Source organism: Alloactinosynnema sp. L-07, assembly GCF_900070365.1.
GTDB lineage: Bacteria > Actinomycetota > Actinomycetes > Mycobacteriales > Pseudonocardiaceae > Actinokineospora.
In genome coordinates this window covers 561,917-616,934 of sequence record NZ_LN850107.1, presented here as the reverse complement: position 1 = coordinate 616,934, position 55,018 = coordinate 561,917, and the positions used below count along the sequence as shown (strand labels likewise).

General features: G+C 70.5%; 60 protein-coding genes and 2 tRNA genes (1 of these 62 only partly in view). 23 read left to right on the top strand and 39 right to left on the bottom strand.

The features are described from left to right. Nucleotides 1-280: the 5' portion of a DUF3145 domain-containing protein gene (locus BN1701_RS03090; protein WP_157367745.1), read on the bottom strand. Its footprint begins 224 nt before the window's first position; only the first 280 of its 504 coding nucleotides appear in the window; it begins with the start codon at nt 278-280; the stop codon falls past the left edge of the window. Nucleotides 281-495: 215 nt separating this feature from the next. Beyond that, complete coding sequence (locus BN1701_RS03085) at nt 496-1,971, bottom strand: S8 family peptidase (RefSeq protein WP_054045281.1); 1,476 nt, start codon at nt 1,969-1,971, stop codon at nt 496-498. A 184-nt stretch (nt 1,972-2,155) separates the two neighbouring features. Here BN1701_RS03085 and BN1701_RS03080 point away from each other — a divergent pair, with 184 nt between their 5' ends. Next, a complete protein-coding gene (locus BN1701_RS03080; RefSeq protein ID WP_054045279.1) occupies nt 2,156-3,418 on the top strand; it encodes a hypothetical protein in 1,263 nt (420 codons plus the stop codon). Here BN1701_RS03080 and crcB (BN1701_RS03075) read toward each other — a convergent pair. Together crcB (BN1701_RS03075) and crcB (BN1701_RS03070) are read right to left on the bottom strand one after the other, a co-directional pair. Continuing rightward, complete coding sequence (gene crcB / locus BN1701_RS03075) at nt 3,402-3,752, bottom strand: fluoride efflux transporter CrcB (RefSeq protein ID WP_054055574.1); 351 nt, start codon at nt 3,750-3,752, stop codon at nt 3,402-3,404. The two genes, BN1701_RS03080 and crcB (BN1701_RS03075), sit on opposite strands and share 17 nt — an antisense overlap. After that, on the bottom strand, nt 3,749-4,144 hold the full coding sequence (crcB, locus tag BN1701_RS03070; protein ID WP_054045277.1) for a fluoride efflux transporter CrcB: 396 nt from the start codon (nt 4,142-4,144) through the stop codon (nt 3,749-3,751). Before crcB (BN1701_RS03070) ends, crcB (BN1701_RS03075) begins: the two co-directional genes overlap by 4 nt. Before the next feature lie 154 nt (nt 4,145-4,298). Between crcB (BN1701_RS03070) and BN1701_RS03065 the strand changes: the two genes are divergently transcribed. After that, a complete protein-coding gene (locus BN1701_RS03065; RefSeq protein WP_054045275.1) occupies nt 4,299-4,646 on the top strand; it encodes an Lsr2 family protein in 348 nt (115 codons plus the stop codon). Here BN1701_RS03065 and BN1701_RS03060 read toward each other — a convergent pair. After that, nucleotides 4,618-5,511 carry an oxygenase MpaB family protein gene (locus BN1701_RS03060; protein ID WP_054045272.1) on the bottom strand — a complete coding sequence of 298 codons (894 nt, stop codon included), beginning with the start codon at nt 5,509-5,511 and terminating at the stop codon, nt 4,618-4,620. The genes BN1701_RS03065 and BN1701_RS03060 overlap by 29 nt on opposite strands. 88 nt (nt 5,512-5,599) lie before the next feature. Here BN1701_RS03060 and BN1701_RS03055 point away from each other — a divergent pair, with 88 nt between their 5' ends. Further along, a complete protein-coding gene (locus tag BN1701_RS03055) occupies nt 5,600-6,508 on the top strand; it encodes a proteasome assembly chaperone family protein (protein ID WP_054045271.1) in 909 nt (302 codons plus the stop codon). Nucleotides 6,509-6,643: 135 nt separating this feature from the next. Beyond that, nucleotides 6,644-7,249, top strand: a complete 606-nt coding sequence (locus BN1701_RS03050; protein WP_054055573.1) for a hypothetical protein — start codon at nt 6,644-6,646, stop codon at nt 7,247-7,249. Here the strand turns inward: BN1701_RS03050 and BN1701_RS03045 are convergent. From BN1701_RS03045 to BN1701_RS03030, 4 genes are all read right to left on the bottom strand, one after another. Continuing rightward, nucleotides 7,238-7,594, bottom strand: a complete 357-nt coding sequence (locus BN1701_RS03045) for a DUF2203 domain-containing protein (protein ID WP_054045268.1) — start codon at nt 7,592-7,594, stop codon at nt 7,238-7,240. The genes BN1701_RS03050 and BN1701_RS03045 overlap by 12 nt on opposite strands. A gap of 337 nt (nt 7,595-7,931) precedes the next feature. Further along, on the bottom strand, nt 7,932-9,320 hold the full coding sequence (locus tag BN1701_RS03040; protein WP_054045267.1) for an NAD(P)(+) transhydrogenase (Re/Si-specific) subunit beta: 1,389 nt from the start codon (nt 9,318-9,320) through the stop codon (nt 7,932-7,934). Beyond that, nucleotides 9,317-9,610 carry an NAD(P) transhydrogenase subunit alpha gene (locus tag BN1701_RS03035; RefSeq protein ID WP_054045265.1) on the bottom strand — a complete coding sequence of 98 codons (294 nt, stop codon included), beginning with the start codon at nt 9,608-9,610 and terminating at the stop codon, nt 9,317-9,319. The genes BN1701_RS03040 and BN1701_RS03035 overlap by 4 nt, the downstream gene beginning before the upstream one ends. Further along, nucleotides 9,610-10,698 carry a Re/Si-specific NAD(P)(+) transhydrogenase subunit alpha gene (locus tag BN1701_RS03030; RefSeq protein WP_054045263.1) on the bottom strand — a complete coding sequence of 363 codons (1,089 nt, stop codon included), beginning with the start codon at nt 10,696-10,698 and terminating at the stop codon, nt 9,610-9,612. The genes BN1701_RS03035 and BN1701_RS03030 overlap by 1 nt, the downstream gene beginning before the upstream one ends. Nucleotides 10,699-10,854: 156 nt before the next feature. On the opposite strand from BN1701_RS03030, the gene BN1701_RS03025 reads away from it, so the two are divergent. Further along, nucleotides 10,855-12,030 carry an ROK family protein gene (locus tag BN1701_RS03025; RefSeq protein WP_157367744.1) on the top strand — a complete coding sequence of 392 codons (1,176 nt, stop codon included), beginning with the start codon at nt 10,855-10,857 and terminating at the stop codon, nt 12,028-12,030. A 50-nt stretch (nt 12,031-12,080) separates the two neighbouring features. Here BN1701_RS03025 and BN1701_RS03020 read toward each other — a convergent pair whose 3' ends face one another. Together BN1701_RS03020 and BN1701_RS03015 are read right to left on the bottom strand one after the other, a co-directional pair. Next, nucleotides 12,081-12,719: a hypothetical protein gene (locus tag BN1701_RS03020; RefSeq protein ID WP_082860251.1), complete on the bottom strand. Its 639-nt coding sequence runs from the start codon at nt 12,717-12,719 to the stop codon at nt 12,081-12,083. A 161-nt stretch (nt 12,720-12,880) separates the two neighbouring features. Next, entirely contained in the window at nt 12,881-13,510 is a 630-nt protein-coding gene (locus BN1701_RS03015; protein WP_231949467.1) for a TetR family transcriptional regulator, read from the bottom strand. 109 nt (nt 13,511-13,619) lie between these two features. On the opposite strand from BN1701_RS03015, the gene BN1701_RS03010 reads away from it, so the two are divergent. The 4 genes from BN1701_RS03010 (at nt 13,620) to BN1701_RS02995 (ending at nt 16,600) form a co-directional block, all read left to right on the top strand. Beyond that, nucleotides 13,620-14,669 carry a ferredoxin reductase gene (locus tag BN1701_RS03010; protein WP_231949466.1) on the top strand — a complete coding sequence of 350 codons (1,050 nt, stop codon included), beginning with the start codon at nt 13,620-13,622 and terminating at the stop codon, nt 14,667-14,669. A 173-nt stretch (nt 14,670-14,842) separates the two neighbouring features. Next, complete coding sequence (locus tag BN1701_RS03005) at nt 14,843-15,955, top strand: acyl-CoA desaturase (protein WP_054045252.1); 1,113 nt, start codon at nt 14,843-14,845, stop codon at nt 15,953-15,955. Nucleotides 15,956-15,978: 23 nt separating this feature from the next. Next, nucleotides 15,979-16,194, top strand: coding sequence for a hypothetical protein (locus tag BN1701_RS03000; protein ID WP_054055572.1), 216 nt, complete (start codon nt 15,979-15,981; stop codon nt 16,192-16,194). A gap of 187 nt (nt 16,195-16,381) precedes the next feature. Continuing rightward, nucleotides 16,382-16,600: a hypothetical protein gene (locus BN1701_RS02995; RefSeq protein WP_054045250.1), complete on the top strand. Its 219-nt coding sequence runs from the start codon at nt 16,382-16,384 to the stop codon at nt 16,598-16,600. A gap of 24 nt (nt 16,601-16,624) precedes the next feature. Here the strand turns inward: BN1701_RS02995 and BN1701_RS02990 are convergent, their stop codons facing one another. The 4 genes from BN1701_RS02990 to BN1701_RS02975 are packed head-to-tail and all read right to left on the bottom strand — an operon-like array spanning nt 16,625 to nt 21,295. Further along, the gene (locus BN1701_RS02990; protein WP_054045248.1) at nt 16,625-18,175 is read right to left on the bottom strand and encodes an acetolactate synthase large subunit; all 1,551 of its coding nucleotides are present in this window, start codon (nt 18,173-18,175) and stop codon (nt 16,625-16,627) included. A 28-nt stretch (nt 18,176-18,203) separates the two neighbouring features. Further along, nucleotides 18,204-19,574, bottom strand: a complete 1,371-nt coding sequence (locus tag BN1701_RS02985; RefSeq protein WP_369800481.1) for an FAD-binding oxidoreductase — start codon at nt 19,572-19,574, stop codon at nt 18,204-18,206. Nucleotides 19,575-19,595: 21 nt separating this feature from the next. Next, entirely contained in the window at nt 19,596-20,657 is a 1,062-nt protein-coding gene (locus tag BN1701_RS02980) for an FAD-binding oxidoreductase (protein ID WP_054045245.1), read from the bottom strand. A 53-nt stretch (nt 20,658-20,710) separates the two neighbouring features. Then, a complete protein-coding gene (locus BN1701_RS02975) occupies nt 20,711-21,295 on the bottom strand; it encodes a TIGR03086 family metal-binding protein (RefSeq protein ID WP_054045243.1) in 585 nt (194 codons plus the stop codon). Between the two features lie 83 nt (nt 21,296-21,378). Here BN1701_RS02975 and BN1701_RS02970 point away from each other — a divergent pair, with 83 nt between their 5' ends. After that, on the top strand, nt 21,379-22,143 hold the full coding sequence (locus BN1701_RS02970; protein WP_067520495.1) for an AraC family transcriptional regulator: 765 nt from the start codon (nt 21,379-21,381) through the stop codon (nt 22,141-22,143). Between the two features lie 70 nt (nt 22,144-22,213). Further along, nucleotides 22,214-22,630: a GNAT family N-acetyltransferase gene (locus tag BN1701_RS02965; protein WP_054045241.1), complete on the top strand. Its 417-nt coding sequence runs from the start codon at nt 22,214-22,216 to the stop codon at nt 22,628-22,630. Here BN1701_RS02965 and BN1701_RS02960 read toward each other — a convergent pair. Further along, complete coding sequence (locus tag BN1701_RS02960) at nt 22,623-23,054, bottom strand: hypothetical protein (RefSeq protein ID WP_054045239.1); 432 nt, start codon at nt 23,052-23,054, stop codon at nt 22,623-22,625. The two genes, BN1701_RS02965 and BN1701_RS02960, sit on opposite strands and share 8 nt — an antisense overlap. A 68-nt stretch (nt 23,055-23,122) precedes the next feature. Between BN1701_RS02960 and BN1701_RS02955 the strand changes: the two genes are divergently transcribed. Next, nucleotides 23,123-24,172: an FAD-dependent oxidoreductase gene (locus BN1701_RS02955; protein WP_054045236.1), complete on the top strand. Its 1,050-nt coding sequence runs from the start codon at nt 23,123-23,125 to the stop codon at nt 24,170-24,172. Nucleotides 24,173-24,383: 211 nt separating this feature from the next. Here BN1701_RS02955 and BN1701_RS02950 read toward each other — a convergent pair whose 3' ends face one another. After that, nucleotides 24,384-25,145, bottom strand: coding sequence for an SGNH/GDSL hydrolase family protein (locus BN1701_RS02950; RefSeq protein WP_054045235.1), 762 nt, complete (start codon nt 25,143-25,145; stop codon nt 24,384-24,386). 56 nt (nt 25,146-25,201) lie between these two features. On the opposite strand from BN1701_RS02950, the gene BN1701_RS02945 reads away from it, so the two are divergent. The 5 genes from BN1701_RS02945 (at nt 25,202) to BN1701_RS02925 (ending at nt 30,934) form a co-directional block, all read left to right on the top strand. Continuing rightward, complete coding sequence (locus BN1701_RS02945; RefSeq protein ID WP_054045233.1) at nt 25,202-26,266, top strand: oxidoreductase; 1,065 nt, start codon at nt 25,202-25,204, stop codon at nt 26,264-26,266. A gap of 11 nt (nt 26,267-26,277) precedes the next feature. After that, nucleotides 26,278-26,658, top strand: a complete 381-nt coding sequence (locus BN1701_RS02940; protein ID WP_054045231.1) for a VOC family protein — start codon at nt 26,278-26,280, stop codon at nt 26,656-26,658. After that, the gene (locus BN1701_RS02935) at nt 26,655-27,053 is read left to right on the top strand and encodes an OsmC family protein (protein ID WP_054045229.1); all 399 of its coding nucleotides are present in this window, start codon (nt 26,655-26,657) and stop codon (nt 27,051-27,053) included. Before BN1701_RS02940 ends, BN1701_RS02935 begins: the two co-directional genes overlap by 4 nt. A 112-nt stretch (nt 27,054-27,165) precedes the next feature. Beyond that, a complete protein-coding gene (locus BN1701_RS02930; protein WP_054045227.1) occupies nt 27,166-28,671 on the top strand; it encodes a S8 family serine peptidase in 1,506 nt (501 codons plus the stop codon). A 76-nt stretch (nt 28,672-28,747) separates the two neighbouring features. Then, nucleotides 28,748-30,934 (top strand): serine/threonine-protein kinase, encoded by a 2,187-nt coding sequence (locus BN1701_RS02925; protein ID WP_054045224.1) that lies wholly within the window; start codon nt 28,748-28,750, stop codon nt 30,932-30,934. Nucleotides 30,935-30,940: 6 nt separating this feature from the next. Here BN1701_RS02925 and BN1701_RS02920 read toward each other — a convergent pair whose 3' ends face one another. The 5 genes from BN1701_RS02920 to BN1701_RS37760 form a co-directional block, all read right to left on the bottom strand. Next, nucleotides 30,941-32,980: a transglutaminase domain-containing protein gene (locus BN1701_RS02920; RefSeq protein ID WP_054045222.1), complete on the bottom strand. Its 2,040-nt coding sequence runs from the start codon at nt 32,978-32,980 to the stop codon at nt 30,941-30,943. After that, nucleotides 32,977-34,116, bottom strand: coding sequence for a DUF58 domain-containing protein (locus tag BN1701_RS02915; protein WP_054045220.1), 1,140 nt, complete (start codon nt 34,114-34,116; stop codon nt 32,977-32,979). Before BN1701_RS02915 ends, BN1701_RS02920 begins: the two co-directional genes overlap by 4 nt. Continuing rightward, nucleotides 34,113-35,096 carry a MoxR family ATPase gene (locus BN1701_RS02910; RefSeq protein ID WP_082859626.1) on the bottom strand — a complete coding sequence of 328 codons (984 nt, stop codon included), beginning with the start codon at nt 35,094-35,096 and terminating at the stop codon, nt 34,113-34,115. The genes BN1701_RS02915 and BN1701_RS02910 overlap by 4 nt, the downstream gene beginning before the upstream one ends. After that, nucleotides 35,093-37,324 carry a fibronectin type III domain-containing protein gene (locus BN1701_RS02905; protein WP_054045217.1) on the bottom strand — a complete coding sequence of 744 codons (2,232 nt, stop codon included), beginning with the start codon at nt 37,322-37,324 and terminating at the stop codon, nt 35,093-35,095. The genes BN1701_RS02910 and BN1701_RS02905 overlap by 4 nt, the downstream gene beginning before the upstream one ends. Before the next feature lie 128 nt (nt 37,325-37,452). Beyond that, nucleotides 37,453-37,584: a hypothetical protein gene (locus tag BN1701_RS37760; RefSeq protein WP_255364555.1), complete on the bottom strand. Its 132-nt coding sequence runs from the start codon at nt 37,582-37,584 to the stop codon at nt 37,453-37,455. Between the two features lie 331 nt (nt 37,585-37,915). Here BN1701_RS37760 and BN1701_RS02900 point away from each other — a divergent pair, with 331 nt between their 5' ends. From BN1701_RS02900 to BN1701_RS02895, 3 genes are all read left to right on the top strand, one after another. Further along, complete coding sequence (locus BN1701_RS02900) at nt 37,916-38,884, top strand: GTP-binding protein (protein ID WP_054045215.1); 969 nt, start codon at nt 37,916-37,918, stop codon at nt 38,882-38,884. Nucleotides 38,885-38,946: 62 nt separating this feature from the next. After that, nucleotides 38,947-39,117, top strand: coding sequence for a hypothetical protein (locus BN1701_RS36300; protein WP_172803176.1), 171 nt, complete (start codon nt 38,947-38,949; stop codon nt 39,115-39,117). 10 nt (nt 39,118-39,127) lie between these two features. Next, nucleotides 39,128-39,811, top strand: coding sequence for a peptidoglycan-binding protein (locus BN1701_RS02895; RefSeq protein ID WP_054045213.1), 684 nt, complete (start codon nt 39,128-39,130; stop codon nt 39,809-39,811). A 90-nt stretch (nt 39,812-39,901) separates the two neighbouring features. Here BN1701_RS02895 and BN1701_RS02890 read toward each other — a convergent pair whose 3' ends face one another. Further along, nucleotides 39,902-40,219 carry a DUF6191 domain-containing protein gene (locus BN1701_RS02890; RefSeq protein ID WP_231949465.1) on the bottom strand — a complete coding sequence of 106 codons (318 nt, stop codon included), beginning with the start codon at nt 40,217-40,219 and terminating at the stop codon, nt 39,902-39,904. Nucleotides 40,220-40,393: 174 nt separating this feature from the next. On the opposite strand from BN1701_RS02890, the gene BN1701_RS02885 reads away from it, so the two are divergent. Continuing rightward, nucleotides 40,394-41,191, top strand: coding sequence for a hypothetical protein (locus BN1701_RS02885; RefSeq protein WP_054045211.1), 798 nt, complete (start codon nt 40,394-40,396; stop codon nt 41,189-41,191). Nucleotides 41,192-41,272: 81 nt separating this feature from the next. Here BN1701_RS02885 and BN1701_RS02880 read toward each other — a convergent pair whose 3' ends face one another. The 9 genes from BN1701_RS02880 to BN1701_RS02840 form a co-directional block, all read right to left on the bottom strand. Beyond that, a complete protein-coding gene (locus BN1701_RS02880; protein WP_054045208.1) occupies nt 41,273-42,133 on the bottom strand; it encodes an exodeoxyribonuclease III in 861 nt (286 codons plus the stop codon). 5 nt (nt 42,134-42,138) lie between these two features. Next, complete coding sequence (gene ptsP, locus BN1701_RS02875) at nt 42,139-43,746, bottom strand: phosphoenolpyruvate--protein phosphotransferase (protein WP_054045207.1); 1,608 nt, start codon at nt 43,744-43,746, stop codon at nt 42,139-42,141. After that, entirely contained in the window at nt 43,743-44,006 is a 264-nt protein-coding gene (locus tag BN1701_RS02870) for an HPr family phosphocarrier protein (protein ID WP_054045205.1), read from the bottom strand. Before BN1701_RS02870 ends, ptsP begins: the two co-directional genes overlap by 4 nt. A 9-nt stretch (nt 44,007-44,015) precedes the next feature. Next, nucleotides 44,016-44,198, bottom strand: a complete 183-nt coding sequence (locus BN1701_RS02865) for a hypothetical protein (RefSeq protein WP_054045203.1) — start codon at nt 44,196-44,198, stop codon at nt 44,016-44,018. Between the two features lie 2 nt (nt 44,199-44,200). After that, complete coding sequence (locus BN1701_RS02860; protein WP_054045201.1) at nt 44,201-44,659, bottom strand: 1-phosphofructokinase family hexose kinase; 459 nt, start codon at nt 44,657-44,659, stop codon at nt 44,201-44,203. Further along, on the bottom strand, nt 44,656-45,414 hold the full coding sequence (locus tag BN1701_RS02855) for a DeoR/GlpR family DNA-binding transcription regulator (protein WP_054045199.1): 759 nt from the start codon (nt 45,412-45,414) through the stop codon (nt 44,656-44,658). Before BN1701_RS02855 ends, BN1701_RS02860 begins: the two co-directional genes overlap by 4 nt. A 132-nt stretch (nt 45,415-45,546) precedes the next feature. Beyond that, nucleotides 45,547-46,230, bottom strand: coding sequence for a proprotein convertase P-domain-containing protein (locus BN1701_RS02850; RefSeq protein WP_054045197.1), 684 nt, complete (start codon nt 46,228-46,230; stop codon nt 45,547-45,549). Between the two features lie 244 nt (nt 46,231-46,474). Beyond that, a tRNA-Ile gene (locus BN1701_RS02845) sits at nt 46,475-46,551 on the bottom strand. 126 nt (nt 46,552-46,677) lie between these two features. After that, nucleotides 46,678-46,750 (bottom strand) — tRNA-Asn (locus BN1701_RS02840). 103 nt (nt 46,751-46,853) lie between these two features. On the opposite strand from BN1701_RS02840, the gene BN1701_RS35210 reads away from it, so the two are divergent. Continuing rightward, nucleotides 46,854-47,078: a hypothetical protein gene (locus BN1701_RS35210; protein WP_157367743.1), complete on the top strand. Its 225-nt coding sequence runs from the start codon at nt 46,854-46,856 to the stop codon at nt 47,076-47,078. Here BN1701_RS35210 and BN1701_RS02835 read toward each other — a convergent pair. Genes BN1701_RS02835 through dnaG form a run of 3 tightly spaced genes read right to left on the bottom strand, consistent with a single transcriptional unit; the run spans nt 47,075 to nt 50,322 of the window. Continuing rightward, entirely contained in the window at nt 47,075-47,842 is a 768-nt protein-coding gene (locus BN1701_RS02835) for a trans-aconitate 2-methyltransferase (RefSeq protein WP_054045195.1), read from the bottom strand. The two genes, BN1701_RS35210 and BN1701_RS02835, sit on opposite strands and share 4 nt — an antisense overlap. A gap of 36 nt (nt 47,843-47,878) precedes the next feature. After that, nucleotides 47,879-48,415, bottom strand: coding sequence for a hypothetical protein (locus BN1701_RS02830; RefSeq protein ID WP_054045194.1), 537 nt, complete (start codon nt 48,413-48,415; stop codon nt 47,879-47,881). Then, nucleotides 48,412-50,322: a DNA primase gene (gene dnaG, locus BN1701_RS02825; RefSeq protein WP_054045191.1), complete on the bottom strand. Its 1,911-nt coding sequence runs from the start codon at nt 50,320-50,322 to the stop codon at nt 48,412-48,414. Before dnaG ends, BN1701_RS02830 begins: the two co-directional genes overlap by 4 nt. A 49-nt stretch (nt 50,323-50,371) precedes the next feature. Between dnaG and sigJ the strand changes: the two genes are divergently transcribed. Beyond that, nucleotides 50,372-51,307, top strand: a complete 936-nt coding sequence (gene sigJ / locus BN1701_RS02820; protein WP_054045189.1) for an RNA polymerase sigma factor SigJ — start codon at nt 50,372-50,374, stop codon at nt 51,305-51,307. Nucleotides 51,308-51,351: 44 nt separating this feature from the next. Here sigJ and BN1701_RS02815 read toward each other — a convergent pair whose 3' ends face one another. From BN1701_RS02815 to BN1701_RS02800, 4 genes are all read right to left on the bottom strand, one after another. Continuing rightward, a complete protein-coding gene (locus tag BN1701_RS02815; protein ID WP_054045187.1) occupies nt 51,352-51,918 on the bottom strand; it encodes a carboxymuconolactone decarboxylase family protein in 567 nt (188 codons plus the stop codon). 81 nt (nt 51,919-51,999) lie between these two features. After that, nucleotides 52,000-53,085 (bottom strand): serpin family protein, encoded by a 1,086-nt coding sequence (locus BN1701_RS02810; RefSeq protein WP_231949464.1) that lies wholly within the window; start codon nt 53,083-53,085, stop codon nt 52,000-52,002. Between the two features lie 54 nt (nt 53,086-53,139). Then, nucleotides 53,140-54,402 (bottom strand): deoxyguanosinetriphosphate triphosphohydrolase, encoded by a 1,263-nt coding sequence (locus BN1701_RS02805; RefSeq protein WP_054055568.1) that lies wholly within the window; start codon nt 54,400-54,402, stop codon nt 53,140-53,142. Nucleotides 54,403-54,424: 22 nt separating this feature from the next. Further along, nucleotides 54,425-55,009, bottom strand: coding sequence for a YdcF family protein (locus tag BN1701_RS02800; protein ID WP_231949808.1), 585 nt, complete (start codon nt 55,007-55,009; stop codon nt 54,425-54,427). Between the last annotated feature and the right edge of the window lie 9 nt (nt 55,010-55,018).

The following is a 55,018-nucleotide window of genomic DNA, read 5'->3' as shown; positions in this document are numbered from 1 at the left end:
AGAAACGTTCACCGTCGACACCGGCGCTGGGTTCCTCGGTGACCTCGAAGCGGATCATCGGCCACGCGCGCAGGGCGCCCGCGAGCTTGCCGCCGGTGCCCGCGTCGGCGGTCCACGCGCACTCGGCACGCAGTTGGCCGGGCGCGGCGGCCTGCGCGGTCCACTTCAATTCGGCGCGCACCCCGAGGGTGCCCGAAATAGCCCACTCGACGTGCGGACATACCGCAGACGGCGACGAGTGGACGTACACCACGCCTTGGGTGTTTCCACGGGTGCTCACTGCTGACCTCCGCTGCTCGACGAGGATCGTCTTCCCCTACGTCCTGTCGACCGGCGGTTGCCGCACGGGTGGAATACCCGCCACATTGTGCCCTGCATCCGGACACTTTGGCCACACGAACCACGGAAAGCATCAGGCGCATCAGCAAATTCTTAGGTAAAACAAGAATGCGGGGAGCCTGTCGCCAGACTCCCCGCATACCCCGAGTCAGTGAATCAGTGTGCGCCTAGAGCGGTCGCGGCGGCGACCACGTCGACCAGGCCGGTTCCCTTGTCGAAGCTGCTCGTGTACGGCCCGACGGCGGTGTAGGCCGCCCCATTCGTGAACTTGTGCGCCTTGGTCTTGAGGATGGCCTCGATCTCGGCGGGGGTCGCGGTCGGCTTCGCCTGGAACAGCTGGGCGACAATGCCGGTGATCTGTGGCGCAGCCATCGATGTCCCGCTGATCACGTTGTAGCTGCCGATGTCGAGCAGCCCCGGGCCGTTCTTGGGGGCCAGGCCGGTGGCACAGATCGGCAGGTACAGCCTGCACGCCGAGATGATGTTCTCCCCCGGCGCGGAGATGTCCGGCCAGGTCGCCGGGTTAGTGGCCAGGCCACGGGAGGAGAAGCCGGACACGGTGCCGTTGCGGGTGCCGGTGGCCTGGTCGTTGTAGGAAGCGACCGACAGCACGCCGGGGGTCGGGTCCTGGCCGGGCGGGTTCGACACGTTCGCCGAGCCGTCGCCACCGTCGTTGCCGTTGGCCCACACCGTGACCACGCCTTCGGCGGCGAGTTGGCGCTGGATCTTGGCGGTGGCGGAGTTCGGGTCGAACGCGCCACCCCCGGAGGGCCCGTAGGAGTTGTTGATCGCCTTGATCGGCGGGCAGGTGCTCGCCGGGACACCCGCGCCGCAGGGCGCGCGGTGGTTCTCCAGCACCCAGTTCAGCGCCGCGTCGGCGCCGACGATGAGGATCACCGCACCAGTCGAGATCGACACGATCTTGGCGCCGGGGGCCGAACCGCCGACCTGGGTGCCGTCGCTGAGCGTCAGCCGCTTGCCCGCGGCGATGCCCGACACGTGGGTGCCGTGACCGCCCACGGCGAGCGCGTCGGTGTCGACCGACGTCGGGACGTCGGTGATGCAGCCGGTGCCGACGCTGGCCTCGTCCAGGCACAGGCTCTTGAGGTTGCGCACGACGCGGGTCTTGCCGTCGTCGCCCTTGAACGCGGGGTGGGTCGGGTCGATCCCGGAGTCGATGATCGCCACCGAGACGCCGCTGCCGTCGAGCTTGCGCCCGTTCGCGCCGGTCAGCGTCTGCTGGGCCTGCAGGCTCGTGGTCGCGGTCGTCCCCGGGCTACTGGCGAGGTAGCGAACCGGGTCATTGCCCTCGACATAGGTGACGCCGGAGTTGGCGCGCACGGCTTGGACCTGCTGGGCCGACCCCCGGGCGACGACCACGCCGACCTTGTTGAACTTGCCGATCGGGGCGAGACCGGCCTGTCGGGCGGCGGTGTCGGCCGCGGCGGCCGATGTGCCGTGGACCAGGACGGTGAGTGACTGGGTGGCGGAGCCGAGCAACGCGGTGAGCGAGGCGGACAGCGGGGCGAGTGGACCCGCTGAGGCGGGCGAGGTGACCGTCAGCGGAATGGCGACAGCCGCGGCCGTCAGACCGATGAGTACTCGCTTGCCGCGCAGGGAACGACCAAACATGGAACCTCCAGGACAAAAACCGACTTGGAAGGTGACGTTCACCGTAACGACGGTCGCCCGTTTGGGTGACGACGGTCGCACCCGTTCGCCGGCCAGGGCGCCGCGATCAGCCCTGGAACACACCGCTACCGTGTCGACACGGCGACGTTCGAGACCGAACCGCCACTGGTCGGGGAGGTGGCGGGTGCGGCTGGTCCGGATCGGGGACGCGACCTCCGCCGTGGGCAAGGACCTGCGCGCCGCGCTGGTGTCCTGGGGACGCGGTGACGAGGTCGTCGGCGGGATCGCGCTGCTCGGCGTCCAGCCGCCCGGCAGTGATCAACCCATCGACGCCGTGGTCGTGCTGCCGCGCGGGGTCCTGGTGATCGTCGGGGTGGACCTGCCCGACCCGGCCGTGCGCCTGGACGCGCCACTGGGCGGGCAGTGGAAGACCGACGGCTGGCCGCTTGTCCGGCCGGACGGGGCGACCAACCCGGCGGCCGAGGCGCTGGCCGCGACCGCGGCGGTCACCGGACTGCTGCAGGCGGGCCGGGTCGAGCCGGTGCCGGTCAGCACGGTCGTCGCGATCGGCCCCTACGTCTCACAGGTCTCTCAGCCCACCGCCGACCTGGTGCGTGGGGTCCGGATCCTGCACCCCGAGCCGATGAACCTGCTCACCGCCGCCCGCGAACTGGCCACCCACCCGCGGCCGTGCACGGTGGCGGAGGCCGGGCGGATCCTCGCCGCGCTGCACCCCACGGGACCCGACCTCGGCGACCTCGCGGCGGAAGGCTTCCCCCATGCGGCCGCCGCGGCGACCACCACGCTGATCCCCCGGGTCGTCGACGGCCCGGCCGCACCCAAGCCGGTCGCCGCGCCGAAGCAAGGCGGCCTGCGGTGGCTGCCGATCATCGCCGCGATCTTGGTGGCGATCCTGCTGATCACCGGGATCGCCGTGGCGATCAGCTCGGCCAGCGACTCCGGCCACCAGCGCGACCCCGACGGCAACCGACCCGGCCCGGTCCCGGTCGACGGCGTCGGCTTCACCGCGCGCGGGTCGGCCGAGCACACCGACTGCGCCGCCCACGCCTTCGGCGACGTGCGCGGCTGGCTGGAGGCCAACGGGTGCGCGCGCCTCATCCGCGCGCGCTTCGAGGCCACCTCGGACGGCAAGCACGCGGCGGTCCTCGTGTCGGTACTGCGGTTCAGCTCCAGCAGTTCGGCGACCGAACTGCGCACCGTGGCCGACCGGTCCGGCGGCGGCGGTGTCGCCGACCAGGCCGCGGAAGGCGTGGCCTGGCCGGGGGACCGCAAGCCGACCTTCGAGTCGGCCGCCTACGCCAGCGGGCGTGAGGGAAACAGTCTCAAGCTCGTGCAGGCGGTCTGGCTGGACCAGCCATCGGCGCCGGACGACCCGGCGCTCAAGGAGATCGTCACCAAGGCGCTGCAGCTCAGCCTGGCACGCTGAGCGCGTGGCCAACGGCGGCCGCGCCGATGCCCGCGACCACGCTGACCGCGACGTTGGCGAACGCCTTGCGGTAGGCGCTGTCCTCCAGGAGTCGGACCGTCTCATAGCCGAAGGTGCTGTAGGTGGTCAGCGCGCCGCAGAAACCGACGCCGAGCAGTGCGTTTGTCGCCGTCGACACGCCCGCGAGCGCGCCGAGCACTCCCGAGCCAACGATGTTGACCACCAGCGTGCCCCACGGAAAGCCGTGGCCGAAGCGTCCGCGCAGCGCACGGTCGACCAGGTACCGCGCGGGCGCGCCGACGGCGGCGCCGAGGGCGACCAGGAGTACGGTCACACCGCCCACCTGGCCAGGCGCATCCCGACCGCCACCGCTGCGAGGGCGCACAGGACTGTGGTGATCAGGTAGGCCAGCGCCACGAGCATAGTGTCCGGGGCGAGCAGGGCGCGGACTTCCTCGGTGTAGGCAGAGAACGTGGTGAACCCACCTAGTACACCGACACCGAGAAATGGCCTGACAAGGGTATGAACTTTTCTCAGCTCCACCACGGCGACCATCAGCGCCCCGATGAGCAGGCAACCGACGGAATTGACAAGCAAAGTGCCCAGCGGAAATCCGCCAGTTTTGGCCGGGACCACGCTGACCAGCCAATATCGCGCGAGTGATCCCACCGCCCCGCCGAGGGCGACCGCGGCGAGCGTGCCCTTCGCCGCAATGTCGGCCGCCATCACACCTCCCCGCGTGATTATCCACGAGCGCCACACCGGACCGGCTTGTGGGTTCCACGACGAGATACCCCTATGATTCCCACAGGCGGTCGGAGGAATACCGGACGACCGCGGCCAATTCGGCCAATACGACTCTCATCACGCGGAGGAAACCGTGGCGCAGAAGACCGTTGTCGAGCTGGTCGATGATCTCGACGGTGGCACAGCCGACGAGACCGTCACTTTCGCTCTCGACGGCGTGGACTTCCTGATCGACTTGTCGACCGAGAACGCCACCCGCCTGCGCGAGTCACTCGCGGAGTTCGTCGGCCACGCCCGCCGCACCGGCGGCCGCAAGGCCAAGGTGAACGCCGTCACCGCGCGCAAGTCCCCCTCGGCCGCCGACAAGGCCGACAACCAGGCGATTCGCGAGTGGGCGCGCAGCCAGGGCGAGAGCATCGCCGAGCGCGGCCGGATCCCGCAGGCGCTGGTGATCAAGTTCCAGGAAGCCCACGGCGGCTGAGGTCCGGCAGCCGCGCCGGTGACGGCGCGGCCCATTCACCGAGTCGCCGAATAGCGGCGACCGGTGCGGGCTCGATCTTGCGAGACAGCCGGAATCCACCGGGTACGGCCAGCGCGGCCTTACGGAACGCGCGTACGGCCAAGGTGGTCACCGAGGCAGGGTAAGCGCGGCGGCCGTAAAGCCGCCGCGCCCACCCCGGCAACAGCGAATACGACAAATGACCGATTGTCGGTTCGTAGACCCGCGCGCCCATCGCCAGAAGCCCTTGCACCGGCGGCCGGTGCAAGAAGTCGTAGATCAGATCAGAGTCGTCGCTTCTTCTTAACAAAGGGTAAACACGTTTCAGGTAGGTCGACATTTCGCTGACGCTGCCCGGCACTTCGTCCGGGTCGAGGCCCACGAGCGCGGCCGACGAGCGTTGTTCGCGGAAGTAGAGATCGGCGTGTTCCTTGGTCAGCGGGAAGCCCGCGCGGCGCGCGACCGCGAGAAATGACGAAGTCTCAGCACAATGCACCCAGAGCAGCAGTTCCGGGTCATCGATCCGAAACGATCTGCCCCGGTCGTCCTTGGCCCGCAGTGACCGGTGCACCCGGCGCACCCGCGCACCCGCCTGTTCGGCCTGGTCAACGGTGCCGTAGGTGGTGATCCCGACGAAGTCCGCGGTGCGGACCAGCCTGCCGAGCGGGTCGCCCTGGAAGTCGGAGTTCTGCACCACGCCCGCCACGGCACGCGGATGCAGCGCCTGGAAGTACAGGCTGCGGATCCCGCCGAACCACATCGACGGGTCGGCGTGCACCTGCCACGTCACCGAGTCCGGCCCGAAAAGGCCTAGATCGGCGGCGTCGATCACCGCGGGCCTGCTCATGAGATGAGTTTGTCATCCGGGAACCAGGAATGGACTGGGTCGCGGTGGCGTTTACTGGGGTGGCTAGGTCGGAGACTGGGAGGCAGTTGTGGTGGACGGTCCGGAGGACCTGTACGGCGTGGACTCGGATGTCCCCGATCTGACGGGCACGGTGCTGCTGCACAACTTCGAGGGGTTCATGGACGCGGGATCGGCGGGCCGTCTGGTCGCCGAGCACCTGCTGGAGACCCTGGAGCACCGGGTCGTCGCTCGATTCGACGCCGACCGGCTCGTGGACTACCGAGCGCGCAGGCCGACGATGACCTACCTCACCGACCACTGGGAGTCATACACCGCGCCCGAGATCGCCGTGCACCTGCTGCACGACACCGACGGCATGCCGTTCCTGTTGCTCACCGGCCCCGAACCGGACCGCGAGTGGGAGCGGTTCAGCGCCGCCGTCGGCTCGCTGGTCGAGCGGTGGGGCGTGCGGATGGCGGTCGGGTTCCACGGCATCCCGATGGGCGTCCCACACACCCGGCCGCTGGAGGTCACCGCGCACGGCACCCGGCCGGAACTGGTCCGCGACTACCGCCAGGTGTTCAACCGCCTGCAGGTCCCCGCAGGCATCTCCGCGCTGCTGGAATTCCGCCTCGGCGAGTCCGGCCACGACGCGATGGGCTTCGCCGCGCACGTGCCGCACTACCTCTCGCACGCCTCCTACCCGGCCGCGGCGCTGTCGCTGTTGGACTCCGTCGAACGGGCCACCGGCCTGCGGCTGCCCGCCGAGAGCCTGCGCGAGGCCAAGCGCCAGGCCGACCTGGAGATCGAGCGCCAGGTCGCCGAGTCCGACGACATCGCCGACGGGGTGCGCGCGCTGGAACGCCAGTACGACAGCTTCGCCGAGGCCGCGGGCCGCAACATGCTCGCCGAGCCGGGCGCGCCCATCCCCACCGGGGACGAGTTGGCCACCCAGTTCGAGCAGTTCCTGGCCGAACAGGGCCGCGACGACACCTGAGCGTGACGGCTCGGCCTGAGGCTTTCGCCCCTGTCGTGCGATGGGCCGCGCGGTCGTAGGGTGGGTGTTTCCTCACTTGGTCGCCAGCCCGGGACGAGGGACGCCATCGGGAGGACGACCCGATTGGAGCGCACCATGTTCATGCAGATCATCCAGGGCCGCGTGCGCGACGAGCAGGCCGCGCGGGCCGCTATGGACCGGTGGCTGGCCGACCTGGAACCGGGCGCCGACGGCTGGCTCGGCGGCACCTACGGCATCACCGACGACCGCATGCTGGTCTGCTGCATCCGCTTCGAGTCCGCTGAAGCGGCCCGCCGCAACAGCGAACGCCCCGAGCAAGGCGCCTGGTGGAGCGAGATGGAACAGTGCTTCGAGGGCGAAGCCATGTTCCACGACTGCGAAGACGTGACGCTGCTGCTCAACGGCGGCTCCGACGACGCCGGTTTCGTCCAGATCATCCAGGGCCGGGTCACCGACCGCGACAAGGCCCACGCCCTTAACGAGCGCGCCGCCGAGATGATGACCAAGTACCGCCCCGACGTCATGGGCGCCACCATGGCCATCGACGCCGACGGCTTCTTCACCGAGACGGTGTTCTTCACCTCCGAGGACGAGGCCCGGGTGGGCGAGTCCAAGGAACTGCCCCCTGAGGTCAGCGCGGCGATGCAGGAGGACATGTCGGTCCTCACCGACATCAGCTACCTCGACCTGCACCACCCCTGGTTCGCCTCACACCGGTAGCCGCCTGCGGCCCGCGAAGCCCAGGTCGGACCGGTGGTACCAGCCCAGTTCCCGATCACCCTCCAGCCAGCACCACAACACAGGCACCCCGTCGAGCTCACCGGGAAAGTCGACCAACAGCGGAGCGAACCCCTTGAGCTCGGCGCCGGTGTGCTGCACCAGCGTCATCAGCTCGTCCAGCCGCGCCTGCGCCGCCTTGAACTCCGGCATCCCGCCCAACCCGGTCTCGACCCCGGAATTCAGCGCCGCGCCCAACTCCGCCGCGTCCGCCCGCAACGCCACGATCTCGTCGAACACCGGGAGCAGACGGCCGACCTCGATCTTCGCCTCGACGACAGTGAACATGCCCCCATCATGGCCGACCCGGTCGAACCAGGCCGCTCTCGTCGGCGTAAACCACAGCCTGAGTCCGGTCCCGCGACCCGCGTTTCGCCACGAGGCTCCGGACGTGTGCCTTCACCGTCTGCTCGGCGACGACGAGTCGCCTGTGCCAAGAGGACCGTCACCAAGGCGAGTAGCAGCATCGTGAGGCTCCGGACCAGCGGCACCGCGATCCAGTCGAACAGTCGATTTCTCATGTCTTCGACGTTAGGCAGTTCGGCGGCGCCGTGCATCAACCTCGCGAGGGATCGTTCTCCCTCAAAGGAGTTAGCAGGTCCTAGGACCTTTCTCCCTCAAAGAGTTAGAGCGCCTTCAGTTCCTCGGTGACTTCGTTCACAGAGGACTTCGCGTCGCCGAACAGCATTGATGTCTTGGGGTCGAAGTACAGCGCGTTGTCCACGCCCGCGAACCCCGGCGCCATCCCTCGCTTGAGGACGATCACCGACCGGCTCTCGTCGACGTTGAGGATCGGCATCCCGTAGATCGGCGAGTCCTGGTCGGTCCGCGCGGCGGGGTTGGTGACGTCGTTGGCGCCGATCACCATGGCCACGTCGGTGCGGCTGAACTCGCGGTTGATCTCGTCCATCTCCTTGAGCCGGTCGTACGGCACGTCGGCCTCGGCCAGCAGGACATTCATGTGTCCCGGCATGCGACCGGCGACCGGGTGGATGGCGTAGTAGACCGAGACTCCCTTGGCCTCCAACAGATCCGCCATCTCCCGCACGGCGTGCTGCGCCTGCGCCACCGCCATCCCGTAGCCGGGGACGATGATCACCTGGTTGGCGAAGGCCATCTGGATCGCCGCGTCCGACGCGCTGGTGCGGCGGACCGTCTGGTCGCCCTCGATCGCGGTGCCAGTACCGCCTCCGCCACCGAAGCCGCCCGCGACGATCGCCGGAATCGACCGGTTCATCGCCTTGGCCATCAGGTTGGTCAGGATCGAGCCGGACGCGCCGACGATCATGCCCGCCACGATGAGCGCGGTGTTGTCGAGCGCCAAGCCCATCGCCGCGGCGCTGAGCCCGGTCAGCGCGTTGAGCAGCGAGATGACGACGGGCATGTCCGCGCCGCCGATGGGCAGCACGACCATCACCCCCAGCACCGCCGAGGCGACGAGCAGGCCGATCATCAGCCACTCGTTGTCGGTGCCTGTCGCTATGACTGTCGCGCAGACCACCGCGCCCAGCAGCAGAAGGAGGTTGAGCGGCTGCTGCAGCCGTCCGATGCCGATCGGCCGCCCCGAGATCAGCTCCTGCAGCTTACCGAAGGCGATATTGGAGCCCCAGAACGACACCGACCCCACGATCGCCGAGAAGAGGCTGGCGATCGCGACATACGCGGGCGCGTGCGCGAACCCGTCACTCTGCCGGAACTCGACCCAGGCGATCAACGCGACCGCGCCGCCGCCCACGCCGTTGAACAGCGCCACCATCTGCGGGATGGCGGTCATCTTGACCCGCTTGGCCGCGGGCACGCCGACGACGGTGCCGAGCACGATGCCCAGCACGATCAGCAGCCAGTTGCCCATGCCTGGGGTCAGCAGCGTGGCCACCACCGCGATGCCCATGCCGACAGCGGCGATCAGGTTGCCGCGCACGGCCGTGCGCGGGCCGGTCAGCCCCATCAGGCCGTAGATGAACAAGGCGAACGCGACGATGTAGAGACACTGGATCAGGATGTCGCGGCTCATTTGTCCGTCCTCTTGGAACGGTCTTTGAACATGGCCAGCATCCGGTCGGTCACCAGGAACCCGCCGACGACGTTGATCGTGCCGAAGGCGATCGCGACGACCAGCAGGATCTTGTCGAGCACGCTCTCCGCGCCGAGTCCGAGCACGATCAGCCCGCCGAGCAGGACGATCCCGTGGATGGCGTTGGTGCCCGACATCAGCGGCGTGTGCAAGGTGTTGGGCACCTTCGAGATCACCGCGAAGCCGACGAAGCCCGCGAGCACGAGCACCGCCAGGTTCTGCACCAGCATCAGGGCCCCTTCCTGGTCACACACGCGCCTGCGACGACCTCGTCGCCGAAATCGATGGCCAGCGCGCCGTCGGCGTCGACCAGCAGGTCCAGCAGCGCCTGCACGTTGCGCGCGTAGAGCTCGCTGGCGTGTTCGGGCATGGCGGCGGGCAGGTTGAGCGGGGCGGCGATGGTGACGTCGTGGACCACGACCGTCTGCCCCGGCTCGCTGAGCTCGCAGTTGCCGCCCGCCTCCCCCGCGAGGTCGACCACCACACTGCCGGGCCGCATGCCTTTGACGGCCTCGGCGGTGACCAGGGTCGGCGCGGTGCGGCCGGGGACGAGCGCCGTGGTGATCACCGCGTCGAACCCGCCGATCGCGTGCGCCAACTGCCGCTGCTGCTCGGCGCGTTCGGCGTCGGTCAGCGCGCGCGCGTAGCCGCCTTCGCCGATGGCCTCGATGCCCAGGTCGAGCCACTGGGAGCCGACCGAGCGCACCTGCTCGGCGACCTCGGGCCGCACGTCATAGCCGGTGGTGTGCGCGCCGAGCCTGCGCGCGGTGGCAAGCGCTTGCAAACCGGCGACGCCGACGCCGAGGACCAGCACCTTGGCGGGCGGGACCGTGCCCGCCGCGGTGGTCAGCATCGGGAAGAACCTGGTGAGCCGCTCGGCGGCGAGTATCGCGGCGCGGTACCCGGCGACGTTGGCCTGCGACGACAGTGCGTCCATCGTCTGCGCACGGGAGATGCGCGGCACGGATTCCATGGCGAAGGCGGTGACTCCGGCGTCGGCCAGGGCGGCCACCCCGTCGGGGTCGGTCAGCGGGGCGAGGAAGCCGATGAGGGCGGCCCCGGACCTCAGCCGCGCGATCTCGTCGCGGCTGGGCGGAGCGACCTTGACCACGACATCGGCCGACCACGGGTCGCCCAAGGTCGCGCCCGCTCTGACGTAGGCGTCGTCCGGGATGAGAGCGGCCGCGCCTGCCCCTTGCTCGACCACGACGTCCAGGCCACGGGCCCGCAGCCGCTCGACCACTTTGGGCACGAGCGCCACCCGGCGTTCACCCGCGGCGGACTCGCGCGGGACGCCTACGACTGTGTTGGCGGTCACAGTACAGTTGTACCATTTGTGGGCCCGATAACCATCGCGCCACCCGGCTGATCACATTGCCAAATCACGGGCGCGAAGTCTCCGCCTATTGCAAGTGGTCTGAACCATTGCGTACAGTTCGATCACTTCCATCGACTGACGAAGTAAGTGGCGGACATGACGCAGCTGCGATACACCGGCAAGGCGACGAAGGAGTCGCTGCGCGAGCGCAATGACGCCTTGGTGCTGCAGTCGGTCGCCCAGGGTGGCCGGGCGCGCACCGATGTCGTGCGCGAGACCGGCTTGCCCGCCGCCACCGTGTCCACGATCGTCTCGGCGCTGGTCGAGCGCAGGCTGGTCCGCGAGGCGGGCCACGCCGTCTCCCGCGGCGGCAAACCGCGCACGCTCCTGGAACTCGACGAGGACCACCATCGCTTCATCGGGGTACACGTCGGCACCGACCGCGCGACCGCGCAGCTGCTCACGCTGACCGGCCGGGTGGAGCGTCGCGCGTCCACCGCGCTGCCCGCGCAGTTCGATCCGGCCGCGGTGGCCCGCCTGATCCGCAGAGTGAGCACCGACAACGTCACCGCGATCGGCCTGTCGGTCCCCGGCATCGTCGACCGGGACAGCGTGGTCCGCTCGGCCATCAGCTTTGGGTGGAACTGGTACCCCCTGGGCAGCGAACTCTCGCGGCGGTGCGGCGGCGTGCCGGTGCACGTAGTGAACGACGCGAACGCGATCGCGCTGGCCGAGGTGGCTCGCAGCACCGACCCCGGCCCGGACCTGGTCCTGTTGTGGCTCGGCACCGGCATCGGCGCGGGCATCGTGCTCGACGGCAGGCTGCACGAGGGCCGCGGCTTCCGCAGCGGCGAGATCGGCCACGTCGACATCGGAGTCGCCCTGCGGTGCCACTGTGGCCTGGGCGGCTGTCTGGAGACAGTCGCCGCGCTCCCCACGATCCTCGGCGACGCCTCGCCCGAGGTCGTCGCGCGCTATGCGTCCTGGGCAGACGACAGCACCACCCACGCGCTGGGCAAGCGGGTCGACCGTGCGGCCCACGGCCTCGCGCGGGCGGTGTCGATGCTGACCGCGGCCCTCGACGTGGACGAGTTCGTCGTCGGCGGACCCGTGGCCGACCACCGGATCGGGCCGCGCCTGCTCGCGGCGGTCAACGCGGTGCTCGCCGCGCGCGTGATGTCGGGCTTCACGCCCGTGCGGCTGCGGTACTCCGCCTTCGGCGAGGACAGCGCGGTCGTCGGCGCCGCGGCCCACGCCATCCGCCAGGAGTTCGGCGTGGCCCTCACCATGGCCGCCGAGCCGCCACAAGCCAGAGGCACCAAGGAGTCCTGACCCCACCGCGGGTCGACGGGCGCACGCCAATCGCGTGCGCCCGTCCACACTCAGCCCTCGATGACCTTCTTCAGGTCGGCGATCCGCTCGCGCCAGAACTCGCGCATCTCGGCGGCGGACGCGGCGTCCTCCAGTTTCTCGATGGCGACGGCGACCTGGACCTTGTCCGGCCCCTTGACGTCGACGCTCATGTTGATCTGGGTGCGGCCGTCGGGCCACAGGGCGCGCACCGTCTTGCCGGGACGGACCGTCCGCAGCGTCAGGTCCACGTCCGGGAGCCACTGCTCGCGCAGGACCTCGTCGGTGAACGCGGCGGTGGCCAACTCGGGTGCGACCGTCATCGTCTTGCTCACGCTCGCGGCGAACTTGCCGTCGCAGCGCTGGCCCGGTTCCCGCATTCCGCGGGCCTGCTCGTAGGCCACGGTGATGCTCTGCGCCCACCAGCCGGTGACGCCGTGCGTCTCGAACAGCCAGCGCGCGATCTGTGTGTGCGTGCGGGTGGTCGCGCCCCACTTGTCGAGCAGGGCGAACCATTCCTCCCGCTCGCGGCCGGTGCCATTGCGCGTGGCCTCAGGGGTGACCATCTCGTCGAGCGGGGTGATCAGCTGCCTGCGCGCCGCGGCGTAGCTCTCGCCGGTCTTGGCCATGCGAGTGCGGACCTTGGTCTTGAACGTCTTGTGCTTGGTCATCATGCTCCCGGGCGATGACAGCGAACTCGCGCTTGCGCTGCCCCACCGATCAGGGCATGTCGGACCGACGCACCGAGGACCCGAAGTCCCCTTTACCCCTATCGCGTCGGTGGCGCGAGCACCGAATCAGAGGTCAGGCGCGGTACAGCGCCGTGACCAGGCTAACCCCGGTGCCCGTGGCTCGTCCAGCGGCTCATGCCGAGCACGATCAGCCGCAGCTGGCGTTCGGCGACGGACACGACCTCGGCACGGTCCCCAGGGTGGTCGCCGACGTCGAGCAGTGCGGTCACGATGGACAGCATCCCGCCGACCATCAGGTCCGCGGCCATGCGCAGGTCGTCGGCCGACCAGCCCGACATGCCAGGGAACCGGCCGAGGTCCGTGGCCAGTTCGCTGCCCAGCAGGCGCAGCTCCGCGTGGATCGCGCGGCGGACCGGCTCGACGCCGCCGTGCCGTTCGCGCAGCAGGAAGCGGAAGTGCGGGCCGTAGCCGTCGACCTGGTTGACCAGGATCGACACCGATCCGCGGATCGCGTCTCCGGCCGGGTTGCGACGGGCCTCGCGGAGCATGGCGCGCAGCGTGCGCATGGATTCCTCGACGAGCACCACGCCCAGCTCGTCCATGGAGGCGAAGTGCCGGTAGAACGCCGTGGGCACGATGCCGACCTCGCGGGTGACCTCGCGCAGGCTCAGGCTCGCCAGGCTCTCCTCGGCCCGCAGCGCCGCGTCCAGCAGCGCCTGACGGGTGCGCTGCTTGCGTTCCTGCCGCGACCCGACCGGTTCCACTGCCACGACGTTGAGAGTACGCGTGTGCACTGTCACACCTCCCTCAAGTTGACACTCACGCTCCATCGCGATGCACTTTTCAGTGTACGCATGTTCACCGACGGAGGAGGTCACGGTGCGCACTCCCGGGTTGCGATTGCTGGAGGCCCTGGCCACACCCCATGGCGTCGACCGCTATCTCGAACTGATCAACCCTATGCTGGTCATCCGGGACCTGCGCGGTGAGGTGACAGCTGTTCACCGAAGCACCCCGGACACGGTCACGCTGACCATTCGGCCGACCCGCCGCTGGCGCGGGTTCACCGCGGGCCAGTACGTCCGCGTCTCGGTCGACATCGACGGCGTGCGCCGGACCCGGTGCTACTCCCCCGCCACCTCGCAGCACCGCGACGGCAGGTTCGAGTTGATCGTCAAGGTCCACCATGAGGGCATGGTGTCGCGGTGGCTGCGGGAGCACGCCAAGCCCGGCCTGGTCCTGCACCTGTCCCAGCCGGAAGGCACGTTCACCCTGCCGCTGACCCGGCCGGACAAGATCCTGCTGATCAGCGGCGGCAGCGGCATCACACCGGTGCTGAGCATGCTGCGGACCCTCGCCGACGAGGGCTACCAAGGCCAGGTCGCGTTCCTTCACTACGCCTACCGCGAGTCCGACGTACCGGCGATAAACGAGCTGCGGGCGCGCGACGCCGTACTGGCCTACACCGACGCCGACGATGGCGACCTGACCGGGTTCTTCGACGAGACCCACCTGCGCAAGGTCGCCCCCTGGTACGCCGAGGCGCAGACCTACCTCTGCGGCCCGCCCGGACTCATGCGGAGCGTCCGCGAGACCTTCGCCGACCTCGGCGTCGCCGACCGCCTGCACACCGAGGACTTCGCCCCGGCGCCGATCACGACCGACGCCTCGGAAGCGACGGGCCATGTCACGTTCGCCCGCAGCGACAAGACCGCCGCCAACTCCGGGGCCACGTTGCTCGACCAGGCCGAGGCCGCCGGGCTCAAGCCCGAGCACGGCTGCCGCATGGGCATCTGCTTCTCCTGCACCCGCGTGAAGACCGCGGGCCGCGTGCGCGACGTGCGAAACGGCGCGCTGTCCACCGACCCCGACGAGGAGATCCAGCTGTGTGTCTCCGTCCCGGTCGGCGACGTCGCCATCGACCTCTAGTGGTGTGTCCATGAGCGTTGCCAGGCTCTCGACGGCCCAGCTTCCCGCAGGCCGCACCGCCGAAACGCCCAAGTACACCCAGTACGAGCCGCATTCCGGCGCCACGCCCAGCGGAAACCTGGATCCGCCGATAGCCCGACAACGCTCACGGACACACCACTAGGAGCATCGGCATGACACTCACCAAGGACCAGTTCGACGCGCTCGGCCGCGACCTCGACGAGCTGCGCGAGCGGACCATCGCCAAGCTCGGCGACGAGGACCGCGAGTACATCTACAACATCATCAAGGTGCAGCGGGCGCTGGAGGTGGCGGGCCGCGGGCTGCTGTTCGCGGGCTTCTTCCCGCCCGCCTGGGTGCTGGGCGTGACCGCACTGTCGGTGTCGAAGATCCTCGACAACATGGAGATCGGCCACAACGTCATGCACGGCCAGTACGACTGGATGCGTGACCCGGCACTGAACTCCAAGATGTTCGAGTGGGACACCGTGGCGCCCGCGGAGAATTGGAAGCACTCGCACAACTACGTGCACCACACCTACACCAACATCCTCGGCAAGGACCGCGACATCGGCTACGGCGTCCTGCGGATGGACCCGGCGCAGAAGTGGAACCCGTACTACCTGGGCAATCCGGCGTACGCGCTCGCGCTGATGGCGTTCTTCCAGTGGGGCGTGATGCTGCACGATCTTGAGGCGGACCGGATCCTGTCCGGCGAGAAGAAGTGGTCCGAGGGCGCCGCCGCCCGCAAACGCATGTGGCACAAGGGACTCAAGCAGACCATCAAGGACTACGTCCTGTTCCCGGCGCTCACCGGCCCCATGTTCGTCACCACCCTCGCGGGCAACCTCACGGCCAACTTCGTGCGCAACGTGTGGGCGTTCTCCATCATCTTCTGCGGCCACTTCCCGGCCGGGGTGCAGAGCTTCACCGAAGAGGAGACGGAGAACGAGAGCCGCGGCCAGTGGTACTACCGGCAGATGCTCGGCTCGGCCAACATCACCGGCGGCCCCCTGTTCCACATCATGTCCGGCAACCTCTCCCACCAGATCGAGCACCACCTCTTCCCCGACATCCCGGCGCGGCGCTACCCGGAGATGGCCCCCGAGGTCCGCGCGATCTGCGCCAAGTACGGCCTGCAGTACAACACGGGCGGTTTCGCCAAGCAGCTCACGTCGGTGTTTGTGAAGATCGTGCGTCTTGCCCTTCCGGACCGGCTCTGGGACAGGCCGGACAACCCGCCTGCCGGTACCGTCGGCGGTGGCCGCGCGGTGCGCGCGGCATGACGGACACCGGAACGGGAGCGACCATGGTCAGCGACTTCGAGGCGGCGAAGGACACCGTGCAGGAGGTCACCGAGTCCGCCGCCAACCACGTGGGGCGGATCGCGCTGATCATCACCGGGGCGGTGCGCGACATCGCCAGGGAGATCGGCGACCTGGCCACCGACATCATCGAGATGCGGGAGGCGTCGGACAAGGCCAAGGCCGACCGGCCCGTCCGCATCATCGATGAGACCAGGTAGGTCACCAGCAGTAGTCCAAGAGCCCACGTTTGAGGATGCATACTCCTCAAACGTGGGCTCTCGTCTGTTTGTTGTCACACGATAGTGGGATCTTGGTGCGACCAAGGTCCACTCGTCCGAGGTCTCGTGGCCGCCTTTGTTGTCTGTCAGTCTTTTCTGGTCCGTACTGTCCAGCTAGGAGTGACACATGCGCACCACGGCAAGACGACTCGGCATCCTGCTCGGCGCGACCGCGCTGAGTTTCGCCCTGGCGACCCCGTCGGCCTCCGCCGAGACCGCGACCGCCACCCACGACGACTGCTGCGGGCTGTTCCTGGTCATCGACCTGGACGTCTCGCTCGACCTGGACCTCGGCCACCACCACCACTGGGACCACGACTGGTGGTGTGACCACCCCCTCGGGTAGTCCGAGCGCCTGCCCGCACCTTCGTCAGATCAGCGACGGCACCATCGCGTCGATGAGGTGCGGGCCTGGCTCGGCCAGCGCGCGGCTGAACTGCTCGGCCAGTTCCTCCGCCGTGTTCGCCCTGGTCGCCGGAACACCCATGCCCTCGGCGATCCGCACGAAATCCATGTCCGGTGTGGACAGATCCAGCAGCGAGTTCGCCGCGGGCCCGCCCTGCGCGCCGACCCTGGTCAGCTCCATCCGCAGAATCGCGTAGGCGCGGTTGTTCAGGATCACGACGGTGACGTTCAGGTTCTCCCGCGCCATGGTCCACAGCGACGAGATCGTGTACATCGCGCTGCCGTCGGACTGAAGGCTGATCACCGGGCGGTCCGGACACGCGACGGCGGCGCCGACCGCGACCGGCAGGCCTTGGCCGATCGCCCCGCCGGTCAGGGTGAGCACGTCGTGCCGGGGCGCGCCCACGGTCACCATCGGGATCATCAGGCCGGACGTGTTGGCCTCGTCGGAGACGATCGCGCGGTCGGGCAGGAGAGCGCCGATCACCACGGCCCAGTTCTGCGGGGTGAGCACGCCCGAGGGCAGCGCGGGCCGGGAAGCCTGCTGCAGCACGGGTTCGGCGTCGGCGGCGACGTCGTCGGCGAGGCGGTCGAGCGCGTGGGCTGTGTCGCTGCCGAGGTCGGCCAGGGTGTGCACCTCGCAGCCGTCCGGGGTCAGCTCGCTGGCCTTGCCCGGGTAGGCGAAGAACGAGATGGGCGCCTTGGCGCCGACCAGGATCAGGTGCTTGACGTCGGTGAGCTGCCACTGGACCTGCTCGGCGAGGTAGCCGAGGCGGTCGACGGCGGGCAGGCCCTCGCCGCGCTCGAAGCGGGCGGGGAAGGTCTCGACGAAGACCTTGGCGCCGGTCGCGACCGAGATCCGGCTCGCCGCGCGCAAACCCCGCTCGCGTGTGACTCCCTTGCCCAGCAACAATACCGCCGACTCACCGGAGCGCAGCACTTCCGCGACACCCGCGATCACCGAGTCGTCCACAGTGGACGCGGCGGGCACGTCGACCGGGGTGGCGGCCACGCCCCCGTCGCCCCAGGAGACGTCGGCGGGGAGAGTCAGGTTGGCCAACCGGCCTGGCGCGGCCATCGCGGCGGCGACGGCCTCGGCGGCGTCCCGGCCGACCTCGGCGCTGTCCCGCGAGGTCCGGTTCCAGCCGTGCGTCCACTCGGCGAGCGCGTCGATGTCGGATTCGAGCGGCGCGTCGAAACCCTTGTGGTGCAGGGCGTGGTCGCCGATGACGTTGACGATCGGGGTGTGCGCGCGGCGGGCGTTGTGCAGGTTCGCCATGCCGTTGACCATGCCCGGGCCCAGGTGCAGCAGGGTCGCGGCGGGCTTGTCGGCCATCCGCCCGTACCCGTCCGCGGCGCCGGTCACCACGCCCTCGAACAGCGCGAGCACCCCACGCATCTTGGGGACGTCGTCGAGCGCGGCGACGAAGTGCATCTCCGAGGTACCCGGGTTGGCGAAGCACACGTCGACACCGGAGTCGACCAGCGTGCGGATCAGGGACTGTGCGCCGTTCATGTGGTCCTTCTCTTGCCGGGTACGGGTATCAGTCGAACAGGACGCCGGGGTTGAGGATCCCGGCCGGGTCGAACGCCTGCTTGACGCGCCGCATGAGGTCGACCTTGGCCGGGTCCTCCAGCTCAAGGAAGTACTGCTTCTTGGCGTGGCCGATGCCGTGCTCGCCGGAGATCGCCCCGCCCAGGGCCATGCCCGCCTCGAACAGGCCGTGCAGCACCGCCGACCGCTTCGCCTCGTCCTTTTGGAACACCGCGAGGTGGACGTTGCCGTCGCCCGCGTGCCCGCAGCCGACCACGAAGGTCTCGTTGGCCTGGGCGATCTCGGTGACCTTGGCCATGAACCGCGGCAACGTCGCGCGGGGCAGCACCGTGTCGATCACCTCGTCGGCACCGGCTCCCTTCGCGGTGAAGAACGCCTTCTCCCGAGCCTCGATGAGCTTGCGGGCGGCGGTTCCGTCCAGCACGTACGCGTCGACCGCGCCCAGCTCGCCGAGCAGTTTGGCGGCCTCCTCGACGTCGGCGGCGAGCCTGCCCGCCAGCCGGTTCTCCAGCATGACGACGAGATAGGCCTGTGCGGTGTCGCGGACCTCGTCGGGGATGCCGAGTTTGAGGTCGGCGGTGTAGGTGATCGCGCCCATGGTCATCGCGTCGATGTACTCCAGGATCAGCGGCCCGATGCCGCTGCCGACGATCTTCGGCACCGCCCGCACCACCGAGCCGAGGTCACCGAACGGGGCAAGCACGGTGGCCTGGTGGCGCACGCGCGGCTGCAGCTTCAACACGGCCTCGGTGACCAGCGCGAGGGTTCCCTCCGAGCCGACGATGAGCTGGGTGAGGTCGTAGCCGGTGCTCGCCTTGACGAATTTGCCGCCCGTGCGCAGGATCTCGCCGGTCGGCAGGACCGCCTGCAGGCCCAGGACGTGGTGGCGGGTGACCCCGTACTTCACCGCGCGCATCCCACCCGCGTTGGTGGCGACGTTTCCACCCAGGCTCGCGCTCAGCTCGCCGGGGTAGACCGGGTACACGAGCCCTTCTGCGGCGGTGCGCTCTTCGAGTTCCTGGAGCGTGACGCCGGGCTGGACGACGGCGACGTGGTTGTCGGTGTCGATCTCGACGATCTGGTTCATCCGTTCGAAGGACACCAGCAGACCGTCGGCGCGGGGCACGGCGGCGCCGGACAGGCCGCTGCCGGACCCACGCGCGGTGACCGGGGTGCCGGTCTCGGTGGCCAGGCGCAGGATGTCGGCGACCTGCTCGGCCGACGACGGCCGGACCACGAAGGCGGGGCGGACCGGCGCCGACGACAGCGTTTCGTCGTGCGAGTAGTCCTCCGACGCGTCGGATCCGGCGATCACATGATCCGCGCCGACGATGTCGGCGAGTTTGGCCCCGATGTCCATCACATCAACATAGTGGCCGGATCAGCTCGGCGCCCAGAGGTCTTCGGGTGTCACGGGTATGTCGGCGGGGACCGGCTCGCCGAGGATGATCGCGGCGCCCGCGGCGGCCAGCGCCGGGGCGATCTGGATGCCGTAGCCGCCCTGACCCGCGAAGAAGTGGAAGCCCGGCGCCGCTTCGCCCACTGTCGGGACCCGGCTCGGGGTGAACGTCCGCAAGCCCGCCCAGGCGGTGCGCACCGACCGCAGTGCCAAGGTCGTGACGTCGTTGACCAGCTCCATGACCATGGCGATGTCGAGTTCGTCCGGTTTGGCGTCGCACGGCTCGCTGGGGGTCTCGTCGGCGGGCGAAATGAGCACGCCTTGGCCTTCGGGGCGCAGGTAGAAGTGGTTGGCGGCGTCGCAGACCAGCGGCCAGGCCGGGTCGACCGGGGTGGCGCCGACGGCGATGGCGACGGTCCGACGGAGCGGGGTCAGGCCAAGTTGGGGGACGCCCGCCATCGCGGCGAGCCGGTCGGCCCAGGCGCCCGCCGCGTTGACGACCGTCCGCGCCCGCAGCTCCTCGGCACCCACGGTGACCCGCCAACCGTTGTCGTCGCTGGTCAGAGCCGTGACGGGGGCATCCATGCGGATCTCGCCGCCACGGGACCTGAGCAGGCGGACGTAGTGCTGGTGCAGGCCCATCACGTCGAGGTCCCGGGTGCCGGGCTCCAGCGCGGTGGCGAGGACGGCCTCGGGGCGCAACGCGGGGAACATGGCCTGGACCTGCGCGGTGGTGATGGGTTCGGCGGTGCCGTCGGCGAGATAGCCGTCGATCGTGTCCTTGCCCTCCTCGTCGGTGGCCACCCAGACCATGTGGCGCGGGGACAGCAGGTCCGGGTCGAAGCGCGGCAGGCTGGCCGCGGCGAGCGCGCGGACGACCGGGCCGCCGTAACTGGGCAGAAAGATGGCGGCGGAACGGCCGGTGGTGTGCCGGGCGAGCATCGGCTCGGCCTCCACGAGAACGACATCCCGCGTAGCCGCCAGCTCGGCCGCGACCGACACCCCGGCGATTCCGCCGCCGATCACCACCACGTCACCTGTCATGCTCGCGAGACTACGACCACGCCAGGTCGAACCGATGGAAATGTCGTCCGCCGCTACGGCCGCCAGTTCGGATCGCGGCCGGTGACGGCGAGCAGTCGGTCCACTGTCGACGCGTCGTCGGGAACCCGCACCTCGGCGCCGAAGGCCGCCCACTCGCGAGCCATCACCGCGATCTCCTCGGCGTCGGCCAGCGCGGCCTTGGCGAGGTCGGGGTCGATGTCGAAGTCCTGGCCGGTGGCTTTCGCGAGGTCCCAGCCGTGCAGCACCAGTTCGCCGTAGAGCATCTTGCCGATGAAGTCGGCGGGGCGGGGGTCCGACGCCATGACCGACTCGCCCTCCCAGGCGCCGGGTGCGCCCCAGGCGCCCACGGCGCGGTCAAGGCGCTCGGCGAAGAACTCCGGCCAGTCGGCCTCGGCGGCGTAGTCGGTGCCCTCGGCTTCCGAGCCGTCGGCGGGCACCGGCAGCTTGCGCGCCGTGCGCTCGGAGACGACGGCGGACCAGTGCGTCAGGTGGTTCGCCAGCGTGCGGACATCCCAGTCGGCACACGGGGTCGGGCGGTCGTACATGTCGGGCTTGACGTTGCGAACGACCGCGTGGGCTCCAGCTGCGGCCCGCTCCATCAATGTCTGCTTGTCCATGCCCGCCACGCTAGAAGCGGCTCTGACCTGCGGTCTTGAACAAACGCGACAAACTGTCGGTGGGCAGGGATACGGTTCTCGCTGTGCCGGTCCCACGCAAAGGCGTGCTTGGTGCGCAGGCGGCGCGCACCAAGTTCGACTTGAGCACGCGGGCACCCTCGGCGGAACTGGCCGACTTCGTCGAGTACTACTGGCTGGTGTCGTGGCGGCGCACGACTCCACACGAGCAGCAGGTGGTCCCACACCCGAATGTCCACCTGGTGTTCGAGCCCGAAGGCACCCTGCTCTACGGCGTGATGCGCGGGCGGTTCGTTCGCAGGCTCATCGGCGAGGGACACGTCCTCGGCGTCCGGTTCCATCCCGGCGGGTTCCGGCCGTGGCTGGGCAGGCCCGTGTCGACGCTGACGGACAAGGTGGTCCCCGACTTCCTCGACGTGGCGCCGGAGACGGTGCTGTCGGCGGGCGACGACGCGGCGATGGTGGCCGCCGCCGAGGCTGTGCTGCTGGCACGCAGGCCCGAGGTCGACCCGGTGGTGCGGGACGTGCGCGCGATGGTCGCCGCCATCGAGCACGGCGTGTCCAGAGTGGACGATCTCGCGCGCGAGTCGGGGCTGGCGGTGCGCTCGGTGCAGCGGCTGTTCAACGAGTACGTGGGCGTCGGGCCGAAGTGGGTCATCCGGCGCTTACGCATGCACGAGGCCGCCGCGCGGGCCGAAGTGGGCGGCGACGTCGACTGGGCGAGTCTCGCGGTGGAGCTGGGCTACAGCGACCAGGCCCACTTCACCCGCGACTTCCGGGCGAATATTGGGATTACCCCGGCGCGGTACGCGGCTACATTGCGGCCATGAGCGAGCTCGCGGGTGAATCATCGAAACAGTGCCTTCGCGCGTGGAGCCACCGATCTTGTGAGGTGGCCGCATGAGTGAGTTTGAAGTGGACAGCGATCGCGATCGGATCGACGTCGACGCGGCGTGGGCGTTCCTGTCGACCGAGGCCTACTGGGCCCGCTGGCGGACCCGCGAGGACTTCGCGACCCAGGTCGCGAGCGCGTGGCGGCTCATCGGCGCCTATGACCGGGCGACCGGCGCCCAGGTCGGCTTCGCCAGGGCGACCTCCGACGGCGTCGCGTTCGCGTTCCTGTCCGACCTTCACGTGGTGCGGAGCGCGCGCGGCCAGGGGATCGCAAAGGCGATGGTCCGCGCGATGATCGACGACGGCCCGGGGGCGCGGTTCCGGTGGATGCTGCACACCGAGGACGCGCACGACCTGTACCGCCCGTTCGGCTTCACCGAGCCGGACGGCACCTATCTCGAACGTGCGCCGCGGTTCACCTGAGCACGGACGCGAGGTCCTTCTTGAGGTGGTCACGGTCCTCCGGGTCGGCGATGGAGACCTCGTTGGCCTTGTCGACGTGGCCGACTTCGACCTTGGCTTCGCCTACGAGGCCATCGCCAGAGCGCACGCCATCGCGGGCCGCACCGATCAGGCCCACGAGAACGCCGTGCTCCTTGCACAGCGCCAGCGCGCGCTGCCCGTGCCACAGCGCGGGCTCGGACCGGCCGAGGACCGCGTAGACCCGGGCGCACTGCCACTCACCGCGGATGAGGTTCTGCGCGGTGCCGACCTCGCCCCAGTGGTACCGCGACGCGTGCGCCATGTGGATCATGCGGTCGTCGTCGGCCGGGCCGCGGTCGGTCCGGTCGAGCAGGTCCCACACGCTGTTGAACAGGGTTCGGGCCAGCTCGCGGTGGTCGGTCATGCCCGCCAGTGTGACCGATCAGACGCGGTCGCGGGGAAGGCTGGACGGCGGCGGTTGTTGTAGCGGATATGACCACCGAGGTGGACGTCGCCGTCATCGGAGCGGGCCAAGCAGGGCTCTCCAGCGCCTATCACCTGCGCCGGGTCGGCCTGGACTTCGTCGTCATCGACGCCAACGCCGGCCCTGGCGGCGCGTGGCGGCACCGCTGGCCGACGCTGCGGCTGGGCCGGGTGCACGGGATCCACGACCTGCCCGACTTCCCTCTCGGCGAGCGCGACCAGGGCAGGCCCGCGGCGGAGGTGGTGGCCGACTACTTCGGCGCGTACGAGCGGGCGTTCGACCTGCCGGTGCTGCGCCCGGTCGAGGTGCGCTCGGTGACCGACGAGAGCGGGCTGCGGATCGACACCGACCACGGCGTCTGGTCCGCACAGGCCCTGATCAACGCGACCGGGACCTGGGACAAGCCGTTCTGGCCGCACTACCCCGGTCAGTCGGACTTCCTCGGCACGCAGCTCCACACCGCGAACTACCGAGGACCGGAGGACTTCACCGGCAAGCGGGTCGTGGTGGTCGGCGGCGGAACTTCGGCGGTCCAGGCGCTACTGGAGATCGCGCCGCTCGCCGCCGGGACCACCTGGGTCACCCGGCGTCCGCCGATCTTCCGCACGGGCCCGTTCACCCAGGAGGACGGCCGGGCGGCGGTGGCGCGCGTCGATGAGGCGGTGCGGGCGGGACGGTCCCCCGCAAGCGTCGTCAGCGTCACCGGGCTGGGACTGACCCCCGAGGTGATCGAGGGGCGACGCAGTGGGGTGCTCGACCGGCTGCCGATGTTCGACCGGATCACGCCGACCAGTGTGAGCTGGGCGGACGGCCGCTTCGCCGAGGCGGACATGATCCTCTGGGCGACCGGTTTCCGGGCCGCGCTGGACCACCTTGCCCCGCTGCGGCTGCGGGGACCGGGCGGCGGGATCACCATGGACGGCACGCGCGTCGTCGCCGATCCCCGCGTACACCTGGTCGGCTATGGCCCTTCGGCCAGCACTATCGCTGCCAACCGCGCGGGTCGCGCCGCGGTGAACGACCTGCGCAAGCTGCTGCCCGCCCGCACCGCGGCCTGACCCTCGGCGGCCGCAAGCAGGCTGACCGACGCGATCCCACCCGGATCCGCTCGACCTGTTCCCTGGTCCGGGCCGCCACCCGCTTACGACCGATCGCGAGGTGGAACCGGCTCCGCGACCGCCCACCGGTGCTTCCCTTGGGCGACCTGTCCGTCTACGGCGGTGTTCCGCGTTGCCGCCGCCACGTCGCCTGTCATCTGGTGGAGCGCGGTCAGCGCGGGGTCAGGACCGGGAGTTTGGCCACCCGGCCGTCGCCGGACGAGCGGCCGGTCAGGCGCCTGCCGATCCATGGGCTCAGGTGCACCCGGGCCCACCGGACGTCGGCCCGCACCCGGGAGGCCAGCGAGAGCGGTGCCGCGGTGGGCACCGGGGCCGTCCAGTCGAACGATCCGGGCAGGCCCAGCGCCCGCACGGTCGCCTCCGCGACGCGGCGGTGGCCCTCGGCGTTGAGGTGGATCCGGTCCTCGGCCCACAGTGCGGGCGAGTCGAACACCTTCTCCGAGAACAGGTCCACCACGATCGCGTCGTGCTTGGCGGCCAGCGCGTCGACCACCGAGAGCAGCCGGGTGATGCGCGGCATCAGCCGGGCGCTGCCCCGCATCCGGCCGGTCGGGTCGATCACCCGGAACAGCATGAGCCTGCCGCCTGCCCCGGCCAGCGCACCGGCCGCCTCAGTGATCTTTCGGGTCACCGCGTCGACGTCGCAGCCTGGGCGCAGGACGTCGTTCATCCCGCCCGCGAAGCTGACCAGGTCGGGCTTCATCGCCACGGCGGCGTCGACCTGCTCGTCGACGATCTGGCGGACCAGCTTGCCGCGGATCGCCAGGTTGGCGTACCGGAACCCGGATCGCTCGGCGGCGAGGCGGTCGGCGACGAGGTCGGCCCAGCCCCGGCAGGTGCCGTCGGGCAGGTCGTCGGACATGCCCTCGGTGAACGAGTCGCCCAGGGCGACGAAGCTGCGATAGGTACTCACAGGCCGCCAGCTTAGAGCCTGGTCTCAGCGGGCGAGGTCGGATAGGTTCCGGCCACATGAAGCGACCCTTGATCATCGCCGCGCTCGCCGCGGTGGCTGTCGGTTTGCTGCAGGCCCCGGCGACGGCAACCCCGGCGCCCGGGCTCACTCCGACCTGGCAGCTCTCCCCCACCGGATCCACCGCCCGCCTGCGCGGCCTGTCCGCGGTGAGCCACCGCGTGGCGTGGGCCAGCGGCAGCGGGGGCACGGTCCTGCGGACCGTCGACGGCGGCGCCACCTGGCAGCTCACGACGCCCCCGGACGCCGCCGCGCTGCAGCTGCGCGACATCCAGGCGTTCGACGCGGACAACGCAGTGGCCATGAGCATCGGCCCCGGCGAGGACTCCCGCATCTACCGGACCACCGACGGCGGCTCGACGTGGACCGAGACCTTCCGCAACACCGAGCCCACCGCGTTCTACGACTGCCTGGCGTTCTGGGACCGCAGGCACGGGATCGCGTTGAGCGACCCGGTCGACGGCAAGTTCCGCGTCCTGTCGACCGACAACGGCGGCAAGACCTGGTCCGTCCTGCCCTCCGACGGCATGCCCGCCGCCCTTGACGGCGAGTTCGCCTTCGCCGCGAGCGGCCAGTGCGTCAGCGTCGCGGGCGGTCGGGACGCGTGGATCGCCACCGGCGGCGGCGCCAAGGCGCGGGTGCTGCACAGCCGCGACCGCGGCCGCACCTGGACCGTCGCCGACACCGTTCTCGCCAGCGGGCCGAGCGCGGGCGTGTTCGCCACGGCGTGGCGCGACACCAAGCGCGGGATCGCCGTCGGCGGCGACTTCGCCGCGCCCACCAACGGCACCGACGCGCTGGGCACCAGCCGGGACGCGGGCGCGACCTGGCAGAAGCCGTCGAACGCGCCGCAGGGCTACCGCTCGGGCGTGGCCTGGCACCCGTTCGTCCAGACCGCCGCGATCGCCGTCGGGCCGACCGGCAGCGACTACACCCTCGACAGCGGCCGGACCTGGAAACAGTTCGACGCCGGTACATTCGACACGGTTGACTGCGCGCGCGACGGCGCCTGCTGGGCGTCGGGCGCCACCGGCCGCGTGGGACTCCTGCGGCTAACCAGCTGAAGGGACCGACGTTGCGCTCCATCATCCACAGCATCACCATCGACTGTGCCGACGCGTACAAGCTGGCGACCTGGTGGAGTGGGGTGGTCGGTCAGCCGGTCCACCCGGATGACGAACCTGGCGACGACGAGGTGCTGATCGAGCTGCCCGCGGGCCCGCGGCTGCTCTTCATCAAGGTCCCCGAGCCGAAGGTGGCCAAGAACCGGGTGCACCTGGACCTGTGCCCGGTCGACACCCGCGACGCGGAGGTCGAGCGCCTGATCGGCCACGGTGCGACGCTGGTGGACGATCAGCGCAGGCCTGACAGCCGCGGCTGGGTCGTGCTCGCCGACCCCGAGGGCAACGAGTTCTGCGTCGAGCGGGGCGAAGCCGAGAGCACGGCCGCCCAGTGAGCTCGATCGACGTCGTGCGCACGGGCACCCATGAGTTCGTCGCCCGCAACGACCGGGGCGCCGAGGTCAGCATCGGCCGCGTCGGCCAGGAGGGATCGTTCAGTCCGGTCGAACTCCTCCTGGCCGCCGCGGCGGGCTGTGTCGCGGTGACCGGCGAGGAACTGATCGTCCGGCGCGCGGGCGAGGTACCGCTGCGGGTGACCGCCGCGGACGTTCGGCCGCCCGGCGCCCATCAGCTCGACGGCGTCGACCTGCTGCTCGACCTCGACCTGTCCGCCCTCGACGCCGCAGCCCAGGACGAGTTGCGGTCAGTCGTCCAGCGGGCGGTCGCGGCGCTTTGTACTGTGACTCGCACGCTGAAACAGTCGGCATCGGCGGACTTGAGATTCCGCTAGTTCGAACGGTACGAAATCGACTGTCCTGGCGATGCAGTGGTGGGGATCCACCACAGGGGCAGTACGACTACGCCATTCAGGGGGCCACCAGCAGTAACCCGGAGGCCTGCACATGAAGCACGCAACCGTTCAGTCGCGCAGACGCGCGCTGCCCGCCTTACTCGGGCTGACAGCCGCGCTGCTCGTCGCACCCATCGGTGCCACCAACGCCGTCGGAACCACCGATTCGGCGCAATCCACCTATGTCGTCGTGTTCCGCCAGGGGGCATCGGCCGCAAGCTCGGCCAGTGCCGTCCAGGCCGCGGGCGGCTCGGTCGTGGCGAACTACTCCCAGATCGGGGTCGTCGTCGCCCGCTCGGGCAGCGGCGGGTTCGCCGCGACAGTCAAGCGGGCCGCGGGCGTGGAGGGCGTCAGCTCGACCGGCGGCTTCGGCGTCCGGCTCCCGGCCGCCGCGGCCGACGACGCCGCGGCACCCGCCGACGTGCTGGCCGCCTGGGGTGACACCCTGTCCGGCAGGCAGTGGGACATGACCCAGATCAACGTGCCGCAGGCGCACGCGATCACCGGCGGCAGCAGCTCGGTGATCGTCGGCGACCTCGACACCGGTCTCGACTTCACCCACCCGGACATCGCACCCAACTATGACGCCTCGCGCAGCACGGACTGCTCCAGCGGTGCGCCCGCCCCGCTGCTGCCTGGCAACGACGCCAACGGGCACGGCACACACACCGCGGGCACCATCGCAGCGGCGGCCAACGGCTCCGGCATCGTCGGTGTCGCGCCGAACGTGAAGATCGCGGGCATCAAGTCCAGCAACGACGACGGGTTCTTCTTCCCGGAGATGGTGATCTGCTCGTTCATGTGGGCGGCCACGCACGGCATCCACGTGACGAACAACAGCTACTTCGCCGACCCGTGGCTGTTCAACTGCAAGAACGATCCGGAGCAGCGCGCGATCTGGAACGCCGAGCGACGCGCCATCCGCTACGCGCAGTCCAACGGCGTGCTGGTGGTCGCCTCGCAGGGCAATGACAGCACCGACCTGTCGCACCCGAGGGTGGACGTCATCAGCCCGGACTTCCCGCCGGGCAGCGAGCAGGAGCGCGAGATCACCAACACCTGCTCGGTCGTGCCGGTCGAGGTTCCCGGCGTGGTCGGCGTGACCGCGACGGGCAGCCTGCGGCTCAAGTCGTTCTACTCGTCCTATGGCGTGTCCACCGCCGACGTCGCCGCCCCCGGTGGCGACTCGCGCCTGCAGGTGGGGTCGACGGTGAACGGCCGGGTGCTCTCGACCTGGCCCGCGACGGCGGCGTGTCTGCCCGCGCGGACCGTGTTCGACCCCGGCACGGGCGCGAAGTACTGCTACGCCCAGGGCACCTCGATGGCCGGTCCGCACGCGGTCGGCGTCGCGGCCCTGCTGCTGTCGGTCCGCGGCGGCAGCCCCGGCGCGGTGGCGGCTCGGCTCCAGCAGGCGACCAACCCGCTGGCGTGCCCGGACACGTCGATCTACGCGCCGTTCCCGCAGAACAGCGGGGCCCCGCAGACCTGCCAGGGCGGCAGGGGCCACAACAGCTTCTACGGCGCCGGTGAGGTCGACGCACTGAAGGCTGTCAGCTGATTCGGCCGGTTGGCCGGGGCCATCCGCCCCGGCCAACCACCGTCCGCGCCGGACCGTGCCTGGATACGATGCGGCGGTGGACGACGAACTGCTCGCCTGGGCGCCCAGGCAGGCTGAACCCGCGGCGGGCTCGATCAGCCTGCCCGGCTACAGCGACTTCCGGCTGGTCGCCCAAGGCGGCGAGGGCACGGTCTACCGGGCGCGGCAGGACGGCCTCGGCCGCGATGTGGCGGTCAAGGTGCTGCAGGTCGACGACCCGGCGACGCTGGCGCGCTTCCAGCGGGAGCTGGAGATCACCGTCCGGCTCGGGCGGCAGCACCCGCACATCGTGACCGTGCTCGACACGGGGACGGTTCCCGGTGGGCGCCCGTGCATCGTCATGGAGTTCTACGACCTCGGCTCGCTGCAAGACCGGCTGCGCGAGCGTGGCCCGCTGCCGGTGGTCGAGGTGGTCGCGGCGGGCACGGCGGTGGCCGACGCGCTGGCGTTCGCCCACGCCCAGGGTTTCCTGCACCGCGACGTCAAGCCGCAGAACATCCTCGTGCTCCCCACGTCCTACGTCCTGGCCGACTTCGGCATCGCCCGCGGCGCCGACGCGGGCCACTCGGCGTCACTGCAGATGGTCAGCTACCGGCACGCCGCGCCCCAGATGATCGACGGTGCCGCACCCGCCGCCGCCGATGACGTCTGGTCGCTCGGGTCGACCCTGTTCTCGCTGCTGGAGGGCGTGCCGCCGTTCGCGTCGGACAACCCGGACGAGGACACGGTGCTGCCGTACCTCGGCCGGATCCGGTCGGCCGAGCCGCGCCCGCTGACCAGGCCGGATGTGCCACCTGAGCTCACCGCCGTGATCACCCGCTGCTTGCGCAAGGACCGCGCCGACCGCTTCCCGGACGCGGCGGCACTGCGCGACGCCCTGGCCGAGGTGGGCGCCGAGGTCCGACGATGGGGCCCGGCCCCCGCGAACCCGGCGAAAGTGTCCACTGTGGACGCCGACGCGACGGCGATGGCGCCGGTCGAGCGCACCAGTCACCTGGTGGCGGGGTCGTTCACCGATTTCGGCCCGACACCGACACCGCCCGAAGCGGAACCGATGCCGGAACCAGTGCGCGCGCCGGTGGTGGACGAGTCGCGGGGGACGATGACGGGCAAGCTGGCGGACCTGACGGTTCGGCAGCTGGAAGTGCCGGTGGTGGTGGACTTCGGCCCATCGGCGGGCGCACCGCTGGAGGCGGGCTCGTCGCCGCAGGCACAACCGCGGCGGACGGATCCGGCGCGCGCACGGACGGTGGACTCACCACCCACACCGCTCACAGCCGCGACGCCGATGAACTCACCCGCCGCACCACCGATGGGTGCGCCTGCCACGCCGTTGGAATCGCCTGCCGCACCACCGACGGGTGCGGCACCCACCACCCGGATGGACTCGCCCGCCGCTCTCCCGACGGGTGCGGCACCCGCCAATCCGACAAACTCACCCGCCACTCTCCCGACCGGTGCGGCACCCGCCAGCCTGACGAACTCGGCCACCGCTCTCCCGACAGGTGCGGCGTACGCGCCCCCGATGACTTCGCCGCCAACACCTTCGAGTGGCTTGCCGCCCGTTCCGGTGTTCCCGGCGGGTGAGCGGACCGTGCGCACCTCCCCCGTCACCGCTGCCCCGGTCGATCCCGGCAGCCAGTGGCCGCACGCCAGGCCGGTCGACGACCAGCCCCGGGACTGGGATCTGCTCGACTTCGACGCCACCGATCGCACACCAGACGAGTCCGCCCCTGTCCGCCGGTCGCGAGCCTGGGCGTGGGGGCTCGCCGCGGTGGTGGTGAGCATCGTCGGGGTCGGGATCGGGATCCTCGCCGCCGACGACGGGAGCACCGCCAAGCCACCGCCGAAGACCACCGAGGCGTCGGTGTCCACGACCGTGCCGCCGACCACCGGACCGCCGTCCACGTCCGGCGGTATCGCGGAGGGCGGCAACCCGAACACCGCACCTGTGCTGAACCGGTTGAAGGACAACGGGTCCACGATCGAGGTGTTCTGGACCGACCCCACCAAGGGCCAGGCCCACTTCGTCCTCTACGACGTCACCGCGCAGTCGGCCAAGCCCAAGTATGTGTCCGGTGTGGACCCGGGGAAGACGACCTTCCTCGTCCCCGATCTCGATCCGAAGGCCAAGCAGTACTGCTTTCAGCTGGTCGCGATCGGCCTGGTCGACCCCGCCACGAACAAAGGCTCATCGACGCGGGTCTGCGCGGTGCGAAACTAGTACCCACTAGCGTCGGCGCAGCGGCCTAGGGTCCACGCCCCAGAAGATCCTTCGGTGCCACGGCACGGACTTGCGCACACCCGCCCGCACCGCCCGCGCGAGTTTCCAGGCGTCGCCCGACGCGGTTTCCTCGGGGGCGAACGCGGCCCGGTCGGCGAGGTCGGCGAGCGCCTGGGCCGGACCGGGGGTGGTCGCGGCGATGTCCGGTGCGGCGAGGTGACGCGCGGGGCGCCGTCCCGCGAGCATGAGGTGGTCGAGCACGTACGCCCACGCGCCGAGTGGACCCGCGCGGCGCAGGCGGGAGCGGCGGCCCGCGCGCAGGGTCGCCAGGAGGATCAGCACCAGCAGGGGAAGCGCGCCGATTCCCGCCAACAGGATCCACTGGCGCGACCTCGTGTGCGGCGGGGCGGCGTCGGTCGCGGGCTGGGTGGTGGGGATGACCAGGTCCGGCAGGTCGGTCGCCGGGACCGTCGGCTTGGCCGTGGTGGACGCGAGGCGGTTGAGGACCTCGCGCTTGGCGGCCGCGCTGGTGCCGCTGTCGGTGCCCGCGACCGGGTCGAACGGCACCCAGCCCCAGCCGGAGAAGTACACCTCCGGCCACGCCGTCGCGTCGATGCCGCGGATGACCCGGTAGCCGTCCGGCCCTTCCGGGACCGGCTGGAAGCCGACCGCGATCCGGGTCGGCAGGCCGACGGCGCGCGCCAGCACGGCGAACGCGGTGGCGAACTGCTCCGCGGTGCCCTTGCCCGCGCCCGCGTCGCCCGCGGGGCCGAATAGGAACTGCTCGATCCGCGCGTAGGACGAGCCGACCGGGGCCTCGGCGTCGGGGTGGCGGTCGAGCCGCACGACCTGTTCGAGCGCGACGGCCCGCTCGTACGGGGTCGCGGTGTTGACCACGGCCTGGCGCGCGTAGTCGGCCAGGGTCGCGGGCAGTCCGGGCAGGTCGAGGTAGCGGCGCAGATCGGGCACCTTGGCGGTCGCCAGGTCCTCGTCGAGGGGCTTGTCCACCACGCCGTGCATCTCGTAGCGCAGCCCGGGGGCCAGGCCCCTGGCCAACACCAGCGAACCGGAGTCGGGGTCGACCATCACGTCACCGAGGCTGGTCGACGTCGGCCTGCCCATGGTCGGCAGCCACGTCCCGTCGAGGGCGCCGACGACCAGTTCCACGTCGGTCTCCTCGACCCGCTCTCCCGGCGGCAGATCCGGCGGCGACACCGCCCCGATCGGACCGTAGAGCGACGACGCCTGCCAGGCCGCGCCGGTGTAGTCGGCCAGCGCGACGAGACGGACCGGCAGCTCCGGACCGCGCACCCGCAGCAGCTCGGTGTCGGCCATCGCCGCCCAGGACGCCAGTTTGGGCAAGGGATTGGCGACGTCGACATCGGTCACCGGGGGCCGCACCAGCTCGCGCGGCTCGAACGCACCGCGACCGGGCAGCACCCCGGCGGCCAAGGCCACCGCGGCCAGCACGGTCAACACCGCGGTCGGAGGTACCACCGGCGCTTTCCGAGCCGACTCGGCGCGGTCGATCAGCACCCAGCCGAGCGCGGACAGCACGACGATCACGCAGGCGATGAGCCCGCGCTCGTCCGCCCGACCTGCCGTCAGCAGCGCACCGGCGGTGTAGATCACCACGGCCCCGGCGGGCGGACCGATCAGCGACCTGCCCGCCAGTGACACCGCGACGACCACGGCCACCAGGAAGACCAGCAAGGCGCCAGGCATCAGCAGATCGAGCGTGGGCGGCGCGGGGCGCGCCGAAGTCAGCAGCCGGGGAACGCTGTCGCGCAGCACCTCCACCGGACCGCCCGCGATCGCGCCCCTGGCCACGAAGTAGCCCGCGGCCAAACCGCCGAGGAGCAGCACGGACAGCGTCAGCCCACCCGTCAGCTTCACCGCGTTCGCCACGAGCACGGCCGCGAAGGCGACGACGACCGCACCCGCGAACACCGGCCACGCCACCGACCCCGACCAGCCCGCCGCCAACGGGAACGCCGCCAACACCAACAGCACGGCCGCCCACCCGGCCCGGAACCCAGTGATCACCGCGCTATCCCCGTGTCCCACGCCCGCAGCAGGCCTTCCGCATCCGCCGCCCGCACCACGAGTACACCACCCAGGGCCGACAATCCCGACGCGCTCGGGTCGACAGACAGCACCACGCCGAACGCCGCGCGGCCTGCTTCGAGCAGCAGCGCGGACAGCTCCGACTCCGCACCGCAGATCACGGCTACGACATCAAGGTCCCGCACGGGCACCGACGCCGCCGCCACCCCGTCGGCCATGCCCAGTTCCGCCAGCGCCGCGAGCACAGCGGCCGCGTCACCGTCGACAGTGCTGGCGGCGACCTCGACGTCGACTGAACCGGACACGGTCAGCAGGCGCACCGGGTGCCCGTCGCCGATGGCCGCGGTCAGCAGCGAGGCCGCGACCTCGACGGCGTCCTCGAACTGCCGCGGGTCCGGGTAGCCCGCGGCGCGGTCGTCCAGAACGACGGCCAGGTGGGGCCGGGCCGGGTCGGCGTCCTCGCGGATCATCAGCGTGCCGGTCCGCGCACTGGTCGCCCAGTGCAGGCGGCGCAGGTCGTCGCCGGGCACGTATTCGCGCAGCCCCACCAGGTCCGTGCCGCCGCGCTCGACCCGTTCGTCGGCGCCGACCTGTCCGCGTCGGGCGCCGGAAGGCAGCCCGCGCACCGGCAGCACGCGCGGCACAACCCGGACCTCGATCACCGAACCCACCGTCGTGCGGGCCTCGGCCAGCGCCGCCAGGCCGCGCCTGCGCAGGGTCAGCGGACCGACCTGCCACACGCCGCGGCGGTCGGTCGGGATGCGGTAGTCGAGCTTGGTCCGCTCGCCGGGCGCCAGCACCGGGATGTCGACCGGCACCGGCTCGCCCGCGATCTCGTCGGTGCCGTCCAGCAGCACCCGCAGCCGCTTGGCCCGGCTCGTCAGCTCCAGCGTGCCCGTGCACGCGCCCAACCGCTGCACGGTGCGGGGCCGAACGGTGCGGACCGGCGTGACCGGAGCGGCGAACAGCACCGACGCGACACCGACCAGGAAGATCAGCGTCAGCGAGATCCCCAACGCCGCCAGGCCCGGGTACCGCCACCAGAGTCCGCACCCGGTCAGCAGTGCCCCGAGTACCAGCGCGCCGACGCCGCGGGCGGTCAAGCGCACGGTCATGGGGTCGGCCGCGGCACCTCGACCCGGGACACCACGTCGGCCAGCACCTCGGCCGTCGTGGCCCCGGAGAGCTGCGCCTCGCGGGTCAGCACCAGCCGGTGGGCCAGCACAGGGGCGCTGAGCCGCTGCACGTCGCTGGGCACCGCGAAGTGCCGTCCGTTGGCCGCGGCGTAGACCTGCACGCAGCGGACCAGCGCCCGCAGCCCACGGGTGGACGCGCCCAGCCGCAGCCGCTCGTCGGCGCGGGTCGCGACACCGAGATCGGTGATGTAGCGCAGGATCGGGTCGGCCACGTGCAGGGTGGCGAGCCTGCGGCCCGCCTCGGCGACCTGCTGCGGGCTGGTCACCGTCGGCACCCGCGCGATCAGCCCGGCGCCGCTGCCCGGCCGCAGCACGTCGAGTTCGTGCTGCGGCTCCGGGTAGCCGATCGAGGTGCGCAGCATGAACCGGTCGAGTTGGGCCTCGGGCAGCCGGTAGGTGCCGTCGAGGTCGATCGGGTTCTGGGTGGCGACCACCAGGAACGGCTCGGGCACCGAGTGCCCGACTCCGTCGACGGTCACCGTGTGCTCCTCCATGACCTCCAGCAGCGCCGACTGAGTCTTGGCCGCCGCGCGGTTGATCTCGTCGGCGAGCACGACGTTGGCGAACACCGGCCCCGGCCGAAACCGGACCTGACCGGTCTGCGGCTCGTAGACCGACGTGCCGGTGACGTCGGACGGGAGCAGGTCCGGGGTGAACTGCACCCGCCGCGACAGCCCGCCCAGCGCCCCGGCTACCGCGCGGGCCAGCGTCGTCTTCCCGGTGCCGGGCACGTCTTCCAACAGCACGTGTCCGCCCGCGAACATCGCCACCAGCACCAGGTCGATCACCTCGCGCTTGCCGCGCAGCGCGGTCTCCACCGCGTCGCCCACCCGCGTGTGCAGCGCGCGGAACGAGGCGATCTCCTGCTCACCGATCGCCGGGCCTGTCACCGTTGTCACTGCTTGTCGTCTTCCTCTTCTTCACGGCGCCGGACGCCGAACCGCAGCAGGGCCGCGGTGGCGAGCAGACCGATGCCCGCACCTACCATCGGGCCGGACGAGACCTCGTTGCTCACCGGATCGCTGGCGGCGTTCGGGATCGGACAGATCCGGCCAGGCCTGCACTCGTTCTGGATCGGGAAGCTGATCCGCCGCGTCGCCGACTCGACCGAGCGGCTGCCGTCGCGCGCGGTCGCCCGCACCACGACCATGTTGGAGCCTTCCTCGACCGCGATGTTCGCGGTGGTGGCGTCGCACGCGATCGGCTCGCTGTAGTCATAGGTCTTGTTCACGACCACGCACGCGCCGTCGTGGTTGGCCCAGTCCGCGGGCGGGGCCATGGTCAGCCGCCTGCTGTAGCCGGTCGCGGTGTGCGCGGTGATCACCACCGCGCCCGCGGTCGGCACCGGGGCGGGCGGCGGGGGCGGCGGCTGGGTGGTCGTCGGCGGCGGAGGGGGCGGCTGCGTCGTCGTGGGCGGCGGAGGCGGCTGCGTGGTCGGCGCGGGCGGGGTCGTCGTGGTCGGCCGCGGCTGGGTGGTCGTGGACTGCGGAACCGACCACACCGCGGTGCCCGCGGCACCCTGGCCGACCTGGTTGACCGCCACGACGGACAGGTCGAGCCGCCCGTTCTGGCAGAACTGGGTTCCCGCGCAGCTCAGCGTCATCGTCGTGGACGTGCCCGCGACCTGCGCGGTGTTGGTCGAACCCGAGAACCCGCCGCGCGCGGTCACCACGTATCCGGAGATCGGCGAGCCGTTGTCGGTGGCCGCGCCCCAGCGGATGTCGACGGTGATGTCGTTGGCCGTGCGGCCGTTCAGCGACGCCGCGACACCCGGCGGAACACCGGGCGCGTTGCCCGTCCGCGGTCCCGAGGTCGCGGTGGTAGGCACAGGCGAGCCGCTGGGGTCGGTGGTGCCAGGAGCGACCACGGTGGTCGGAGCGTTAGTCGACGTGGGCTGGTTCGGCCGGGTGCGCGTCGGTTCGGTCGGGTTCGGGCGGGGCGGGCTCGGCGGCGAGGGCGGCGGGGAGCGATCGGGGTTGGTGACCTGCAGTTCGGGGCTGCGGATGACCACCGAGCGCGTCGTGCCGTCCGGGTCGACGATGACGCCGGTCTCGGCGCCCGGGGCGTTGATGAACAGCTTGCCGTCGTCGAAGACCAGCTGCGGGTCACCGGTGCCGGTGGTGCGCACGTCGTCGCCGCCGCGCTTGCCCGAGCGGTCGAGCACGATCACGCGGCCGGTGCCCCGGCACGGGATGTAGATCTTGTCGCGGTAGACCACGGGCCGTCCTGGCCGCGCGCAGCCCAGGGTCGCGACGTCGACGCGCAGCACCTCGGACCCGCTGACCAGTACGACCGTGCCCGTATCCGGGATCGAGGCCGGGGCGAGACCGGGCGGGCTGGTCTGCGCGGCGAGCACATCGCCGCCCTGCCGCGCGGTCGTGGCGGTGAGGTCCTCGTCGGTGCCGTCGCGCAGGACGACGCCGCCCTCCAGACCCAACAGCGTCACACCGCGCTCGTGCGGGACCAGGGCGGTGCGCGGACCGGCGCCGGACACCGGGCGCTCGGACCTCTCGACGAACTTGTTCTCCTCGTCGGACCACTCCAGGGCCCGCAGCGTGCCGCCGTGGTCGACCACCCACAGCACGCCGGACTCGTCGGTGACCGCGTCGGCCAGCGGAAGCCCCGCCAGCCACGGTTCGCCGATGTCGGCCAGCGTGATCGGGTCGGCGTTGACGACCGAGCCGCTCGCCCGGTCGACGATGTAGAGCCTGCCCGCGACCAGCAGGACCTTGCTCGACCCGCCGGGGGGAGCCTGTCGCCTGCCGCTGGCGAGCAGTGTGGCCAGGTCGATCACGGTGATCTGGCCGGTGCGCCGGTCGAGCACGACCAGCACGCCGTCCTTCTGCGTGATGTCGAGCTGGGAGTCGCTGCCGGACACCTGCAGCCGGGTCTCCGGCCTGCCGGAGGCCGGGTTGACCTGGACTACCTCGCCGCGCTGCTCGTCGGCGAGCCAGGTCAGCCCGTCGGAGACCTCGACCGCGGTCCGGGAGATCCCGTTCCCCAGTGCCGCCCCGGCCAGCAGCAGTACGCCGAGGGCGGCGGCGCCGAAGCTGGCCGACTCACGGCCGCGTCCGCGCTTGCTTGTGAAACGGCGGATGGTTTCCGCCGTACGTGATCCCACGGTCATTGACCCTCCCTGGCCCGCCGGGATCGTATCGGGCTGGGGAGACGCTTTGGTCGGAACCGACTATCTAGTGGGGTGGTACGAGAAAATCATTCGCTATCGCACCGCGGTCAAGGCGATGGCGATTCTCTTCAAGGCGTCGCGCAGCACTTCGAGTTGGTCTCGAATGTGTCGGCCGAGCCCGCGAAAGCGGACGGCGCGGCGATGGCCAGGCCGGCGGCGGCCACGATCGAGGCGATCAGCAGCAGGGTACGGCGTCTCATGGGTACCTCTCTTGTCAGCAGGGGGGACGGGCACGACTGTGGACTGTGGATCGCCGTCGTGTCAACGGTGTAATTGCCGAACTCGCGTGTTCACACATCTCCCGCGAGGTGGTGAAAACCCAGCTATATCTGTAAAAGGTACCCGGCACTACTCCGAGTGTCCCAACGCCTGAGCGCGGAATCCGTTGATAGAAGCCGTTTTTCCGCTACCAGCGGGCAACCGGACGATCACGTTCCGTTGCCGGATCGGGGGTCGAAGACGATCAAAGTAGAGCGACCGACACGGGCCGCGGTGGGCCGGACAACGCCGCGACGCCGCTATCCTGGGCCCGTGACCATCCCTGTGGTCGTGGTCGCGGGATTCCTGGGGTCGGGCAAGACCACGATGCTCAACCATTTGCTGACCTCGCGCACCGGCACGCGCATCGGCGTCATCGTCAACGACTTCGGCCGAGTCAACATCGACGCGATGACGGTGGCCGCCCAGGTCGACTCGATGGTGACCCTGGGCAACGGCTGCCTGTGCTGCGTGGTCGACGTCAGCGACCTCGACGCCATGCTCGACCGACTGGCCACCCCGGACGCCCCGGTCGACGTCATCGTGATCGAGGCCAGCGGCCTCGCCGAGCCGCCCGCGATGGTGCGGCTGGTAATGGGCAGCACCAATCCGCGGGTCACCTACGGTGGTCTGGTGGAGGTCGTCGACGCCGCGGAGTTCACCGCGACGCGCCTGCGCCACCCACAGCTCGACAAGCACCTGCGGTACGCGGATCTGGTGCTGCTGAACAAAATGGACCGTGCCCAGCCGGGTGTCCTGGCCCTGGTCCGCGAACTGGCCGAAGGCGTGCCGGTGATGCCGATCGAACACGGCCGCGTCGATCCCGCGCTGCTGTTCGAGCCCGTCGACCGGCCCGATCCCGCCTGGCGGCAGCTGTCCTTCGACGATCTGGCCGACCACGAGCCACACATCCACGCCGCCTACGAGACGACCACGTTCACCAGTGGGCAGCCACTGAACCCCACGCGATTCGCCCGATTCCTCACCGAGCGCCCCGACGGCCTGTACCGGATGAAGGGGTACGTGCACTTCGGCGATACCGAACGGTATTCAGTGCAGACCGTCGGCACCTACATCAGCGTGCGCCCCGAATCCGAGTCGCATGACACGCGACTGGTGATGATCGGCGCCGGGCTCGACCTGGAGCTGATCACCAAGACGCTCGCCGACGCCGTCGAATCCGACCCGGCCTCGGTCGACCCGCTCGATCTGCTGTCGGTCACCCGCTACGTCCGCGACTGACTGCCCTTCCGACCGCCCCCTCGGACCTGGTCGGGTCCGGTTCCCGGCCGGACGATGGCCCGATGGACAGCGAAATCACCGGCGTCGAGTTCGAGCAGGAGATCGCGCCGGGCAGCTCGGTCGACCTCGACGCCGACTGGGTCGCCTGGCTGGAGGGCGAACCCGTGCCCGACTGCGTCGAAGGCGTCGATCCCACCATCACCCACGGGGCCTCGGGCTCCGCGATCGCCTGAGGAGCGCGCGATGGGCAACCCTGAGCTGCGCCGCGACAGCGACGAGACCGCGTGGGTCGAGTACCTGCAGGGCCTGCTGGCCAACCAGCTCGCCGCCGAGGCGGCCGCCGATCAGATCCGGCTGAGCCCGGTCGACGGGCTGTTCGGTCCGCTCACCGAGGGCTCGGTCCGGTTCTTCCAGCAGCGCGAAGGCCTTCCGGAGACGGGGGTCGTCGATGACGCGACCTGGCAGGCGTTGGAAGGCACCGCCGCCGCGACGCCATCGGGCACGAACCCGGTGGATCTGCGCATCCCGGCCCAGCTGCACCTGCACTGGGACGACACGACCCTGGAGCGGATGCTGCAGGACTTCGACTCCTTCGACCTAGCCACCCATCCCGGCGCCCGGCTCACCCTGGGGGCGGGCGCGGGACCGCTGGCGGGCAACGGCAGTGTGCAGCTGTTCAACCGCGAGCTGCCGCTGTGGCGCGACTGGTTCCTGACCGAGACCACCCGCCTGACCCTGGACTGGACCCGTGAGCACGGGTTCGAGTTCGGGCTGGACAACGAGGCCGAGTTCGGTGTGCGCCCGCTGCGCAACGTCGACCTGTTCCTGCGCGGCGACCTCGACCTGAAATGGCGGCCGGAGGACGGCTCCGGGTCGGTGGAATGGGGTGGCTCGCTCAACCTGAGATGGCGGTTCGACGTGCCCTAGCCCGCCTCCCCGGAATTCAGGGGTTGGTCGCCTGGAGATGAGAAGTGCGGGTTTGGGCGGCAACCGTGGTCGGCTGCCGTCACGGTCCCCTTAGGTGGGGTCGGGCGGCAGTACCAGTCGTGCGGTGCCGTTGTCGAGGTCGATCTTGGTGCGGGGTGGGGCGCCTGCCTCTTCCTCGTCGCGCATCAGGGTGTGGGACTTGCGCTCCTCCAACTCCAGGCGCTTGCCGGTGGAGAACAAGGCGTCCAGTTCCTCGAAGCCCGACGCCGAGACGAGCGTGCCTTTGCGTCGCCAGGGCAGCAGCCGTCGCGCGCCCGCCCACGCGCCGAGGCGTTCGACGGCGGCCAGCGCGATCAGGCCGACCACCAGCCCGGGCAGGGACAGCGCCCACAGCAGGCCGACGTTCACACCCCGAAGAACTCCGCGGCGGGCAGATTGGTTCCTTGTCCTCGGCGACAACGTTGGTTGTGGGCTCGCGCATATGCCCAGGCCTGCGGAAACACCGCCGAACCCTGCTCTATCCGCGCGGCGGGTCGGGGCGGTATGGCTAGCTTCCCGAGCCCCGTCCCCCAAGGAGACAACATGCGGGCCTTTCTCCGCGCGACGGTCATCGCCCTCGTCGCGGTCTTCGGCGTCACCGTGCCCAGCGCGTCCGCCGCGGCCGTGTCGGCGCCGTTCGCCGAACACCTCACGATCGGGTTCGTCTTCGGCGACGACGCCCACGACACCAACCCGTTCTGGCGCGGCGAACTGACCCCGACGAAGGTCGTCTCCCAGACCACCACGGGCATCTTCTTCAAGACCACGACCACGGTACTCACCGGCCAGGCCCGCGCCGCGCGAGTGAACATGCCGCAGACCGAGCGCACCGGTGAGGTCCAGCTGACGGTGGTCCAGAAGCCGTTCATCGCGCCAGAGGTCCGCTACACCGCCTTCGACGGCTGGCTCACCGGCAAGTCCTGGCTCGCCGGCCCCAAGGGCTTCTCGGGCACCTTCACCACCACCGACGGCCACAGCGGCCCGATCGCCGCGCTGACCGACGCGAAGATGGCCGAGCCCGCGCAGACCACCGCCGCCGAATACCCGTTCATCGCCGCCGTGCTCACCGGCCCGCACCGCGGCCTGCTTCCCATCGGCGACTTCCACATCAACCAGATCGGCACCTACGTCGGCGGCAACTTCATCTCCACCGGCGGCCTGCACACCGTCATCGGCGACACCGACGGCCACCTCGTGCTGATGCACATGGTCGGCTACGGCGCCGTCGTCGGCGTCCCCGGCGTCGTCATGGGCGCGAAGGTCCTCGGCGGCACCTTCACCGGCCCCTCCCCCGGCGACGGCGGGACCTGGGCGTCGGTGCGCACGTTCCACATCTTCTGACGGCCGGGCGGCCGCGGTTCCTCGACCGCGGCAGCCCATTGTTCAACATTAGGATTGTTCAACATTAGGATTGTTGGACGATTACTTCGCTTGAGGCAGCTTCACCGATCGGCGGGGACGCCCGGCGGACGGCGGCGGCACGACCGGCCCGATGTCCCCATCCGGAGCCACGTCGATGTCGACCATGACCGGCGCGTGGTCGCTCGGCCCAGTCCCCTTGCGCGCGTGCCGGTCGACCCACGCCGCCCGCACCCGCTCCGCGACCGGCGCCCCGGCCAGGACCAGATCGATCCGCATGCCCAGATTCTGATGGAACATGCCCGCCCGGTAGTCCCAATAGGTGAAGACCGTCTCGTCCGGCCACCGGTCGCGCACCACGTCGTGCAGCCCGACCGCCTGCAACTCGGCCAGCGCGGCGCGTTCGGGCGCGGTCACGTGGGTCTCGCCGATGTAGGCCTCCGGGTCGAACACGTCGGCGTCGGTGGGCGCGATGTTCATGTCCCCGCACACCATCACCTCGGGCGGCCCGGCGGCGACGACCTCGCGCAGCGCGGCCAGCCACGCCAGCTTGTAGTGGTAGTGGTCGGAGTCCGGCACGCGCCCGTTCGGCACGTACAGCGAGTGGACCCGGATCCCGCCGCAGGTCGCCGACACCGCGCGGGCCTCCAGGTCCGGGAAGCCGGGGGCGCCCGCGAAGCCCACCTCGACGTCGTCGAGTCCGACCCGGCTGAGGATGGCCACGCCGTTCCACTGGACCTCGCCGCTGAGTGCCACCGCGTAGCCGCGTTCGGCCAGCTTGGCGCCCAGGAGCGTGGTGAACGCGTCGTCGGTCAGCTTGGTCTCCTGCAGACAGACGACGTCCGGCTGCCGCTGGTCGAGCCAGGCCAGCAGCCTGGGTTCCCGCTGTTTGACCGAGTTGACGTTCCACGTGGCCAGCCGCACCCGACCTACCCTAGTGCCGCCCGCGCCTGCTCGGGGCTGTCCGCCGCGAGCACCGCGGCGGCGAGTTCCCGGCACTGGTCGAAGGTGTACTCGGCCAGGGACGCCCGGACATCGGCGACGCTGACCGGAGCCATCGACAGCGAGTCGATGCCCAGCCCGACCAGCACGGGTGCCAGCCGCGGATCGCCTGCCGCCTCGCCGCACACCCCGACCGGTTTGCCCGCGCGCGCCCCGGCCCGCGCGGTCGCGGCGATCAGGTCGAGCAGTGCGGGCTGCCACGGGTCGAGCAACTCGGCGAGCGCGCCGAGTTGCCGGTCTGCGGCGAAGGTGTACTGGGCGAGGTCGTTGGTGCCGATGCTGACGAAGTCGACCTCGGCCAGGACCGTGTCGGCGCGCAGCGCCGCGGCCGGGATCTCGATCATCACGCCGACCTTGTCGATCCCGTGCGCACGCGCGGCGGCGGCGAACGTGGCCGCCTCCGCGGCCGTGGCGACCATGGGCGCCATCACCCAGGGCTGGGCGCCGGTGTCCCGTGCCGCGAGCGCGAGCGCTTCGAGCTGGTCGTGCAGCAGGTCGGGCCGCCGCCAGGACGTCCGCAGCCCGCGGACGCCGAGTGCCGGGTTGTCCTCCGGGTCCGGGCACGCGTAGGGCACCGGCTTGTCCGCACCAGCGTCGAGCGTGCGGACCACGACCTTGCGCCCGGCCAGCGGCGCCAGGACCTGCCGGTACACCTCGCGCTGTTCGGCGACCGACGGCTCCTCCGCGCGGTCGAGGAACAGGAACTCGGTACGGAACAAGCCCACGCCCTCAAGATCGGCCGAGAGGTCGGTGGGACCGCCGATGTTGGCCAGCAGGGCGACCGGGTGTCCGTCCTTGGTCCGGCCGGGGCCGGTCGCCGTCGCCCGCTTCGCCCGGGCAGCCCGCCGTTCGGCCACCTCGGCGAGCCGCGCCGCGGTGGGCTCGGGCGTGACCTCGCCGGAGTCGCCGTCGACAACAACGACCTGTCCATCCACAAAGGACTCCGCGGCGGCGCACGCGACGACGGCTGGGATGCCCAGCGACTTGGCCAGGATCGCCGTGTGGCTGGTCGGACCGCCGCGTTCGGTGACCAGCGCGAGGACCACGGTCGGATCGAGCAGGGCCGTGTCGGCGGGCGCGAGATCCCGCGCCACCAGCACATACGGGTGCCCTGGCGCGGGAAGTCCCGGCATCGGCAGGCCGAGCAGCCGGGCGACCGCGCGGTCGCGGATGTCGTCGAGATCGGCCACCCGCTCGGCCATGTATGGGCCCGCCGCAGCCAGCAGTTGGCGGTAGCCGCCGATCGCGCGGTCCACCGCCCACGCGGCGGGCACGCCCTGCGCGACCAGGTCCTGGACGTTGGCGGCCAGCGCCGGGTCCCGTGCCATCAGCGCCGCGGCGGCCAGCACCTCGGCCGCTTCCGACCCGGCGAGCTTGGCCCGCCGCTCCAACTCGACCGCCGTCTCCTCCAGCGCGGTGGCCGCCCTCGCGGCGTCGTCCGCCGCCGCCGCTGGGACGACATAGGGCAGTTGGGGCGGAAGGCCCAAGCGGGCGACGGGGCCCGCCGCCACGCCGGGGCTGACACCGATGGTCATGAGTCGTGGTCGACTTCCAGAACGGCCACGAGGGCGGCCAGTGCCTCGTCGGCGCCGTCGCCGTCCGCGGCGAGCACGACCTCGTCGCCGCCGCGAGCGTCCAGCCCCAGGACCGACAGGATGCTGCCGGCGTCGACCGCCCGGTCGCCCTTGGCGATCGTCACGCGGACGGACTGGCCGGCGGCGGCCTCGACGAACAGTTTCGCGGGACGTGCGTGCAGGCCCACGGTGGAGGCGATGGTCACTCGACGCTCGGACATAGGTGCTCCTCAGACAGTCGCGGGAACGGGAACGGTGGATTCGGTGCGGCCCAACGATTTCGCGGCCACCACACTCACCGCGGTGATCGCGGTGCCGACCGCGATGGCGAGCAGCACCAGCAGCGGCTTGCCGATGAGCCCGACGACCCAGATGCCGCCGTGCGGGGCCAGCGAGGTCGCGCCGACGGCCATCGTCAGCCCGCCGGTCCGGCGTAGAAGTCGGTCGGCACGCCCGGCGGGAGGCTGCCGCAGAGGGCGACCCACTCGGCGCCCTTGGCGGCTTCGAGTGTCGAGGCGACCAGCCGGTCACGTTCTCCCACGCTGAGGTGGGGACCGGGTTCGTTGAGCTTGGTGGTCGTCCCGTCCGCCTCGGCGATGGTGATGTTGGACCGCACGGCCCCGGCGACCGGCACCTCCACCACCGCGATGCCCGCGGCGGCCAGCAGCGCCGTGAGCTGCACGCCTTCGGCACCGCCGGTGGGCAGCACCGCGGTGGCGCGGTGCCCGTTCGCGGCGAGCGCGCGAGCGACGTTGACGCCCTTGCCGCCCGCGTCGAGCAGGGCCGACCGGGTCCGGGTGACGGCGCCGCGCTGGAACACGTCGATCTCGATGGTCCGGTCGACACTCGGGTTGGCGGTGACAGTGACGATCACGCGCGCACCACCGTCGGGCCTGCCGCCTCGAACTCGGCGGCTTCCAGCGCATCGAGGCCGTCGTCGGTGATGATCACGTCGACCTGGTCCAGGGTGGCGAAGCGGGCGAAGCAGTCGGTGCCGACCTTGGACGAGTCGGCCAGCACCACGACCCGCCGCGCGGCGGTGACCATGGCCTGTTTGACCGCGGCCTCGGCCTGGTCCGGCGTGCTCAGGCCGCGCCCGGCGGTGAGTCCGTTGGTGCCAAGGAAAGCGACGTCGACGTAGAGGTCGCGCAGCGCGTTGAGCGCCCACGCGTCAACTCCCGCCAGGGTCTTCGTCCGCACCCGGCCGCCGAGGCTGAGCACGTTGAGCCCCCGGTTGGCCAGGGCCAACGCGATCGGCAGGCCGTTGGTCACGACAGTCAGGTCGCGGTCTGCGGGCAGCAGTTCGGCCAACCGGGCGGTCGTGCTTCCCGCGTCGAGCAGGACCACGCCTTCCGCGGGCAGTTCGGCGAGCGCGGCCTTGGCGATGCGCTGCTTCTCCGCGGTCGCCTCGGCATCGCGGGCGGCCAGTTCCGGCTCGAACCGCAACCGCTCGACCGGAATCGCTCCCCCGTGGACCCGCCGCAGCACCCCACGCTTCTCCAGCGCGTCGAGGTCACGTCGGACGGTCTCCGTGGTGACCCCCAGGTCCTCGGCCAACGCGGCCACCTCGACCCGTCCCGCCGCGCGGGCCCGCTCGGCGATGACCTGCTGACGTTCGGCGGCGTACATGACTTCCCCTTCGTTTCTTGTTGTTTCATCTTTGTACGTCTTTGTTTCGGTGGGGTCAAGGGTTACTGATGGGTAGCCTGGAACGACTGAACGCCCGCCCGGCTGCTGCCGGACGGGCGTTCGCAAGCTCAGCTACAGCGCGATGCTCCAGGAGTCGATGAACCCGGTGTCGCGGTACGCGGTGTCGCGGACCCGCAGCTTCCAGGTGCCCTCGACCCACTCGCCGGAGAGGTTGACCGGGTAGGACTGGTTGATGTCGTCGGTGCCGCCGCCGGTCCGGTTGTGCAGGACGAAGACCGTGCCGTCCGGCGAGACCAGGCTGACCACGAGGTCGCCGATGTAGGTGTGCTTGATGTGCACTTCGACGCGGGAGTTCGGCAGCCCGTGGGTCGGGCAGTTGGTCACCGTGATCGGGCTGTCCACTGTGGACTTGTCACGGATCGGGTAGTCGGTGGAGTTGCCGTTGCCGCAAGGAACCGGGGGCGTGACGATGTTCCAGTTGAACGTCACCGACCCCAACCTCCCCACCGAGTCCTTGGCGGTCGCGGTGACCTCGTAGAGGCCCCATTGCTGCGGAGTCCCGGACACCAGCCCGGTCGCCGCCGCCACCGTCAGTCCGGGCGGGAGATTGGCCGCTGACCAGGTGTAGGGGGTGGTGCCGCCGGTGGCGGTCAGCTGCAGGCTGACGGCCATGCCCATCACCCCGGTGCGGTCACCGGGGTCGGCCACCACCGGATCGCTCTGCGCGAGCGCGGGCGAACCCGTGACCAGCAGCGCGATCAGGGCGGCTATGACTGTGAATACCTTGCGGGACAAGCGAATCAACTCCCATCACTGGGATGCAGGGATCGCCAGCCTACTGACGGTTACGCGCACGTCACAAGGTCAACCACGCGGCAACGAGGCCCGCAGGGTCGCGATCGCGGCCACGATCCTGGACTGGCCGACATACCGCTGCCGTGGGCCCGCCGCGTGCGGCTGCCTGCGCGGACCGTTTGCCGTCTGTTCGCGGGCATTCCGAGGCATTGGGGCCAAGCTATCAGCGTTTCCGCTGGTCAAGTGGTGGGGCGGGTCGGGCTCGAACCGACGGCCAAGGGATTATGAGTCCCCTGCTCTGACCAACTGAGCTACCGCCCCCAACTCCGGCCGATCCTACCCAATCGGCACCGAAGGGGATCTTGCTGGATCGACCTTCACTGTGTGCCCAAAGTGTTGCGCAGCAGCCGAACGACAAAACCCCCAGGCCTGTGACCTGGGGGTTTGCTCCTCCAGTTGGACTCGAACCAACAACCCTGCGATTAACAGTCGCATGCTCTGCCAATTGAGCTATGGAGGATTACTCCGTTGGACCGTGGCCCAACGTTGGCACAACTCTAGCGCACAGCGACAACGTGGTTTTCGCGGGGTCCCTCCACCGGCCCGCAGCGCCGGGACCCCAGGTGAGGGAGGATGTAAGGGGCAGAGTCAAGCGGGTTCTGGAGGCGAACATCGTGATGGGGTTCCTGTTGGGGGCCGGTGTCGGTTATGTCCTCGGCTCCAAGGCGGGTCGTGGGCGCTACGACCAGATCATGCGGACCTACCGGCGGATCGCCGACCATCCCGCTGTTCAAGGGGCGGCCGGGATCGCGCGGGCGAAGGTCGGCGAGAGGTTCAAGCGCGGCTAGCTCGGGGTCCTCGCGACGAAGAAGACGCGGCGGAACGGGAACCACGTCGTGCCGTCAGCGCGATGGGGGTAAGCCTTGTGGAGGCGCGGGGTCAGGGCGGCGCGGAACTCGGCCCATTCGGCGTCGGGCACGGCGGCTCGGATGGGGCGCAGGGCGGTGCCGGTGATCCAGTCGAACACGGGGTTCTCGCCCGTCAGCCGCTGTTGGTAGGTGGTCTCCCAGGCATCGACGTCACAGCCCGCGTCGGCCATGGCGTCGGCGTAGCCGGTGGGGTCGAGGACCGCGTCGTCCTCACGGAGGACGACCTGGGCGAGACTGTCGCGCCAGCGGGGTTCGCGGGCCAGTTCGCGGACGAGTTCGTGGGATGGGGCGGCGAAGTTGCCGGGCACCTGGACGGCGATCCAGGCGCCGGGTGACAGCGCCTGGACCCACCGACGGAGCAGGTCGACGTGGCCCGGCACCCACTGCAGGGCGGCGTTGCTGATGACGACGTCGGTGTCGGCATCGGGGCGCCAGCTCTCGATCGAGCCGAGCCGCACAGTCACCGCGCGCTCCCCCGCCGCCTCGACCATCTCGGGGGACGAGTCGTAGCCGACCAGCTTCGCGTCAGGCCAGCGCCGGGTCAGCGTCTCGGTGAGGTTTCCGGGGCCACAGCCCAGATCGACGACCGACCGCGGGGACTCGGCGCCGATGCGGGCGACGAGGTCATGAAAGGGCCTGCCGCGGTGATCGCCGAAAGTCAGGTACTTGTCCGGGTCCCACATGAGTCGCCTCCCAAGCAAACCGTACGTACGTACTGTTTACTCTAGCGTCTCGTGTCCCCTGGCGTCGGCGATTTTCGCCGCGACCTCGGTCGCGATGGCCCGCACGGCGTCCAGGTCGGTTCCCGGGTCGGGGCGGACCTGCAGAACCGTGCCGTCCTGACCTGGGACTTTCCGCTGCACGAACCACGCCCCACCGCCGGGCAGCTCACGGTGGTGCCGCGACCGGATCGACCCGGTCACCCGACGGTGGACCGCCTGCGGCAGCTTTCCCGGCGACTCCACGACCACCTTGACCGGCGGCAGATCCGCCAAGATCACCGCGTTGCCCGCGTGTTCGGTCTCCTCGGCCTCGGTGATCACGAACACGCCACTCCCCCAGGTGGCCTTGGTGACCAGGTGCCAGCCGATGCGCCGGGCGCCGTCGCCGTCGGGAACCCACAGGCCCAGCGACGTCGCCACGACGTGCCCCCCGCCGCGCACGGGCGCCGAGCCCACGACCGCCTCGTCGGCGTCCAGCTCGCCGGCGAACCCCTTGGGGACGCCGCTGCCGAGCAGTCGGTCCAGAAAGCTCATGCCATTCCCCCGGCCGCCTGCTTGCCCAGCGCCTTGTACCACTCCTCCATGGCCACCAGGTCGCCCCAGAGCGCGCGGGCCTCCTCCGGGTTGTCGACCGGCGACACCCGCTGGAGCCGGGACTTGATCTCCGCGATCTGTTTGGCCACGAGCTCGCGCTGCAGCGCGGCGAGGATCGCCGACGAGTAGCGCTCGGCGGCGGAGTTCTTGTTCGGCAGCGGCATCGGCTCGACGGCGAGCTCGCTGACCAGGGTCTTGAGCGTCTGTGTCGAACAGTTCTTCGCCACCGAGTCGAGCAGTTCCGCCCCCGCCAGCCCGGAGGCTGTCCCGCCCGCATCGATCACGGCTCGGTGCACGGCCTCGTACGCGGGATGGGTGAATACCTCCAGCGGCAGCGAGTCATACATCGGCCCGGCGAGCGCGGGCTCCTGCAGCGCCAGCTTGAGCACCTCGCGCTGGGCGTTGAGCCGGGGATCACGCGGGTCCGGCCGCGGCGGACCAGTGTCGACTTCGACGGCCAGGGCGCCCTGGTTCGGGTCGACCGCGCGCGAACGGCGGGTATTCGCGGCGACCGGCGCGCCCGCGCTCTCGCGCACCCGGCGCACGACCGTGGCGACATCGTCCCAGCCGACCCAGCCGGTGAGTTGGCGCGCGTACTCGTCCCGCAGTGAGTGGTCCTTGATCCGGGCCACCATCGGCACCGTGCGGCGGAGTGCGTCGACCCGCCCCTCGGCGGTGTCGAGGTCGTGCGAGGACAGCTCGGCGCGGATGGCGAAGGCGAACAGCGGCTGCCTGCGGGCGACCAGGTCGCGCACGGCGACCTCGCCCTTGGCCTGCCGCAGCTCACACGGGTCCATCCCGTCCGGCGCGATGGCGACGAAGGTCTGGGCGGAGAACTGCTGGTCGTCGTCGAACGCCTTGAGGGCGGCCTTCTGTCCCGCCTCGTCCCCGTCGAAGGTGAAGATCACCTCGCCGCGGAAGGCGTCGTCGTCCATGAGCAGCCTGCGCAGCACCTGGATGTGCTCGCTGCCGAACGCCGTGCCGCAGGACGCGACCGCGGTGAGCACGCCCGAGGCGTGCATCGCCATGACGTCGGTGTAGCCCTCCACGACCACGACCTGGTGCCGCTTGGCGATCTCGCGCTTGGCCAGGTCGAGGCCGAACAGGACCTGCGACTTCTTGTAGATCGGGCTCTCGCTGGTGTTGAGGTACTTCGCCTGGATCTGGTCGTCGTCGTGCAGCCTGCGCGCGCCGAAGCCCACCACGTCGCCGCCGATGTCCTTGATCGGCCACAGCAGCCTGCGGTGGAACTTGTCGATCGGGCCCTGCCGTCCCTCGCGGGACAACCCGCCCTTGATCAGCTCGGCCAGCTCGAAACCCCGACCCAGCAGGTGCTTGGTCAGCTTGTCCCAGCCCGCGGGCGCGTACCCACAGCCGAACGCCGCCGCCGCGGCCTGGTCGAAGCCGCGCTCGGCCAGGAACTCGCGCGCGATCATCGCGTCGGGCCCCCGCAGCTGCTCGGCGTAGAACTCGGCCGCCGCCTTGTGCGCGTCGACCAGCCGCGACCGGGTGCCGCGGTCGCGCTGCACGCTGGTGCCGCCGCCCTCGTAGGTCAGCTGGAGTCCGACCCGCTCGGCCAGCCGCTCGACCGACTCCACGAACGACAGGTGATCGATCTTCATTACGAAGGCGATCACGTCGCCGCCCTCGCCGCAGCCGAAGCAGTGGAAGGTCCCATGCGTCGGCCGAACGTTGAACGACGGCGTCTTCTCGTCGTGGAACGGGCACAGCCCCTTGAGCGCGCCGCCACCCGCGCGGCGGAGCGCCACGTACTCGCCGACGACGTCGTCGATCCGGCTGCGCTCGCGAACCTGCGCTATGTCACTTTCCCGGATTCGCCCCGCCACAACAGTCGAGTCTATGCGCGCGCCCAAGGGCGAGGTGTCCCGCCCTAGGATGAGTCCCGTGACCGTCAGCGACTCTGATCTGGCAATGCGCTTCACCGAGCACCGCACCCACCTGCTCGGTGTCGCCTACCGCCTGACCAGCACGCTGTCCGACGCCGAGGACGCCATCCAGGAAGCCTGGCTGCGACTGTCCGCTTTGGACGACCGGGCCCGCGCCGACATCCGTGACCTGCGCGGATGGCTGACCACCGTCGTCGGACGCCTGTGCCTGGACCGGCTGCGCTCGGCCGCGGTCCGCCGCGAACGCTACGTCGGACCCTGGCTGCCCGAGCCGGTGGTCACCCCGTTCGGCACCCCGACCAGCGAGGATCCGCTGGACGCGATCGTCCGCGACGACGGTGTGCGCATGGCGGCCCTGGTCGTCCTGGACAAGCTCACCCCGGAACAGCGTGTCGCCTTTGTCCTGCACGACGCGTTCGGCGTGCCCTTCACCGAGATCGCCGCCACCCTAGGCTGTTCCGAGGCGACCGCCCGCCAGCACGCCTCCCGCGGTCGCCGCGCCGCCGCCGACGCCGACCCGCCACCTCGCGCGGCATTGGCCGACCAAGGCGCCGTGGTTCAGGCCCTCCTCGCCGCACTCAGCGCGGGCGACCTCGCCAAGGTCGTCAGCCTGCTGCACCCCGACGCCGTGCTCGTCGGCGACAGCGACGGCAAGGCCCGCACGGCGCGCAACTTCGTCGTCGGCCCGGACAACATCGCCCGCTTCATGCTCGGCCTCGTCAAGATGTACGGCTTGGAGAACCTCGGCAAGAGCGAACTCGTCCTGGTCAACGGCGATCTCGCGATGGCCATACCCGACATCCCGAGCGACGGCGTGCACCGCGAGGTCAACCGCCGGGTCACCGCCTTCGCCTTGCGCGACGGACAGGTCGCCGCGATCTACGACATCGTGAACCCGGACAAGCTGACCGGCTACACCCGCTGACCACGCTGCGACCCGCCCACCGCGCGGGCGGCCGAGGCGCCTGGTCAGGGTGTCGGGATCCGGCAGGCGTCGCCCGAGGTGAAGCCCTGGTCGACGATGCCGAGCGCGCTGTTGACCCTGGCGCGCATGTTCTCCAGCCCGATCTGGTAGCTGAGTTCGATCACCCCTTTCTCCCCGAAGACATCCTTGAGTTCGGCGACCTGTTCGTCGGTCACGCTGACGGGATTGCTGGTCATCGCGTCGGCGTAGGCGATGGCAAGCCGCTCGTGGGCGCTGTAGGCGTCCGATTCGGCGTAGTTGTCGATCTCTTTGAGCCGGTCGATGTCCAGTCCGTCGAGCCGCTGCAGCATGGTGCCGAAGTCGACGCACCATGAGCAGCCGAGTGACTGGGCCACCCGGTAGACCGCCAGCTCACGAACGCTGGCGGGCAGCACCTTCGACGCCTTCTGCACGGCCAACTCATGCCGGGCACTGGCCATCATCAGCCCGCGGTGGTGTGCCGACACCGCCACCGGCTCCGGCACCGCACCGAACCGGCGTCGGGCGAACCAGTAGATGGTGCGCAACAGCGGACCGGCTTCTCCCGTCGTGACAGCTTTGATGCGCGGCATCTCAACCTCCCTGTGTCGGCCCCCGATCTGGGCCGTTCACCAGGTGGACGAGACACCAGGACTAGACGTGACAACCTCCTCTCAGGATGGGTCTGTGACCCGCGCCATGAAGTACACCGCGCCCGTGCCCGCGTGCCGGACGAGCAACAGGAACGGCTTGTCGACAACCACCGGCAGGGGTTCGGCGGGCATCGACAGCATCCGCATCATCACCGCGGTCGCGGCCGCGCCCTCGAATCCCTGCTCATCGATCTTGAGCACGGACTCGTGCAGGATCGCCTCCACTGCCAGCGGATCCGGACTGATCCCGCTCAGGTCCGCTTGGTCGCCGAACACCTCACGAACACCGACCGATCGCAGCGCGGGTGACAACTCGGCTTGGGTGCTGACCTTCAACTTCGGGAGCGACAACGCGACTTGACGATGTTCAGGCGCGTTGAGCAGCGCGCCCAAGGACTCGGCTGTCAGCTCCGGCTCGGCGTCGGCGAGATCGCCGTCCGGGAGCAGGATCACCGCCTCGACACCGCCGATGGCAGGCAGCCCGACGACCTGCCACCCGCTGGTCGCGGCATAGGGCACCGACTCGTTCAGCGCCATCGTCGGCACCTCGACCACCCCGGCCGCGGTGTGGAACGGCTTGGGCTCGGTCAGGAACTCGCTGAACTTGTTGCGCCACGCGCACTTCAAGTACAACGCGTTGACCAAGGCGGAGACCGTGTCGGAGTTGATCGACCCCTCGGGCAGCAGTTCCGGGATCAGCCCTCTGGTGGTCTCCGCGACGTCGGCGTTGATCTCATCGCGCGCCTTGACCGGTTCCGTCCTAAATGGAGCATTGCGCACCGATCCGTCCGACCACCGGGAAAGCTCGTCGGCGAACGAGCTCTCCACCCTGACCGACGCGTCGGCCCACAGCGTGTTCGTCACCGCGATCACGGGTTCGTCCTCGTCGGTCCCCGCCTTGTCCAACGTGGCCGCGCCCGCGATCAGGGTTGTGAGGTCGTCGAGGTCGCCGAACAGCTCGACGAGTTCCCGGCGGCTCCCACCTCGGGCACCCAGCGCCAGCAAGCCGAGCGCGCTGGCCACCGAGTACGGCGACCAGCACACCTGTTCCGTGGGATTCCCCGCGATCGCGCGGTGCAGAGCGAGGGTGAATTCCAGATGCGACACGGCTGACTCCCCGACGACTTGTGGTGTCCGTCTCACGAGTGTGCCGGCTTTGGGCTAGCAGGCTCGGAAGTTGTCCACAAGCTCGGCGTGCCAGGTGACGGCCTGCGCGTCGGTCAGGGAGGCGACTTGGTCGACGACCACCCGCAGCCGCGCGCCGTGGTCGGTCGCCGCCGCCCAGGCGGGTCGGAAAGCGGGTTCGAGGACCTCGGCACCCCGTCTGATGAGCGTCGCGACCAGATTCGTGATCAGCCCGCGCTGCCTGGCCTGCATGGCCAGCCGGACCGGGTCACTCATCACGTACCGAACCGCCATGGCCTTGAGCAGCGCGACCTCGGCTGCGACCTGGTGTGGGATGACCAGGTCGGCGGAATACCTGGTCAGCGGTCCGTTGCCGTGGGCTTTGCGGGTTCCTGTCACCACCGCCGAGGCGTACCGGCCGACCAACTCGCTGGTCAGCCGCTTGAGCGCGACCTGTGCGTCCAACGACCCGTCGTACGCGCGGGCCTCCGCGACGACCGGGAGGGTGAGCAGCTCGGTCGCCGCGTTCTCCAGCGCCGAGACCGGTTCCGAGGAGAAGTGCTTCGAGGCCATCTGCGCTATCGCGGCACGCTCAGCCGGGTCGGCGAGCGAGCCCAACGTGATCCGGCCCGCGCGGACGCCGTCCTCGACATCGTGCACGGAGTACGCCACGTCGTCCGACCAGTCCATCAACTGGGCCTCGATGCACTGCCGGTCCGGCGGCGCACCGTCCCGAATCCAGTCGAAGACCTCGATGTCGTCGTCGTAGACACCGAACTTCCGGACGCCGTCGCGCCGAGGCCACGGATACTTGGTCGCGGCGTCGAGCGAGGCCCTGGTGAGGTTCAGGCCGTGGCCGAGGATCTTCGGTTCGAGCCGGACCAGGATCCGCAGGGTCTGGGCGTTGCCCTCGAACCCGCCGCAGTCCTTGGCTGCCTCGTCGAGCGCCCGTTCACCGTTGTGCCCGAATGGCGGATGGCCGATGTCGTGGGCGAGCCCGGCGGTCTCGACGATGTCCGGGTCGCACCCGAGTTCCTCGGCGATGCCCCGGCCGATCTGGGCTACCTCAAGGGAGTGGGTGAGCCGGGTGCGCGGGATGCCATGCACATCCGAGCCCTCGTTCGGACCCACGACCTGCGTCTTTCCCGCGAGTCTGCGCAGCGCCGCCGAGTGCAGGACGCGCGCGCGGTCTCGGCTGAATGGTGACCGCACGGCGGGCAGCGCGCCCACCAGGGTCGCTCCTTTGGGCGCCTCCACGAAAAGGCGATCGATGTCGTGCTCTGAGTAACCGGGGCTCACGGTCACAGAGACTACGGGCCGGTCAACCGACCTCGCCGTCGAGCGCGATCCCGTCCGCGGAGGCGTTCGTCGCGCGGTAGTAAAGCAGCGCCGCGGTCTCGCGAAAGATGTAGCGGGCCTGCGTCTCGCGGGTCTGGACGATCGGACCGGTGTGCGTGGGCGAGGTCCAGGCGTCCAAGCCCGCGTCGTGGGCCATCGTGCGCGCGCGCAGCGAGTGCCATGGATCGCTGACGATCACCGCGGACTCCCAGCCGCGCCGCTTCACCTCGGCCGCCACCGCGCGCATGGTTCCCAAGGTGTCGTTGCCCTCGCCGACATCGATCACCCGATCGCGGGGCACACCCTGCTTGACCAGCCACGCCCGGCCTGCCTCGGCCTCGGTGAACCGGTCGCCTTCCCGCCTGCCGCCGCCGGTGACCACGTAGTTGGCGATGCCCGCTTCGTACAGGGCCTTCGCCTTGCGAAGCCTGGCTTCCAGTACCTTGGACGGCTTGCCCGCGTACTGGGCCGCGCCGAGGACCACGACGACGTCGGCGTGGTCACGGTCATCGATGCGCGCGACCTGCCAGACCCGGAACGCCGTGCCGCCGACGACGAGCAGGCACATCAGCACGAT

Excerpts from the sequence above, each read along its gene's own strand:
- BN1701_RS03085 (WP_054045281.1), bottom strand. The coding sequence starts at position 1,971 with ATGTTTGGTCGTTCCCTGCGCGGCAAGCGAGTACTCATCGGTCTGACG.
- crcB (WP_054045277.1), bottom strand. The coding sequence starts at position 4,144 with ATGGCGGCCGACATTGCGGCGAAGGGCACGCTCGCCGCGGTCGCCCTC.
- BN1701_RS03060 (WP_054045272.1), bottom strand. The coding sequence starts at position 5,511 with ATGAGCAGGCCCGCGGTGATCGACGCCGCCGATCTAGGCCTTTTCGGG.
- BN1701_RS03050 (WP_054055573.1), top strand. The coding sequence starts at position 6,644 with ATGTTCATGCAGATCATCCAGGGCCGCGTGCGCGACGAGCAGGCCGCG.
- BN1701_RS03045 (WP_054045268.1), bottom strand. The coding sequence starts at position 7,594 with ATGTTCACTGTCGTCGAGGCGAAGATCGAGGTCGGCCGTCTGCTCCCG.
- BN1701_RS03040 (WP_054045267.1), bottom strand. The coding sequence starts at position 9,320 with ATGAGCCGCGACATCCTGATCCAGTGTCTCTACATCGTCGCGTTCGCC.
- BN1701_RS03035 (WP_054045265.1), bottom strand. The coding sequence starts at position 9,610 with ATGCTGGTGCAGAACCTGGCGGTGCTCGTGCTCGCGGGCTTCGTCGGC.
- BN1701_RS03025 (WP_157367744.1), top strand. The coding sequence starts at position 10,855 with ATGACGCAGCTGCGATACACCGGCAAGGCGACGAAGGAGTCGCTGCGC.
- BN1701_RS03020 (WP_082860251.1), bottom strand. The coding sequence starts at position 12,719 with ATGACCAAGCACAAGACGTTCAAGACCAAGGTCCGCACTCGCATGGCC.
- BN1701_RS03005 (WP_054045252.1), top strand. The coding sequence starts at position 14,843 with ATGACACTCACCAAGGACCAGTTCGACGCGCTCGGCCGCGACCTCGAC.
- BN1701_RS03000 (WP_054055572.1), top strand. The coding sequence starts at position 15,979 with ATGGTCAGCGACTTCGAGGCGGCGAAGGACACCGTGCAGGAGGTCACC.
- BN1701_RS02995 (WP_054045250.1), top strand. The coding sequence starts at position 16,382 with ATGCGCACCACGGCAAGACGACTCGGCATCCTGCTCGGCGCGACCGCG.
- BN1701_RS02990 (WP_054045248.1), bottom strand. The coding sequence starts at position 18,175 with ATGAACGGCGCACAGTCCCTGATCCGCACGCTGGTCGACTCCGGTGTC.
- BN1701_RS02985 (WP_369800481.1), bottom strand. The coding sequence starts at position 19,574 with ATGGACATCGGGGCCAAACTCGCCGACATCGTCGGCGCGGATCATGTG.
- BN1701_RS02980 (WP_054045245.1), bottom strand. The coding sequence starts at position 20,657 with ATGACAGGTGACGTGGTGGTGATCGGCGGCGGAATCGCCGGGGTGTCG.
- BN1701_RS02975 (WP_054045243.1), bottom strand. The coding sequence starts at position 21,295 with ATGGACAAGCAGACATTGATGGAGCGGGCCGCAGCTGGAGCCCACGCG.
- BN1701_RS02965 (WP_054045241.1), top strand. The coding sequence starts at position 22,214 with ATGAGTGAGTTTGAAGTGGACAGCGATCGCGATCGGATCGACGTCGAC.
- BN1701_RS02960 (WP_054045239.1), bottom strand. The coding sequence starts at position 23,054 with ATGACCGACCACCGCGAGCTGGCCCGAACCCTGTTCAACAGCGTGTGG.
- BN1701_RS02955 (WP_054045236.1), top strand. The coding sequence starts at position 23,123 with ATGACCACCGAGGTGGACGTCGCCGTCATCGGAGCGGGCCAAGCAGGG.
- BN1701_RS02945 (WP_054045233.1), top strand. The coding sequence starts at position 25,202 with ATGAAGCGACCCTTGATCATCGCCGCGCTCGCCGCGGTGGCTGTCGGT.
- BN1701_RS02930 (WP_054045227.1), top strand. The coding sequence starts at position 27,166 with ATGAAGCACGCAACCGTTCAGTCGCGCAGACGCGCGCTGCCCGCCTTA.
- BN1701_RS02915 (WP_054045220.1), bottom strand. The coding sequence starts at position 34,116 with ATGACCGTGCGCTTGACCGCCCGCGGCGTCGGCGCGCTGGTACTCGGG.
- BN1701_RS02905 (WP_054045217.1), bottom strand. The coding sequence starts at position 37,324 with ATGACCGTGGGATCACGTACGGCGGAAACCATCCGCCGTTTCACAAGC.
- BN1701_RS37760 (WP_255364555.1), bottom strand. The coding sequence starts at position 37,584 with ATGAGACGCCGTACCCTGCTGCTGATCGCCTCGATCGTGGCCGCCGCC.
- BN1701_RS36300 (WP_172803176.1), top strand. The coding sequence starts at position 38,947 with ATGGACAGCGAAATCACCGGCGTCGAGTTCGAGCAGGAGATCGCGCCG.
- BN1701_RS02895 (WP_054045213.1), top strand. The coding sequence starts at position 39,128 with ATGGGCAACCCTGAGCTGCGCCGCGACAGCGACGAGACCGCGTGGGTC.
- BN1701_RS02885 (WP_054045211.1), top strand. The coding sequence starts at position 40,394 with ATGCGGGCCTTTCTCCGCGCGACGGTCATCGCCCTCGTCGCGGTCTTC.
- ptsP (WP_054045207.1), bottom strand. The coding sequence starts at position 43,746 with ATGACCATCGGTGTCAGCCCCGGCGTGGCGGCGGGCCCCGTCGCCCGC.
- BN1701_RS02870 (WP_054045205.1), bottom strand. The coding sequence starts at position 44,006 with ATGTCCGAGCGTCGAGTGACCATCGCCTCCACCGTGGGCCTGCACGCA.
- BN1701_RS02865 (WP_054045203.1), bottom strand. The coding sequence starts at position 44,198 with ATGGCCGTCGGCGCGACCTCGCTGGCCCCGCACGGCGGCATCTGGGTC.
- BN1701_RS02855 (WP_054045199.1), bottom strand. The coding sequence starts at position 45,414 with ATGTACGCCGCCGAACGTCAGCAGGTCATCGCCGAGCGGGCCCGCGCG.
- BN1701_RS02835 (WP_054045195.1), bottom strand. The coding sequence starts at position 47,842 with ATGTGGGACCCGGACAAGTACCTGACTTTCGGCGATCACCGCGGCAGG.
- BN1701_RS02830 (WP_054045194.1), bottom strand. The coding sequence starts at position 48,415 with ATGAGCTTTCTGGACCGACTGCTCGGCAGCGGCGTCCCCAAGGGGTTC.
- sigJ (WP_054045189.1), top strand. The coding sequence starts at position 50,372 with ATGAGTCCCGTGACCGTCAGCGACTCTGATCTGGCAATGCGCTTCACC.
- BN1701_RS02815 (WP_054045187.1), bottom strand. The coding sequence starts at position 51,918 with ATGCCGCGCATCAAAGCTGTCACGACGGGAGAAGCCGGTCCGCTGTTG.
- BN1701_RS02800 (WP_231949808.1), bottom strand. The coding sequence starts at position 55,009 with ATGTGCCTGCTCGTCGTCGGCGGCACGGCGTTCCGGGTCTGGCAGGTC.